Source organism: Bacillus litorisediminis (assembly GCF_022808645.1).
GTDB classification, from domain to species: Bacteria; Bacillota; Bacilli; order Bacillales; family JC228; genus Bacillus_BF; species Bacillus_BF litorisediminis.
This window is the reverse complement of sequence record NZ_JAKZKT010000011.1, coordinates 57,672-115,342: the sequence shown is the minus strand read 5'-3', so window position 1 is coordinate 115,342 and position 57,671 is coordinate 57,672. Positions and strand designations below refer to the sequence as shown.

General features: G+C 40.0%; 44 protein-coding genes, 2 pseudogenes and 1 riboswitch (2 of these 47 cut by a window edge). Of the genes and pseudogenes, 9 read left to right on the top strand and 37 right to left on the bottom strand.

The genetic code is table 11. From position 1 onward, the window contains the following. Both MLE14_RS08095 and MLE14_RS08090 read right to left on the bottom strand, forming a co-directional pair. Nucleotides 1-412: the 5' portion of a M20 family metallopeptidase gene (locus tag MLE14_RS08095; protein WP_243297852.1), read on the bottom strand. Its footprint begins 791 nt before the window's first position; the window shows 412 of its 1,203 coding nt (coding positions 1-412); it begins with the start codon at nucleotides 410-412; the stop codon falls past the left edge of the window. Nucleotides 413-706: 294 nt separating this feature from the next. After that, nucleotides 707-1,996 (bottom strand): M48 family metallopeptidase, encoded by a 1,290-nt coding sequence (locus MLE14_RS08090; protein WP_243297851.1) that lies wholly within the window; start codon nucleotides 1,994-1,996, stop codon nucleotides 707-709. 171 nt (nucleotides 1,997-2,167) lie between these two features. Between MLE14_RS08090 and MLE14_RS08085 the strand changes: the two genes are divergently transcribed. After that, nucleotides 2,168-3,112, top strand: coding sequence for an acetamidase/formamidase family protein (locus tag MLE14_RS08085; protein WP_243297850.1), 945 nt, complete (start codon nucleotides 2,168-2,170; stop codon nucleotides 3,110-3,112). A gap of 51 nt (nucleotides 3,113-3,163) precedes the next feature. Here the strand turns inward: MLE14_RS08085 and MLE14_RS08080 are convergent, their stop codons facing one another. The 14 genes from MLE14_RS08080 to MLE14_RS08015 all read right to left on the bottom strand — a co-directional run bounded on the left by MLE14_RS08080 (nucleotide 3,164) and on the right by MLE14_RS08015 (nucleotide 20,882). After that, on the bottom strand, nucleotides 3,164-4,060 hold the full coding sequence (locus tag MLE14_RS08080) for a serine hydrolase (protein ID WP_243297849.1): 897 nt from the start codon (nucleotides 4,058-4,060) through the stop codon (nucleotides 3,164-3,166). 88 nt (nucleotides 4,061-4,148) lie between these two features. Next, nucleotides 4,149-5,573, bottom strand: a complete 1,425-nt coding sequence (locus MLE14_RS08075) for a beta-lactamase family protein (protein ID WP_243297848.1) — start codon at nucleotides 5,571-5,573, stop codon at nucleotides 4,149-4,151. Between the two features lie 44 nt (nucleotides 5,574-5,617). Then, on the bottom strand, nucleotides 5,618-6,469 hold the full coding sequence (locus tag MLE14_RS08070; RefSeq protein ID WP_243297847.1) for a MurR/RpiR family transcriptional regulator: 852 nt from the start codon (nucleotides 6,467-6,469) through the stop codon (nucleotides 5,618-5,620). Between the two features lie 24 nt (nucleotides 6,470-6,493). Next, nucleotides 6,494-7,483, bottom strand: coding sequence for an ABC transporter ATP-binding protein (locus tag MLE14_RS08065; RefSeq protein ID WP_243297846.1), 990 nt, complete (start codon nucleotides 7,481-7,483; stop codon nucleotides 6,494-6,496). Further along, complete coding sequence (locus tag MLE14_RS08060; RefSeq protein WP_243297857.1) at nucleotides 7,480-8,394, bottom strand: ABC transporter ATP-binding protein; 915 nt, start codon at nucleotides 8,392-8,394, stop codon at nucleotides 7,480-7,482. Before MLE14_RS08060 ends, MLE14_RS08065 begins: the two co-directional genes overlap by 4 nt. Nucleotides 8,395-8,538: 144 nt before the next feature. After that, entirely contained in the window at nucleotides 8,539-9,441 is a 903-nt protein-coding gene (locus MLE14_RS08055) for an ABC transporter permease (RefSeq protein WP_243297845.1), read from the bottom strand. 15 nt (nucleotides 9,442-9,456) lie between these two features. After that, on the bottom strand, nucleotides 9,457-10,377 hold the full coding sequence (locus MLE14_RS08050) for an ABC transporter permease (RefSeq protein WP_243297844.1): 921 nt from the start codon (nucleotides 10,375-10,377) through the stop codon (nucleotides 9,457-9,459). A 131-nt stretch (nucleotides 10,378-10,508) separates the two neighbouring features. Then, on the bottom strand, nucleotides 10,509-12,074 hold the full coding sequence (locus MLE14_RS08045) for an ABC transporter substrate-binding protein (RefSeq protein WP_243297843.1): 1,566 nt from the start codon (nucleotides 12,072-12,074) through the stop codon (nucleotides 10,509-10,511). A 46-nt stretch (nucleotides 12,075-12,120) separates the two neighbouring features. Beyond that, nucleotides 12,121-13,611, bottom strand: coding sequence for a M81 family metallopeptidase (locus MLE14_RS08040; RefSeq protein ID WP_243297842.1), 1,491 nt, complete (start codon nucleotides 13,609-13,611; stop codon nucleotides 12,121-12,123). A 5-nt stretch (nucleotides 13,612-13,616) separates the two neighbouring features. After that, complete coding sequence (locus tag MLE14_RS08035; protein WP_243297841.1) at nucleotides 13,617-15,932, bottom strand: alpha/beta fold hydrolase; 2,316 nt, start codon at nucleotides 15,930-15,932, stop codon at nucleotides 13,617-13,619. A gap of 491 nt (nucleotides 15,933-16,423) precedes the next feature. Then, nucleotides 16,424-17,200, bottom strand: a complete 777-nt coding sequence (locus tag MLE14_RS08030) for a GntR family transcriptional regulator (RefSeq protein WP_243297840.1) — start codon at nucleotides 17,198-17,200, stop codon at nucleotides 16,424-16,426. 164 nt (nucleotides 17,201-17,364) lie between these two features. After that, entirely contained in the window at nucleotides 17,365-18,501 is a 1,137-nt protein-coding gene (locus tag MLE14_RS08025) for a mandelate racemase/muconate lactonizing enzyme family protein (RefSeq protein WP_243297839.1), read from the bottom strand. Nucleotides 18,502-18,523: 22 nt separating this feature from the next. Beyond that, complete coding sequence (locus MLE14_RS08020; protein ID WP_243297838.1) at nucleotides 18,524-19,381, bottom strand: NAD(P)-dependent oxidoreductase; 858 nt, start codon at nucleotides 19,379-19,381, stop codon at nucleotides 18,524-18,526. A 79-nt stretch (nucleotides 19,382-19,460) separates the two neighbouring features. Next, nucleotides 19,461-20,882, bottom strand: a complete 1,422-nt coding sequence (locus MLE14_RS08015; RefSeq protein ID WP_243297837.1) for an MFS transporter — start codon at nucleotides 20,880-20,882, stop codon at nucleotides 19,461-19,463. 348 nt (nucleotides 20,883-21,230) lie between these two features. On the opposite strand from MLE14_RS08015, the gene MLE14_RS08010 reads away from it, so the two are divergent. The 3 genes from MLE14_RS08010 to MLE14_RS08000 all read left to right on the top strand — a co-directional run bounded on the left by MLE14_RS08010 (nucleotide 21,231) and on the right by MLE14_RS08000 (nucleotide 24,345). Next, entirely contained in the window at nucleotides 21,231-22,670 is a 1,440-nt protein-coding gene (locus MLE14_RS08010; protein WP_279326793.1) for an NAD-dependent succinate-semialdehyde dehydrogenase, read from the top strand. A 319-nt stretch (nucleotides 22,671-22,989) separates the two neighbouring features. Next, complete coding sequence (locus tag MLE14_RS08005) at nucleotides 22,990-23,910, top strand: hypothetical protein (protein WP_243297836.1); 921 nt, start codon at nucleotides 22,990-22,992, stop codon at nucleotides 23,908-23,910. Nucleotides 23,911-23,922: 12 nt separating this feature from the next. Continuing rightward, nucleotides 23,923-24,345: a hypothetical protein gene (locus tag MLE14_RS08000; protein ID WP_243297835.1), complete on the top strand. Its 423-nt coding sequence runs from the start codon at nucleotides 23,923-23,925 to the stop codon at nucleotides 24,343-24,345. A 271-nt stretch (nucleotides 24,346-24,616) separates the two neighbouring features. On the opposite strand, the pseudogene MLE14_RS07995 reads toward MLE14_RS08000, so the two are convergent. The 9 genes and pseudogenes from MLE14_RS07995 to MLE14_RS07955 form a co-directional block, all read right to left on the bottom strand. Then, nucleotides 24,617-25,477: pseudogene (locus tag MLE14_RS07995) on the bottom strand (aldose epimerase family protein). 203 nt (nucleotides 25,478-25,680) lie between these two features. After that, nucleotides 25,681-26,586, bottom strand: coding sequence for a methylisocitrate lyase (gene prpB / locus MLE14_RS07990; protein ID WP_243297834.1), 906 nt, complete (start codon nucleotides 26,584-26,586; stop codon nucleotides 25,681-25,683). 21 nt (nucleotides 26,587-26,607) lie between these two features. Beyond that, nucleotides 26,608-28,050 carry a bifunctional 2-methylcitrate dehydratase/aconitate hydratase gene (locus tag MLE14_RS07985; RefSeq protein ID WP_243297833.1) on the bottom strand — a complete coding sequence of 481 codons (1,443 nt, stop codon included), beginning with the start codon at nucleotides 28,048-28,050 and terminating at the stop codon, nucleotides 26,608-26,610. 25 nt (nucleotides 28,051-28,075) lie between these two features. Then, nucleotides 28,076-29,584 (bottom strand): tripartite tricarboxylate transporter permease, encoded by a 1,509-nt coding sequence (locus MLE14_RS07980; RefSeq protein WP_243297832.1) that lies wholly within the window; start codon nucleotides 29,582-29,584, stop codon nucleotides 28,076-28,078. Nucleotides 29,585-29,599: 15 nt separating this feature from the next. Further along, nucleotides 29,600-30,046, bottom strand: coding sequence for a tripartite tricarboxylate transporter TctB family protein (locus MLE14_RS07975; RefSeq protein WP_243297831.1), 447 nt, complete (start codon nucleotides 30,044-30,046; stop codon nucleotides 29,600-29,602). 59 nt (nucleotides 30,047-30,105) lie between these two features. Continuing rightward, the gene (locus tag MLE14_RS07970; protein ID WP_243297830.1) at nucleotides 30,106-31,107 is read right to left on the bottom strand and encodes a tripartite tricarboxylate transporter substrate binding protein; all 1,002 of its coding nucleotides are present in this window, start codon (nucleotides 31,105-31,107) and stop codon (nucleotides 30,106-30,108) included. Between the two features lie 165 nt (nucleotides 31,108-31,272). Continuing rightward, entirely contained in the window at nucleotides 31,273-31,956 is a 684-nt protein-coding gene (locus MLE14_RS07965) for a response regulator (RefSeq protein WP_243297829.1), read from the bottom strand. A gap of 13 nt (nucleotides 31,957-31,969) precedes the next feature. Beyond that, entirely contained in the window at nucleotides 31,970-33,544 is a 1,575-nt protein-coding gene (locus tag MLE14_RS07960; protein ID WP_243297828.1) for an ATP-binding protein, read from the bottom strand. A 176-nt stretch (nucleotides 33,545-33,720) separates the two neighbouring features. Next, on the bottom strand, nucleotides 33,721-34,584 hold the full coding sequence (locus MLE14_RS07955; protein ID WP_243297827.1) for a LysR family transcriptional regulator: 864 nt from the start codon (nucleotides 34,582-34,584) through the stop codon (nucleotides 33,721-33,723). Between the two features lie 158 nt (nucleotides 34,585-34,742). On the opposite strand from MLE14_RS07955, the gene MLE14_RS07950 reads away from it, so the two are divergent. After that, nucleotides 34,743-35,918, top strand: coding sequence for an MFS transporter (locus MLE14_RS07950; protein WP_243297826.1), 1,176 nt, complete (start codon nucleotides 34,743-34,745; stop codon nucleotides 35,916-35,918). A 156-nt stretch (nucleotides 35,919-36,074) separates the two neighbouring features. Here the strand turns inward: MLE14_RS07950 and tnpA are convergent. From tnpA to MLE14_RS07905, 9 genes and pseudogenes are all read right to left on the bottom strand, one after another. After that, nucleotides 36,075-36,548: pseudogene (gene tnpA / locus MLE14_RS07945) on the bottom strand (IS200/IS605 family transposase); the annotation flags it as partial. A 209-nt stretch (nucleotides 36,549-36,757) separates the two neighbouring features. Beyond that, nucleotides 36,758-37,510, bottom strand: a complete 753-nt coding sequence (locus tag MLE14_RS07940) for an alpha/beta hydrolase (RefSeq protein WP_243297825.1) — start codon at nucleotides 37,508-37,510, stop codon at nucleotides 36,758-36,760. A 221-nt stretch (nucleotides 37,511-37,731) separates the two neighbouring features. Further along, complete coding sequence (locus MLE14_RS07935) at nucleotides 37,732-38,790, bottom strand: ABC transporter permease (RefSeq protein WP_243297824.1); 1,059 nt, start codon at nucleotides 38,788-38,790, stop codon at nucleotides 37,732-37,734. A gap of 21 nt (nucleotides 38,791-38,811) precedes the next feature. Continuing rightward, on the bottom strand, nucleotides 38,812-40,299 hold the full coding sequence (locus MLE14_RS07930) for a sugar ABC transporter ATP-binding protein (protein ID WP_243297823.1): 1,488 nt from the start codon (nucleotides 40,297-40,299) through the stop codon (nucleotides 38,812-38,814). A 258-nt stretch (nucleotides 40,300-40,557) separates the two neighbouring features. After that, a complete protein-coding gene (locus tag MLE14_RS07925) occupies nucleotides 40,558-41,538 on the bottom strand; it encodes an ABC transporter substrate-binding protein (protein WP_243297822.1) in 981 nt (326 codons plus the stop codon). A 140-nt stretch (nucleotides 41,539-41,678) separates the two neighbouring features. Continuing rightward, nucleotides 41,679-42,680: a Gfo/Idh/MocA family protein gene (locus MLE14_RS07920; RefSeq protein ID WP_243297821.1), complete on the bottom strand. Its 1,002-nt coding sequence runs from the start codon at nucleotides 42,678-42,680 to the stop codon at nucleotides 41,679-41,681. A gap of 25 nt (nucleotides 42,681-42,705) precedes the next feature. Next, the gene (locus tag MLE14_RS07915; protein ID WP_243297820.1) at nucleotides 42,706-43,512 is read right to left on the bottom strand and encodes a sugar phosphate isomerase/epimerase family protein; all 807 of its coding nucleotides are present in this window, start codon (nucleotides 43,510-43,512) and stop codon (nucleotides 42,706-42,708) included. 293 nt (nucleotides 43,513-43,805) lie between these two features. Continuing rightward, nucleotides 43,806-44,819, bottom strand: a complete 1,014-nt coding sequence (locus MLE14_RS07910) for a Gfo/Idh/MocA family protein (RefSeq protein WP_243297819.1) — start codon at nucleotides 44,817-44,819, stop codon at nucleotides 43,806-43,808. A 149-nt stretch (nucleotides 44,820-44,968) separates the two neighbouring features. Next, nucleotides 44,969-45,958, bottom strand: a complete 990-nt coding sequence (locus MLE14_RS07905) for a LacI family DNA-binding transcriptional regulator (protein ID WP_243297818.1) — start codon at nucleotides 45,956-45,958, stop codon at nucleotides 44,969-44,971. Nucleotides 45,959-46,148: 190 nt separating this feature from the next. Between MLE14_RS07905 and MLE14_RS07900 the strand changes: the two genes are divergently transcribed. Then, the gene (locus tag MLE14_RS07900) at nucleotides 46,149-47,117 is read left to right on the top strand and encodes a sugar phosphate isomerase/epimerase family protein (RefSeq protein ID WP_243297817.1); all 969 of its coding nucleotides are present in this window, start codon (nucleotides 46,149-46,151) and stop codon (nucleotides 47,115-47,117) included. A 162-nt stretch (nucleotides 47,118-47,279) separates the two neighbouring features. Here MLE14_RS07900 and metH read toward each other — a convergent pair whose 3' ends face one another. From metH to MLE14_RS07885, 3 genes are all read right to left on the bottom strand, one after another. After that, on the bottom strand, nucleotides 47,280-50,738 hold the full coding sequence (gene metH / locus MLE14_RS07895; RefSeq protein ID WP_243297816.1) for a methionine synthase: 3,459 nt from the start codon (nucleotides 50,736-50,738) through the stop codon (nucleotides 47,280-47,282). Further along, nucleotides 50,731-52,584, bottom strand: coding sequence for a bifunctional homocysteine S-methyltransferase/methylenetetrahydrofolate reductase (locus MLE14_RS07890; protein WP_243297815.1), 1,854 nt, complete (start codon nucleotides 52,582-52,584; stop codon nucleotides 50,731-50,733). The genes metH and MLE14_RS07890 overlap by 8 nt, the downstream gene beginning before the upstream one ends. 201 nt (nucleotides 52,585-52,785) lie before the next feature. Continuing rightward, nucleotides 52,786-52,894: riboswitch (SAM riboswitch) on the bottom strand. A gap of 208 nt (nucleotides 52,895-53,102) precedes the next feature. Further along, nucleotides 53,103-54,143, bottom strand: a complete 1,041-nt coding sequence (locus MLE14_RS07885; protein WP_243297814.1) for a lactonase family protein — start codon at nucleotides 54,141-54,143, stop codon at nucleotides 53,103-53,105. Nucleotides 54,144-54,541: 398 nt separating this feature from the next. Between MLE14_RS07885 and ascB the strand changes: the two genes are divergently transcribed. From ascB to MLE14_RS07870, 3 genes are all read left to right on the top strand, one after another. After that, a complete protein-coding gene (ascB, locus tag MLE14_RS07880) occupies nucleotides 54,542-55,978 on the top strand; it encodes a 6-phospho-beta-glucosidase (protein WP_243297813.1) in 1,437 nt (478 codons plus the stop codon). A 291-nt stretch (nucleotides 55,979-56,269) separates the two neighbouring features. After that, the gene (gene licT, locus MLE14_RS07875) at nucleotides 56,270-57,103 is read left to right on the top strand and encodes a BglG family transcription antiterminator LicT (RefSeq protein ID WP_243297812.1); all 834 of its coding nucleotides are present in this window, start codon (nucleotides 56,270-56,272) and stop codon (nucleotides 57,101-57,103) included. 214 nt (nucleotides 57,104-57,317) lie between these two features. Further along, a protein-coding gene (locus MLE14_RS07870) for a PTS beta-glucoside transporter subunit IIBCA (protein WP_243297811.1) crosses the window boundary here: on the top strand, nucleotides 57,318-57,671 show its start. It continues 1,530 nt past the right edge of the window; the window shows 354 of its 1,884 coding nt (coding positions 1-354); the start codon lies at nucleotides 57,318-57,320; the stop codon falls past the right edge of the window.

Here is a 57,671-nt window from a genome sequence, read left to right as displayed (position 1 = left end):
CCTCCGCATGCTGATGAATAAAAACAACCGTCCCCTCTATCTCAGACTTCATACTATTTAAAACTTTTGCCAATCCAAGCAGTGAAGCCGTATGACCGTCGTGACCACATGCATGCATGACACCATCATTTACCGACTTAAATGGAACATCCGTCTGCTCTTGAATGGGAAGAGCATCAAAATCCGCGCGAAGCGCTACAGTTGGACCAGGCTTGTCCCCTTTTAAATAAGCTACAACACCATTGCCTCCGACACCTGTCCGTACCTCATGCCCCAGCTTTTCATGATAAGCCGCAATATAATTAGCTGTGTTGGTTTCTTGAAAAGAAAGCTCTGGATATTGATGAAGATGCCGCCGAATCTGAACAATCTCATCGTACACTTCATCTAATTTAGTAAACACTTTCTCCATCCTCTAACGCCTCCTACTAGTTAATAAAATATCCCAATCCCTCATGCAGAATATTTCCAGAATTAAAATTCTTGAAATCAAACATCTAGAAATATATTTAAGTCTCATCCTACCACCATTAATATTTCAAATCAATATAATATTTTGAATAATTGGAATAGAAAATATAAACAAAAATGGAGTCGATTTAATAATTCAATTGGTGTCTGTCCCTTGCCAAATTAAAGCATTGATGCACTGATATCGATATACATATAAAAAGCCCTCTATTTTAAATAGAAGGCAGTTAATCTCTTACCATTGGTAGAGATTATATTTGATTTCGTCAATTATTTTTCCTTGAACCGGTTCTTCTAATTTCTCGAGTTCTTTTTGTAAGGCACTCGCCTCTAAGCTTGTTAGTTTAATTTTCGGATGCATCATTTTAGCTTTTAAAAGATTCATTCGCAAATGAGTTGCCGGATGGGTCGTATCAATTCTCGTCTTTTCCAGTTCTGTTTTCCGCTTTAGTCTTTTTCTTTCTCTTTCCGGGAGATTTGCAACTCTGCTTTTAAGTTCTGTAAACAGATTTAATTTTTCGTTATTTAACGCTACTTTTCTACTAATGTGGGCAAATAAATCCCCATAATGCAGTTTTTCTAATACTTGTATAGCTGTATGTGTCCCAGTTACTTCCGCTTCAAACAAATCTGCCTTAAATTCTGCAACTTGCTTATTCCGATAAAGTAAGAAGGTCAGCAGATAGATTAAACTGTAAGGGATGAAAGAGATAGCTTTCATAAAATAATAGGCTGGAACTTCAAGCAGAGACATCCCATCTTCTCTCTCACCATTGGTAGCTTTATCAGGATACAAGAGATCAAACCAAGTATAAATGGTGGAAATGGCTGTTCCTAAATAAAAGCTTTTCGAGAGGTCTTTATTTTCTTTATGCCCAATCTCATGAGCAAGGACAGATAACCGTTCATCTGCATTTAAAATGGAAAAGAGAGGCAGACCGACGGTAACAATCACTTTTCTGCGGAAACCAACTTCCGTGATAGAAGCATTAAACCCATGATCAATAATAATGCCATCTACCTTTTTTGTATTCATTTCTTCGCTTATTTTTTCACAGATACCATAAAGGGTTGGAAATTCATCCCTCGGAAGAATGAACTGGTCTTTTTCTAACCGATCAATCCTCGGACGCAATACCCACGATAAACCGAAAAGCAGAACAATTGCTATATAGATGTAGATATTTTTGTCTGCAAAGAATAAGCAGTACAGTCCGCCTAACAATAATCCAAGGCTTACCATATGAACTATTGTAGCAATAAAGAAAGCCGCGATAGTCGGAATCCATGCAGTCGGTGTCACGCCTTCTTTAATGTTCTCCACCAAACTTTCTCCTAATCGTTCACCCAGCCTTTCGTATAGCCGTGTAATCGGTGTACTCTCTTCGGGTATCGTCGGATTTACATTGTAATCACAATACTCACACCAGGTTATGTACTCTGATGCTGCCGGCATCTGCTTCTGACATTGCGGGCAGGTCTTGGTTTCACTGCTATGCGGGGCCAATTCACTGATTTGGTGCATGGGTATCTTCCCTTCTGATTGTGTCTTTTTACCTATTATAAAGCGAAGGAAGTTTACTGAAAATATGGGAAATATATGTAATTACAAGATTGGCCTTCACCAAATGAATACATCTAGGACTCGCGGCAGTTTATGATAAAATAAATTATCAACCATACAGGAGTGAGATCCTTGATTCATCAATTACTTTCATTACATAATGATAACCTGCACGGCAGCTTTAACAGAGAATATCAGCCGATATTAACTGTGGATTCGGGAGATTCAATTCAATTAAAAACACCAGATATCCAATGGGGCTATTCTAGTGCGAAAACAGAAGAAAGAGTGTTTTATAGTTCGAGAGAAAAAGAGGATCGGCCAGGTCATCCTCTCATCGGACCCATTTTTGTTCGAGATGCAAAACCAGGAACGGTTCTTGAGGTTAAAATAAATGATCTTGTTCCAGGCTGGTATGGGCAAAACTGGGCGGGCGGAGTCAATAGCTGGCAAAACGAAGTACTCGGAATAATCGACCAAAAACGAGTACAGCTAGACTGGGAACTAGATTCCGTAAAGATGACAGGCAGCTGCAAAATTGGAGATCGAACATTTACGGTAGCTCTATCCCCGTTTATGGGTGTAATGGGCGTTGCACCAAAAGAAGCCGGTGTCCATTCAACTGCACCGCCCCGATACTGCGGCGGGAATATCGACTGTAAAGAATTAGTAAAAGGAAGCAGCCTATTCTTGCCAGTTTCAGTTGAAGGAGCTCTCTTCTCTATTGGCGACGGTCATGCCCTGCAGGGTGATGGAGAAGTATCCGGAACTGCAATCGAATGCCCCATGGATTTCGTTGACATTTCCTTAGTTGTCCATGAAGACATACAGCTAACGATGCCAAGAGCCAAGACTCCTTCGGGCTGGATTACGTTTGGATTCAGTGAAGATCTTAATGAAGCAACGGCGGTTGCATTAGATGAAATGGTTCGGCTTATGCAAGGCTTTTACAGAATAGAAAAAACAGAAGCCACTGCATTAGCCAGTGTCGCAGTCGACTTAAGAATCTCACAGGTAGTAAATGGTGTTAAGGGAGTTCACGCTGTATTGCCACATGGGGCGATTCGCATGATTTGAAACATGGGGACGGTTCTTTTGTTTCAGTGAAACAAAAGAACCGTCCCTCTGTTATCTTTTTAGAAAGTAGTCATAAGCAGCTTTGGCAATGCGGCCGATGGTACGTTCCCCTTCTTCCATGGTAACATTCTCTTTAGATAAAACGGCAATCGAAAAGGCACCCTTACCTTTAGGTAAATAAACAATGCCTACATCGTTGATCACGTTGCCGATTGTTCCAGTTTTATGAGCCACTTTTGTTTTGCTAGGCAACAAATAAGGGAGACGGCTGTTAAATTGCTGTTTTAGCAAAATATCTAACATAGCCTCACACGATTTCTCGGAAATAATTTCTTTTCTGGCGATTTTCTCTACAAGTATAGCCATCTCAATCGGCGTTGACACGTTATTGTGAGAATCACCTTGAAAGATAAGGCTGTTATAATCAAAATCCCACTTTACAGAACGTACCTCCTCTGCACTCAAGAAGGAATTTAAATCGAGTCCGATGCTTAGATTCAGTAACTGCCGGCAACTGAAATGAATAAAGGTATTGGATAAACCAAGCTCTTTCATATAAGATGTTACGTTCTCTGTACCGACAAGCTTTAATATCAGATCGGTAGCCAAGTTATCGCTGACAATAATCATCAGTGTGGCTAAATCCTTAATCGTGAACTGCACTCCAGGATGCAAATGTTGAATCACACCGGAACCTATCACGAAATCTTCTTCTTGTACGGTAACGAGATCTTCCAATTTCAGTTTATTGGAATTCACATCGCGAAAGAGTGTTACTAATATCGGAATCTTGAACGTACTGGCCAATTGGAAACGTTCATGTTGATTAACTCCAGCAAACTCCCCCGTGTCCAAATGCTTCACCGCCACACCATAGGTCCCAGAACTGTGTTGCACAATCTCGTCCACCATTTGCTGTAAACCCATATTCGTCTCTTGTATACTCATCTGGCCACACTCCATCAATGAAAAATTTTTTCTTCGCTTTTCTTGTCAAAAATCAACATATGCATGCAGAAGACTGGCCCCAGTTCTTTTACTCCACTTTTGAAACTTGCCTCAAATGATAGGCTGCACGTATAACTTTTCCTTGATCATTTCTTATAAAGCGGATTACTTCGGTCTGGTCCCTCACAATCGCCACGAACTTATCTGAACCAATACTTTTAATTGGATAGGATGTACCTTGAGCGGATACTTCCAGGCTGCCGTTATTCGCAGTAAATTTTAATTCCATTCCTTCCATTGACTGATAAATTCCTTCATAATCTTTTAATAACTCTGCAGGCACCTCTACTTCCTCAAACGTAAACGATGAAGCCGTAATTGAACGTCCTTCAAGGTCATTTAAAGCAGCATTCATAATAGTTGGAGCTGGAACACCCGCAAGGTTTGTTAAAATCATTCCGGTTATTCCTTTCTCAGGGATAATGCAAACTTGCGAAGCAACACCTTTTAAATTTCCCCCGTGCTCTACAAGAGTAACTCCATGAAAATCTGGGGTTATCATGAACCCATATCCATAATACTTTCCTTGTGTAAGTTGTATCCGTGGTTTCACCATCTCTTCTACACTCTCGGGTGTAAGAATTTGATAATTTCCTACTTTGCCTTTATTCCGAAAAATTTCAGCATATTTTAGCATATCATGAACGGTTGACTTTAAAGCTCCTGCACCCCTCATTGCTGGTGACTCCCACCAAATCGGTGCTTCATATACGAAGGTTTCACCATTTTCCTGTTTTTTGGTTGCATAGAGAGAAGTAATATTTTCGTAGTCTTTGATCTCCTCAATTTCAAAATACGTGTTTTTCATACCAGATGGTTCCAGAATATATTGCTTCACGTAGCTTTCATAAGAGATTCCGCTAACACGTTCGACAATGGCTCCTAACAACCCGTATGCATCATTGGAATAACTAAATTCGGTTCCTGGTTCTCCGAGAAGCTCAAAATCTAATTTTCCGATATACTCCATTAATTGCTCATAGGTATCAATAGGCTCCTGACTATCATCTTCCTTTATATGTAACCCAGGGTAATCCTTTACAGATGGATCAGCATCAAGACTTCTTTTTTTGGCGTAGATTAATGAAGGAAGTGGCGGCAGTCCTGCCGTATGAGTCATAAAATGTTCAATCGTCATTTTATTCGTACAGTCTGATCCAGCATAGAATTCCGGCAAATACTTAACAACAGGGTCATGAACATTCAGCTGCCCTTGTTCCTGAAGCTGCATAATGGCTACACATGTAAATGATTTAGTAACTGAAGCTATTCCAAAAACAGTATCCATCGTAACAGGAAGCTTTTTCTCAATATTTCTAAAACCGAACCCTTTTTCATAGACAGGAACCCCATTATGGGCTAATCCTATTGCTACTCCGGGAATCTGATACTTACTAATTAATGCTTCAGCATATGTTTCAAAATCTTTTAAACTTTTAATTTGACCGTTCATACTAATTCCTCCCATTTCCATTCTATTAATCATTCCAAAAACCTTTAATCCAAACGATGAAATGTATAATAATGCTCACTCGTCTGATTATATTTATCCACGCGATCCACTACATTTTTCTTATCTATTACCATCACCCCGGAAACAAGAGCGTTTAGTACGGAAGTAATTACGGGCATACCTTTTAACCCAGTGGGATTTTGGGTCATTACTTTGAGAGTGATATCAGATAAAACCCCTACCGGCGAAAGCTCATGATCTGTAATGGATAGAATTTTAGCCCCTTTTTCCTTTGATGCTTTGACGAAAGAGATCGTCTGTTCCACATATCTTGGAAACGAAAGCGCGATAATTAACCATTCTTCAGTCATCTCAGTTAATAAATAGTTGGCATCATCTATATCGCCTTTGTATAAAATCGTATTACCTCTCACAATGTTTAAACTATAAGCAAGCCAATTAGCCGCACCATAAGAACCTTTTAGTCCGACGATTACAATTTTTTTGGCAGAAATCATACTTTTGACAGCTTCTAGAAACAGACGTTCATCTATTTCTTCAAAGGTTTTTTTTATAAATTTAATGTCCTGCTCTACAACATGACTTATAACATTTTCCTGTATTTCTATTCCTTTTTTGAGTGCTTGAAATGGTTCTTCAACTGGCAAAAGGAGTGTTTTTCGAATCTCCTCTTGTAATGAAGAATAACCGGAATACCCTAGTGCATAGCACAATCGTATGACCGTTGTTTCACTTGTTTCTGATAGTCTTCCAATTTCTTTAGCTGGGTACAATGCTACTAATTTTGGATTATCCAGTATAAAGTTTGCTGCAATTTTAAGACTTTGTGTTAAATCATTGTATTGTTCTTTAATTTGCTGTCTAATTTTATTCATTCATTTCTCCTTTATCATACATTTCTAATTTGTCAGCATATTTCGATCAAACAAATGACAGGAAACCATATGTCCGGGGCTGATTTCGATAGGTTTTGGAGTTATTTCTTTACAAACCTTCATACATGCTTGACATCTTGGGTGAAAAGTACAGCCAGTTGGCGGATTCGATGGATTTGGAACATCCCCGTTTAAAATAATCCTCTCTTTTTTAATGGTTGGGTTTGGAATAGGTACTGCTGACATCAAAGCTTGTGTATAGGGGTGCGATGGGTTTGAAAACAGCTGTTCTTTCGAAGCAAACTCTACCATTTTGCCTAAATACATCACCCCAATTTTATTGCTAATATGTTTAACTACGCTTAAGTCATGGGCAATAAAGATATAGGTTAAACCCATTTGTTCCTGTAAATCCTGAAATAAATTTAGAATCTGTGCCTGGATCGATACATCCAGTGCTGAAACTGGTTCATCTGCCACAATTAATGAAGGATTCACCGCAATTGCACGTGCAATTCCAATACGCTGTCTTTGTCCGCCGCTAAATTCATGAGGGTAACGGTCCACAGCACTCTTATTAAGACCCACCTTTTGAAGAAGGTCGATAACAATAGATTTCCTTTCTTTTGCGTTCTGACCAATTTTGTGCGTAGAAAGAGCCTCTTCTAAAATGGCACCAATTTGTATTCTTGGATTTAAGGAGGCGTAAGGGTCCTGAAATACGATTTGCATATTCTTTCGAATTTTTCTTAATTCATTTTTAGACATCGATGTAACTTCTTCACCTTTGTACGTAACAGATCCGCTAGAGGGTTCAATTAACCGAAGAATACTGCGCCCGGTAGTTGATTTCCCGCAGCCGCTTTCTCCAACCAAGCCAAGTGTATCCCCTTCTTCTAAAGTAAATGAAACTCCATCTACTGCCTTCACAAAACTTTTACTTCTTTTAAATAATCCATTATTAATCGGAAAATATTTTTTTATATCTTTCACTTCAAGTAAGCTCGTACTCATTTCCCTTCCTCCCCATATAGCCAGCATCTGACGGTTTGATTTCCAAACGAATAAAGAGGCGGATTCTCCTCAGAGCATTTATCAAATGCGTGTTTACAGCGGTTTTTGAAAGGACAGCCTTTTGTAATTTCTCCGATATTAGGTACATTTCCTTCTATCGGGTCAAGCCTCTTTCTTTTTTCGTCTAAACTAGGGATTGAATTTAACAGACCCTGAGTATAGGGATGTTTTGGTGCAGCAAATAATGTATAAACATCTGCTTCCTCTACAATTTGTCCATAATACATAACCATGACCCTGTCAGCCATTTCTGCCACTACACCAAGATCATGAGTAATCAATAAAATAGTAGTATTAAATTGTCTTTTTAGCCCATTCATTAAATCCAATATTTGAGCTTGAATTGTTACATCCAGTGCTGTAGTTGGTTCATCGGCAATTAATAATTTAGGATTACATGCCATAGCCATAGCAATCATAATTCTCTGTCTCATCCCGCCTGATAATTGGTGCGGATATTCCTTTATGATTTTTTCTGGACGGGGAATTCCCACTTTTTTTAACATCTCCATGGTTCTTTTCCGGGTCTCAGATTTGGTAACATTCTCGTGTAATTGCATCACTTCACCAATTTGGTCACCAATTTTATGTACAGGGTTAAGAGAGGTCATCGGCTCTTGAAATATCATAGAGATATCCCTGCCGCGAATCTCTCTAATTTCCTTGGGTCTCAACCCATTTAGCTCTTTCCCATTTAATTTAATACTCCCCTGAACAATTCCAGCATGCTTAGGAATCAGCCCCATGATCGAAAGGGATGTTACACTTTTTCCGCAGCCAGACTCACCTACAAGCGCCACTGTTTCTCCTTTATAAAGACTGAAGCTTATTTGACTTACCGTTGTAACCATTTTTTTATCTTCAGTATTAAATTTTATGGTTAGATCTTCTACATCCAAAAGATTACTAGAAGTATCCGATTTAATTTTATCGGCATTTATGAATGTTAGAGTTTCTGATGTCATCCTGTTACCTCCCCACAATCTTTATGAAAATTACTTTATTCTCGGATCAAGTGCATCTCTAAGTCCGTCACCTAATAAGTTAAACCCAAGTACTACTAACATAATGGCAAGTCCTGGAAATAGCGACATCCACCAGGCACTTAGCAAAAATGATTTCCCTACGTAGGCCATGGCACCCCATTCGGGTGTCGGAGGCTGTGCACCTAAACCGAGGAAGCTGAGTGAAGCGGCTGCAAGAATACTTGTACCGAATTGTAAAGTTGATAAGACAATAACTGGTGACATAACATTTGGCAGAATATGTTTACATATAATTTTAAAATCACTGATACCTAATGCACGAACAGCTTCAATATATTCTTTTTCTCGAATAGACAAGACTGCACCCCGAACTACTCTTACATAAGAAGGGATGACAGAAATGGCGACTGCGATCATTGCATTTGTTAGTCCTACACCGAGCACAGCTATAATGGCTATTGCCAATAAAAGAGAAGGAAAAGCTAGTAAGATATCCATAACTTGCATGATGTAAATATCAAGTTTACGATAGTACCCTGAAACAACACCTAAAATGACACCAATAATTCCTGCAATGGATACCGCAACAAGCCCCATCATTAGTGAAACACGGCCACCGTGCATAATTCTGGATAAAATATCTCTTCCAAATTCATCGGTTCCTAGCCAATGCTCACTGGATGGGGGTAAAAAGCGATTTTCCATTATCATTTCCTCTATCGGATATGGTGCTAGGATAGGAGCTAATAAGGATATGAGGATAAAAAATAGTAAAATACCCGCACCTAATAAAGCCCCTTTGTTTGCCCTCAATCTTTTCCAAACCAATCCCCAATATGCCTTCCGGTTAACAACTTCTTCAGCTCCCATTACCGACTCTTTTGAATTCGTATCTGTTGCAAGTTGACTCATTAGCTGTCCCCCTTTCTACTCGTACTTGATTCTTGGATCGATAAAACTATAGATGATGTCCACTAATAGATTTACAAGGATAAACATAAATGCCATGAACAATACAAGCCCTTGAATAGTTGGCATATCTCTCGTAGCAATAGCGTCAACAGCAAGACTGCCAATACCCGGTAAGGCAAAAACAGTTTCAGTCACAACTGCACCTGCCAGGAGACTGCCAAATTGTAATCCAATTACAGTAATGACTGGGATAAAAGCATTTTGCAGACCGTGTCCGAATATGATCCGGACACCACTTGCCCCCTTAGCTTCTGCAGTACGCATATAATCCTGTTTAATAACTTCAAGTAAGCTTGAACGTGTCATTCTGGCAATATTTCCAGCAGCTCCGAGTCCTAATGTAATCGATGGCAGGATTAAAGAATACACCCCTTCATACCCTGATATTGGAAATAACCCTAATTGATAGGAAAAGATATAGATTAAAAATAATGCAATCCAAAATCCCGGTGCTGAAATTCCAATTAATGAAATGACCATAGCTAATCGATCAAATATGGTGTTTTGTTTAACAGCTGCTACTGTTCCCATAACGATTCCTACTAGGGATCCAACCACTAAACTGTATACGGATAATTGAAGGGTAATAGGGAAACGATTTACAATTTCATTTAATACCGGGATTCCAGTAAGATAAGAGGTTCCTAAATCACCTTGAACGGCACTAAAGATAAAGTTGAAATATTGTATATAAAGTGGCTGATCGAGTCCTAACGAGCTTTCTAAATTTCGAATAGCCTCTTCTGTCGCAAATTCTCCTAATATAGTAAGGACCGGATCACCGGGTATAAAATGAACCATCAAAAACACTAGAATGGAAACGCCAAATAAGGTGAGAAGCATTGTAAATAGACGCTTAAGTAAATACTTATACATGGTATATCCCCCCTATATAACTTCAGATGATGGACATATGACGAGTATTTTTCTTACATTCTAAAACTTTTAAACATAGAAGATTGGAAAGGCTTCATTACCTTTCCATCCCCTTATTTTTTATAGACATCCTATTTTAATTTGACATCTGACCAGATAATTTGTCCTGTTATCGGATGAAGCTTGAATCCTTCTAAATCGCGATACGCAACAACATTTTCCCGAACAAATAACGGTACCCATGGAGATTCTTCCACAAGAATCATTTGTGCTTCTTTATAAAGGTCCATTCTTTGTTTAGGATCCATTGTCACACGTGCCTCTTCTAATATCGAAATTAACTCATCGTTTTGATAATGAACTCGTGTGGAGAGATCTCTGCCAAACATGGAGTGAAGAATGTCAGCATCATACCAGCCATATGTCCATAAAAGCATTTCGTGAACCCCTTCAGGTGACTGTGCACGAATTGTCGCATCTTCCTGTACAGAGATGTTCATCTGAACACCAATTTCTTTTAGCTGATTCTGAATAATTTGAGCAATACGCTGCATAACAGGCTCTTGTGTTACCCATAGATCTACTTGTAACGGATTGGACTCATCATACCCTGCTTCGGCAAGCAAACTTTTAGCTTGTTCTATATCCTGTGCATACATCTCAGCGGCATAATCCTCCACCTCTTGGTTATATCCGGGAATAGTTGGAGGTAATGGCCCAAAGATTGGCTGTGCTGCACCTTCTAAAGCAAAATCTACAATCGGTGTACGATCAATCGCTAATGCAATAGCTTTTCTTACTCTTATGTCTTGGAATTTTTCTTTTTTATTATTAAAACCAAGATACACATGGCCATTGGCTAAAGATCTGACTAATTCTGTATTTGGATCACTTTCCAATTCCGCTATATAGTTTGGAGGGACTGAAAGCATGACTTGTGTATTTCCACTTTTGAACTCTAGTAATCTTGTATCATCATCTGGAATAAATCGGAAAACCACTTTATCAAAATTCGCGGCCCCTTTATTTTGAGCATACTCTGGACCTAAATTAAAGCCGTCAAACGTTTCGTATGTGATAGAGGAGCCTCTGCTAATTTCAGATAGTTTTAAAATGCCTGTACTGCTGGCATGCATTCCAAAATCTTCTCCGTATTGGTCAATAACAGCAGAATCTAACGGTGCTAAATAAGCAACAGTTGCATTGCTAAGGAACGGAGCAAACGGCTCGCTAAATTTAAATGTAACAGTCCGGTCATCTTCAGCTACTATCTCTTCAACTGGACCAAGCATATAGCTCGTAGGAGCTGTTTCGAGAAATCGTTCAAACGATTTCTTAACCGCTTCAGCTGTAACAGGTTCACCAGTATGGTAAGTAGCTCCTTCTTTTAAAGTAAAGGATATAACTTTTCCATCCTCAGACACTAGATAATCCTCGGCTAATGCCGGGACAATTTTTCCTTCAAAATCAAACCGAACGAGAGGTTCATACAGATGAGCATTTGCATCATCGACCCAAGTTGTCCTTTGAACATCAATCGTATCTGGTTCCCGGACTGATGTAACAACAATCGTACCGCCATCTGATTGTTCTCCTGAGCCCCCATCTGTCGGCTGTGCATTTCCTGATTGCTTACACCCAGTGAAGATGAAGACAGCCAATAATAAAAACAGTGCATGTACATAATATTTCTTCATTTTAATCCTTCTCCTATTCTCCAAATTGTTTTGTACTTATGGCTGCTTAACCTGTAATCACACTGATAGATTCTTGTGATACTTCCGTTAAAGGATAAATATTTGTTCTGAGATTGGTATATTGGAAGGCAGTAAAATCTAAAGTAGTTAATCCTGGAGAGTCAACCGTAATAATCGTTGAACTAATCGGTTCAATACCGGCTCTAAAGTGCTGACTGGACTTTAAGGCAACAATTTTATACTGGGCTACATCTATTCCATGAAGCAAAAAGATTTGTTCATCAAGTGTTTGAGATCTTACAGAACAGACGATGATGTCAATACCGCCACATTGAAGACGTACAGATCGGCCAAGATTAACTTGTCCGCCTTTGCCCATCGGGGATGATTGAATAAACGTTCCGTCAGTTAAACATTTCACGTACGCTATTAGCGGAATCGGCTCTCCATGCAGATCATCCGTTTTTCCCCCAAGCATCACCTCGATGTTCGTACCAACTCCGGCGCGAAAAGCGATGTCTACTACTTCTGGGTCATAAATAAAGCCAAAGCATGCTTTTTCAACTTTTTCCTCTAAGAGGGCTCGTAAAAGATAAGTACCATCACCAGGTGTTCCTCCCCCAGGGTTATCAGAGGTTTCATTCAGCACAACCGGATATCCGTTATGCTGCAAAGCTTTAGCAATTCCTTCTTTTGGCGAAGGTTGCTTTATGAAAAAATCCTCCTTGTGCTCCCAGATATAAGAGGCTACATCTTGAGCTGCTTCTCTAGCGATCTCCGGGTCATTATGAGATGTAGCTAACACAGTGACACCAAAATCGGAAATATTGGTATATGGGAACCCATGGTAGAAGGTACAATCTATCATTCTGCTGTTTTTTTCCCATTCAAAACAACGATCATTGACATCCTTTGCTGGTGATAGATTAGTAGTCGATGTCGGAATTGCTAATGGCAGCTTGATTAAATGCATGGTAGGTTTAAGTCCCTTTTCAACTATATTTTGCGCTAAACTAACTGCCTCTTTCCCAATTTCATAAGAATCAGTATGAGGATACAGATGATTTCCGAGAATGGCATCTGCCTCTCTGACCATAGATTCTGTGACATTGGCATGAAGATCAAGTGTCACCACAACTGGGATTTCATAGCCTACTATTTTACGGACTTCTTTCAGAAGATCACCCTCTAAATCTTCAGCTGTTTCCGTAACGCCTGCACCGTGCAAGGCAAGACATATGGCATCGTAATGTTTAGCATTTCGTATGCCATTTAACAGTTCTAGCTTTAGTGCTTCGTAAGCTTCCTTTGTTATGACTCCTGAGGGAGTAGCTGTTGCTGCAAAAGTGGGGATAACCTCGATTCCCAATTCTTCCGCCCGATCAATCATTCCCCCCATATAGTTCCGCACACGACGATGTTTAGTAATGATAGTCTCTCCTACATCCCAGCCCCATAATGAAAAAGCCTTCTTATCTGTTTTAACATTGGAAAAAGTATTCGTTTCATGCGCAATTTGCCCAATTACAATTCTCATACCATTCACCCCTGAATTTCCTTTGTTAATTGTTTACTGTTTACCTTTGGGAATTTTCGATAATGACAAGTAATACTTACTGCATTGCCATTTTCATCTCTGTGAATCTGCAATAGTTCACATAAATCATTAACTTGGGCCAAAAAGAGATTCTCACCGACAGGTTTGATCGGGTATACACTTCCCCGGTAGGTAAAAGTCAGTTTTTCATTTTCGATTCCGATTAATACCTTTGTGCCCTCATTTGACACATAATCTCCTACATATTTCTCTATGATTTCTAACGGTAAATCGACCTCTTCTAAGTCCATATGAGATGCGTTTGGATCTCTACCTTGAATATCATTTAGAGCTAACTCCATAATCCTTGATGCCGGAACGCCAGCTAGGTTTGTAAGGGTGACTCCTGTAATTCCCTCCTCTGGCAAAATACTCATTTGTGCCGCAATAGCCTTTAAATTCCCGCCATGCTCAACTAATTTTGTTCCAAAATAATCTTCTGTAATCATTAATCCATACCCATAAAATTTACCTGGCTGAATCTCAATTTGATGCTTCATCATTTCATTAACGCTAGATTCATTTAAAATCCTTTTGTCATTCACTACGCCGCCATTCCGAAAGATTTCTGCATATTTCAGCATATCTTTCGCAGTCGATTTTAAAAATCCGGCAGCCCTCATAGCAGGTGCGTCCCACCAAATAGGGGCCTCATACACCCGCTCTCTGTCATCAACTAATTCAATCGCATAACTCATTGACACATTGTCATCTGCTCCATACTCATCTATGGTGAAGAAACTCCGATTCATTCCGCATGGCTTTAAAATATGATCATATACATATTGTTCATACGATTTTCCGCTGACTCGTTCAATGATGCAGCCTAATAAGGCATAACTATCATTTGAATAGCTAAAATGTTTTCCCGGGTTCCCAAGCAGCTCTACATCCTCACTTGCAATAAAATCCATTAATTGCTCGTACGTATCGATATAATCTGCTTCCTTCTCATCCACTAATAAGCTTTTGTAGTCTTTGACTGAGGGATCAATTTCCATGGTTCTTTTCATAGCGTAATACAAGGTACTCAATGGAGGGATTCCAGCAGAATGTGTCATGAAATGATGGATGGTCATTTCTTTTACAGTACTAGAATCCTTAAGCCTAAATTCAGGCAAATATTGAATAACAGCATCATGAACATGTAACTTGCCTTGCTCTTGCAGCTGCATGATTGCTACACAGGTGAAGGATTTTGTAATGGATCCAATTCCAAAAACGGTATCTTCATTGATCGGATAACCATTCTCTACATTTCGAAATCCAAATGATTTCTGATAAAGAACTTCTCCATCTTTTGCGAGTGCTACTGATGTGCCTGGAATATGATACTCTTCTACAAGCTTTTGGGCTGTCTCTTCGAAACCTTGCAATGAATCTACCTTATTCATTTTTTTACCTCCTGTATAATTTATAAAAGTTAAAACCGTTTCAAAAAATTTTTCCGTTTCATCCACGTGAACATTATGGCTGCTATTTTCAAACACAATGAGTCTGCTGTTTGGAATAAGGGAAGCAATTTGTTCAGATTCTTCAACTGGGGTGATCCAATCATATCGGCCTGCCATAACCAAGGTTGGAACAAGAATAGTTTCTAATTCATCTCTAATATCAAAAGCACGCAGGAAATTTCCAAATCCTTCATTTAAAGCCTGATATGACCGATGTCCTAAAGCAGCAGCTTGAGGTTGAGTATCATTTGACTGTTTTCTAGAATAAAGAGGACCCATTACCTGATAATATTTCGCTACGTGATCCAAGGATTGAAACGCTCCATCCCATAGAACATTTGCTATTTCTTTTTGCTCCTCAGTACCATTCATTTCAACAAAATCCTTTGCTTTTTCTATAAAACTAGAGCTCGGTGATGTAGTCAGAAGAAGCAGACCATTCAGATTGTTCTGATATTTTATGGCATAGCTCATGGCTACCATCCCTCCATAAGAGTGCCCCAGTAAATAGATCTTTTTTAAACCTAAGTATTTTCTCAGTGCTTCGATGTCGTCTACATTATTTTCTATTGTGTAAGATTTTTGAGGACCACGATCAGAAAAGCCACTACCCCGGTTATCTATATAAACCAGCTGAATCGTTTCATTTAATTGGCTGAAATGGGGACGAAAACCTAGATGTGTACCACCAGGGCCACCATGCAAGACAAAACAAACGGGTTTGTCGACTAGTTTATCTCCTTCTTTTTTCCAACCTGTTCCATCAATATCAAAGAAAATTCTAGTTCCGTTAACATCTGCATACATAAAAATTCAACCTCACTTTTAAGAATTTTATAGGGTAAATCTTTATTTCGAGAATTTCTGAATTCGAATCATCAAATAAAACATATGCCTATTTATAAAATAGATGAATATTTTCATTCATTACTGACGTAAATCATTACGATGTGTGGTTGAAAATGGATGGTAAATTAGACTTCTTAGTGTATATTCTTGGGGCTAACTGCGAGTTTGTAAAAACTGAGAGGTTAGAAGTTAAAACTTCTTTTTTTAGAAGATAGGGAGCAAAAACTTTATTGTTAAATATATTAGCACATTTGATAATTATTGCAATAATTTTTTTAATCTTTCGACTATTTTCTTTCATCCTGGTCGCATATTTAAAAGGGGTAACAAAGCGTTACCCCTTTACTTTTTAGCCAACATACTCATGCTCGTCACCAAACGATTTAGTGTGTTTTCAATGCCTGCCCCACTCTACTTTATCCATGTGGAGTGGGGCAAAACCTGCTCATTTACCTTCTTCTCTTCAGGTTTACTACGTATTGGAAGTAGTCTGGACGATATACAGATTGCAAATATTCAACAGGTTCACCAATAGTTGATAGGGATAGTCGTTCCGTATAAAGAAGTGCGTCACCAATTGGGATGTTTAGAGTTCTTGCTTCATCACGGCTAGCATTTACGGCACTTACAATTTGCTTGGCTTCGTGCAATTGGATGTTTAGCTCTTGCTCAATGAATCGATAAGTTAAAATTTGATTGAGATCTTTTTGTTTACTAATCTCGATTCCAATTTCGATTGGAAAATAGGAATGTTCGATGGCAATAGGTTCACCATCGGCAAATCGAAGACGCCTAAGTTCCCAAACTTCACCTGTTCTTAACTGTTCTTTTATTTTATCTTCAGGATGATTATTGCGTCCTTTATACAGTACTTTTGCCCCATGTTGAACACCAGCAGCTTCGAATGATTCAGAGAAACCCATTAGTTCCCCAACCCAGTTTTCCGAGTTATTGCTTTTGAGAAAGGTCCCGCTTCCTCTTTTCCGATCTAAAAGGCCTTCATTAAGTAATGTTGTAAGAGCCGATCTAACAGTTACACGGCTTACTTGAAAGGTTTCAGCTAATTCATTTTCAGTTGGTAATTTTCCGTTTTCATCTACAATGGTTCCATTAAATAATTCTTTGCGGATATATTCCGTGAGCTGATAGTGCAAGGGAATAGGACTATTGTGATCTAAAATATTTTTTCCATCCCCTAAGCTGTGCTTATTATTAATAAGTATCACTCCAATCCTTCACTTCCAATAAAAGTTATAATGTTATGTCTTTTTATTTTCAAATTATACCATAGTAACAAAATTTAGTTATAGGCATCCAAATAAGAAAAAGAGGCTTCCTCCTAAACACAGCTGAATGTGTTTTCTTTACTCGGAGTCACGCCCCTGTTCATTTATATAAACTGCAAGTTGTTTATATCTTTTTTATAAAAATTTAAAAAATCATAGTCTATCTCCAAGCCAAGCCCTGGTCCATCTGGCACCTTTACCTTCCCATTCTTAACTGCAAACGGTTCTACAAATAACTTTTCGCGAAATGGATTCGGGTTAGCATCCATCTCAAGGATTACACCGCCAGGAATACTAGCTATAAAATGAAGGCTTGCGGTAAAGCAAATAGCTCCTCCAAGAAAATGAGGCGCATACGGAATATCCCAGCTGCTTGCCATTTCGACCATAACCTTACATTCCGATATCCCGCCATTTTTACTCAGGTCAGGCTGAATCAAATCGATAGCACCCATTTCTAACGCCTTTCGAACCTGCTCTCTTCCGTATATATTTTCTCCCGCGACAACGGACATGTCCGTTTTTTCTCTAATAAGTCTCAAACCTTCATAATCATCGCATTGGATCGGCTCTTCAACCCACATTAATTGAAAATCCTTGTATTGTCTTATGTTTTCCAAAGCTTCATTCCGGCTCCAGGCCTGGTTTGCATCTATCATGATATGCTGATTTTGATTCAGCATCTCTCCTAGTCTTTTTATATTTTGTAAATCAACCCTGCTGTTCTTCCCTACTTTTAATTTGTAATAGCGAATCCCCATCTCTTGATGTTTGGTTACCAATTCATCTAACAGAACCGGACCCAGACCACTTGCATAGACTTCAACTTCATCAGAAAGTTTGCCCCATAGCAGCTGATGAATAGGCAGCCCGTAATGTTTCCCAACTAAATCCCATAGAGCAATGTCCACTCCGCTTATCGCATGATACATCGGTCCAAGGGCTCCCCACTGCCTGCAAAGTACTGTTAGTTTACTATACAATTTTTGGTTTATTTTGCCGATATCTCTTGGATCTTCCCCCACTAACAAAGGGGCAATCCCATATTTTAATGTAGTAACTTTTTCAAAGACTCCCCAGGAAGGGAAGTTATTCCAAATCTCCCCCATCCCATATTCTCTCGTGTCTGTTTCAATTCGTACAAGTACATTAGTCCTTCTGTCCATTTCGCCAAAGGAGGTTTGCACTTTTCGTTCAAGTGGCATATCTATCACGATTGGTTCAACTTTCGCGATTTGCATATTAATCACACACCCCTAATAATTAGGCAAAAATTTTATAGACTGCTGCGCAATCCTCTTCACCATATCCTGCTTCACTTGCCTTCTTATAGTATTCAGAAGCAAGCGCGCTAAATGGAGCAATTTGCTTAAAGGCTTCTGCCATTCCAACTCCTAAACGAATATCTTTTAAAGCCAAGTTAATAGAAAACTTAGCATTAAAATCATTTTGAAGTATCATCGGTCCTCTTAACGTTAATTGATAAGAATCAGCTCCTGTATCAGCCAATAATTCTTGCAGCTGAGCAGGGTCCAGGCCGGCTTTTTCACCAAGACGCAATCCTTCAGCCAAAATAAGCATATTAGTCATACCTACTAAATTACTAATTAATTTAAATGCCGCAGATTGCTCTACATCCCCTAAATAGATAGCCTGGGAGCTAATTTTATTTAAAACATGTTTTGCCTGATCAAAAACTTCCTTTTTTCCGCCGACAAAAATAGGTTGAATGCCCTGCTCAGCTTGTGCTGGGCCTTTACCTAGCGGACACGCAAGAAAATGGACTCCATTTTCTTCAGCATGGTCACTAAGCAATCTAGCCGTTTTAGGATCGATGGTACTGACATCAGCTAGGATCGCTCCTTGTTTCATCTTGGTTAAAAGTGCATCCTTATCAATGAATAAATCTGTCAAATGGACTGGCAATGGCAGGCTTGTAAATAATAAATCAACACGGGAAGCCAAGTCGGCAGGATTATCAGCTGGAGAACCACCCACTTCTAAAACTTTATCCATTGCATTTGGATTGATATCGTACACATGAGTATCAAATCCTGCCCGAATCAAATTACGGGCCAATCCTCCACCCATTTTTCCTAAACCGATGAATCCGATTTTCATTGCAAATACCCCCTAATATGTTATAGACTCTTAGAATTTGCGTTGCCTAATCAAACCCTAAGAGTCTCATTAAAAAATCCTAAACTTCTGTTATTCTGGCTGAATTTGGCACATCATATTTAGCAGACTCACTTTCATGTTCAATATCAATACCATTTGGTTCCCACTTGATGATGAGCGTGCAAATTAAACCAAAGATAGGAACGATGGAGAAAAATAGGAATGTTTTGGCTAGCCCAAAAGCCGCAAGCGAAACTGGGAATAGGAAAAATCCAAGCATACTGCCGATTCGGCTTGCTCCTTCTGCAAAACCAGTTCCTAATCCTCGAAGTTCAGTTGGATAGGAAATAGTCGCCATTGTTTTACCTTGTGCACCTGGACCAAACGAGTGACCAAAAATAAATAGAGCAAGTGGGACAGAAGACCAAATGAAAGAGCTCTCATCATTTGCAATTCCAATAATTAAAAGGCTTGCAGCCACTAACATATAGCCCCATATGGCCACTTTTCTTAAGCCAAACTTTACTGAGGCATATGCTCCTGCAAAGCCCCCGAGTATCCCAAAAATATTGAATAAGATGGTTCCTGTTATGCTATTAATCATCCCTTCGCCTAATAAATATAGGGAAATGGTAGGTATATAGAATCCAACTGCAAAATACTGCATCGATTGTGTACCGGAAATGATCCCCGCTAAAATTGTCCGCATTTTATATCTGCCTTTAAAAATAACCGAGTATGGAATTTTGTGATTCAACTTTTGCTTTTTAGCTTCATTTGGATCTTTTTCAATGACTACCGAAATTTTGTAGGTTTTCTCTAAAACCTTTGCAGCTTCTTCTAGCGGCAAATTCTTCGCAGCCCACAACGGACTTTCACTCATTAGAATAAAGCGTAGGATAAGAACTATAAGGGCAAATAATGCTCCAAGGCCGACTGCCCATCTCCAAAGGTTTTCCTCCACACCCAACAAGAAAATAGGTAATACAACTAATCCCGTTCCGACTGTAGCAACATACCACATAGGCTGCCACATGTTGACATTCCGTCCTTTTTTCTTGGTGTTACTGTACTCGGCTATAAAGCTGAGTGCTACCGGTATGTCTAATCCAATCCCAATCCCCATTAGGAACCGAAAGATAACTAACCAAAAATAGTTAGGAGCTAATGCCGCACCAAGAGCTGCAAAGATAAGAAGCACTAAATCTAGCGTAAACATCTTCTTACGGCCAAAACGGTCGGTAAAATACCCCCCAATGATACCTCCTAGAAAAGCACCGACTGCCAATATTGAAGTAAGGAACCCTAATTCACTCGGACTTAAATCGAACTCTTCTTTTAATTGCCCCGTTCCTATTCCTAAACTGACCATATCGTAAGCATCAACAAAGATACCTCCAAGCGCAACGAGTATGACCAATAATCCGCCTTTTTTGACAGGATTATTATTTACATAATTAATAACATCTTCTGTAGAGCGAATTACTAATTTCTCCCTCATCTCATTCACACCCTTACATAATTTAAAAGCTCCCCTTTGATTACCTTGATCACCCAACAAGATGTAAGCGCTTCCTTAAAAATTTTCAAATCTCCCTCCTTTTCAGTTTTTTGGAATGCGTGAGTTTTGCTTGATATAAAGTTATAATGTTAGAACAAATAATACAATTGACAAAATTTTTTGTCAATGCGAAAAATGATTTTATAATTCTACTCATGACTATTGTACTATTCAATATACTTATAGAACTTTAAAATAGAAAAGTCATCATTGACACAATAATCGAATAACTTTACCATATATTTTAAGGAATTTGTTATAACAATATTACAAATATGGGGTGAAATTATGGAGAAGAAGATGTATATCGGAGGTCAATGGGTTCATTCTGTTACTGAAAAGACAAGTAATGTCACAAACCCTGCTACTGAAGAAGTAATTGGAGTGGTCCCTTCCGCCAGTAGAGAGGATGCCGCCATTGCCATAGATGCGGCAAATGAGGTTTTTGAAAGCTGGTCGAAAACAACTGCTTCAGAACGTTGTAACTATTTATTTAAAACCTCAGAGTTGCTGATTGAACGTGCAGATGAAATAGCTGAAATTCTTACTTTAGAACAAGGAAAACCCTTTGCCGAGGCAAAGGGAGAAGTACTTTTCGCTGCTGAATATTTTCGTTTATACAGTGAGGAAGCAAAAAGAATTTATGGTGAAACAATTCCTGCCCCAACTCCTAATAAACGTTTACTGGTAATCCGTCAGCCAATTGGAGTGGTAGCTGCCATAACTCCTTGGAATTTCCCAGCTTTAATGATTGCTAGAAAAATAGGACCCGCTTTAGCCGCCGGGTGTCCTGTTGTAGTAAAACCAGCTGAACAAACACCGCTAACGGCCATTGCCATTTTCGAAACGTTTGAAAAAGCCGGTTTCCCTGCTGGTGTAGTAAATTTAGTTACTGGAAAAGGCTCAAGACTCGGACCCGAGTTTTTAGAAAATCAAAAAGTGAAGAAAATTACGTTTACAGGCTCAACTGAGGTAGGCAAATATCTGGCTAAGGGTTCGGCAGATCAGATGAAAAGAATCTCTTTAGAGCTTGGAGGTCATGCCCCATTCATTGTGTTTGAGGATGCCGATTTAGATAAAGCAGTCGAAGCTTGTATTATCAGCAAGTTCCGTAATGCCGGGCAAACATGTATTTGTTCCAACCGAATTTATGTTCAAGACTCTATTATGAAAGCGTTCTCAGACAAATTAGCAGAGCGTGTTCAGTCACTTAAGTTAGGAAATGGATTTGAAAAAGGCGTGGATATCGGTCCGTTAATTGATAGAAATGCTCTAGAAAAAGTTCAGGAGCATGTGGAGGATGCCTTAAACAAAGGGGCAAAATTAGTAACAGGCGGTTCCGTTTGGAACAGGGACGGCCTGGCAGGGTCATTCTTCGCACCTACCATCCTGACAAATGTAGATGATTCTATGCTCATATGCCATGAGGAAACATTTGGTCCCGTAGCTCCGCTTTTATCATTTTCAACGGAAGAAGAGGTTATTAAAAAAGCCAACAACTCCAGCTATGGGCTTGCTTCTTATGTCTTTACGAGAGATTTAGGAAAAGCATTTAGAGTTTCTGAAAATCTTGAGTATGGAATGGTAGGTGTGAATGATCCACTTCCAACCGTTGCTCAATCCCTATTTATTGGCTGGAAGGAAAGTGGATTAGGATACGAAGGCGGTAAGTACGGTATGGATCAATATTTAGAAATGAAATACATTTCAATGGTTTTAAATGATTAAACCCCTGAGTTGCGCTAATTGAAGAGGAACGGAAACGTATGCTTGATGTACAATAGCCTTCCTTTTTCTTTTTGTCGGCTTACTTTCCGGAACAATTGACTATGATTATTGGAGAGGAGGAGGATTTATCTTTGTCCCCGCTCTTCTGATGATATTAAAATTATTAGGACGCGTTCTCCTTTTTTTAGGTGGGCGTGTCTCTTTTTATGCCTATTCCGATTTGGAAATAAATTTTCCAATAGTACCAATATTAACCACATTCTATTATAATAGGGATAAAATACCTAATAATTGATAGATTTCACCTAAGGAGACCAAAATGAGTTTAATAAAAAATATCATTACTTTCGGAGCATCCGGGAGAATTGAAAGGAAAATCGAAGAGTTTGAAGACTTACAATACGAGTATCAATCACTCTATCAAGAAATGGAAAGTAAAAGGGGTACGGTCAATCAAACCTTAGAAAAGGTAATCGAAATAAAAATACAATCCGTGAAATCCCTTAAAAAAATCAGTAAGATTTCCAATAATTTAAAAGGAAAAGACAGAGAATTTTCTTTTAAAGGTCTAGGCAATGAAATAGAATCTGTTAGTTTTGATCAAATAAATTCTACTATTTCGGCTGGGGAAATGGCGATGAATGCTACAAAGGGAATCTCTTCTGGAGTAGGAACGGCAGCTGGCGCATGGGCTCTTGTTTCCACATTCGGAACTGCTTCAACCGGGACTGCTATTGCAGGGTTGTCAGGTGCAGCAGCTACGAATGCAACCTTGGCATGGTTTGGAGGAGGAGCAACTGCCGTTGGAGGTGGTGGCATGGCAGCAGGATCTGCTGTAATCGGCGGATTAGTTGTTATCCCCGCTCTTGCTTTGACTGGTATTTTTTCGCATGTACAAGCCAATAAAAAAATAAATGAGATTGAAAAGGATATGGTTAAATTTGTTAAGGTGTTGGATCAAATTCGAGAAAATCTACTAAAATTAGATTTGATAGAAAAACGATCCAAAGAATTAATAATCTCATTGGAAAAATCAACTCGGGTTTTCGACCAAGAGTTTCAAAAAGTATATAAAGAAATTTATAAAGTACCTGTCCTATCAAGATTTATTAAATGGGTTAGAAAAAATGTTTTTAGAGGAAATTACTTTTCGAAAAAAGACTACCAACAGATTGCATACATTGGCGGGGTTGCTAGTGATTTTGCCATTTTAATTGACACAAAAGTCTTCGAAGAATAGGAGCTGCTACTCATGCTTGATAAATTATTTTCAAAGAAAGATTCTGGTAAAGTTTTAGAAAAATTAAATGAGGTCTCGGAAATTCTGCCAGCAGCGGATGTATTAGATTTTTTTGAAAAGCTGACAGATGCTTACAAAGAATCAAAAATGAACGAACGCGAATTAGCGAAAATCGAAGCACAAAAATCCATACTTTTAACAGAAATTGAGAAGAAATACGAGCTCTATCACAAAGTATTTGATCGAATTTTTGATGAAAGAAGTTCAGCCATTAATAAGTCATTTGAGATTATTGATAAGGGAATAAAAGATGGAGATAAGAATTTAATCAGTATGGGAATGCAAGGATTAAGCAAAATTGTTTCTTCCAGCCCTTTTGCTAACATCCAGCAGTTAACCGACTTAATTGAGGGTAATAAAACGATTGAAATTTAATACGGGGAGAAGTGAATAAGAAGGTGTGCTCACCTAATACGAGAGTTTGTGCCATGTACTTGAATATGAACCCGAAGAAAACAAATCTGCTGCAAGTACCGTTTTGAGAAAAAGGCTTGGAATTCATGTAGCCAGTTGCAGAAAAATTATTAATGAAAACAAAAAGTAATTTAGGATCCACCCGAGACAAATCGTCTCGGGCTTTTATATCGGAAAAATTCCGGCCGTTCCAATACCTGTAAGGTATAACAAATACTCCCCATCCGTGTCCCTAGTCAGCCGATATACTCACTACAGTAACCAACGACTCCCCCGGCTCGACCACCGGAATATCGTCTATATGATTAAAATCACCCATCTTCCCCATCCACGGCTCCACGCAAAGAAAGTCCTTCCCAATCTCAGACCACAAAACAATATGCTTGAACTCCTCCCCGTACTTCAACGTTACTTTCTTTTCAATTTCTGCCAACGGAAAGGACACCACATTTCCTTTTGGATCTAAAATTAAAAAGGCTTCTTTTTTAGTGCTTAGATCCAGTTCAGGCTGATAGGGCTTTACCTGGCCATCGTTGTAATCCAGATATTGCGTCGCTTCGAGATTATACATGATTGATTTCCGGCTAGTTTTAAAATAAGGATGAAACCCCGCATACATCGGCATCGGTTCATCCGAACGGTTTACGTATTCTTGCAGGATAGTTAATTGCTTTCCTTTTAGTTGATATGTGTAAAGGATGTCAAAATCAAAAGGATATACCTATCTCGTTTCCTCATTGCTTGATAGTTTGAGGGTGATGGATGCCCTCCCCTCAGTTTGCTGTCCAACAACTTCCCAAGCCATGTTTCTAGCGAATCCGTGATTCTTCATTTGATAAGTTTTACCTTTACAAGTGTATTCTCCATTTTCCAATGCTCCGCAGATCGGGAAAAGAATAGGAATCCCGCCTCTAACATTGGCTTCTGGATTTAATAAAGTTTCTTCATTTAAATAAAGAATTTCTTCACCATCAACTTGAAAGCCAATAATAATGCCCCCGCGTTCAGGGACGACCTTCAGTGATGAAACCTCATCATCATTTAATTGATAAACCGTATAATCCCCTAATTGCGATTGAGTAATCTTATACAAATTTATAACCTCCAGAATTTTTACTATAAGTATAAGTTTTTCCACTCGGATTTTAAACAAACGTTTGTTTAATGAAACAAAGGGACGGTTCTCTTGTGTTCCAAAAATAATATAAAGAGTGCCGTTGGGTTTAGACCACATCCACTCATTGAGGTTTTTATAAAAAAGGGCCCCTTATTCCCCCGGGACCCCTCCTTCTCCTTTTATTTTTCACTCAAAACTGTTTTGGCAATACTAGCATCCAATTCCTCAAAATCATAATAACGAATAGTCTCGTATAATTCTTTACGAGTTTGCATTTTATTAAGGAAGTCCCTTTGCGTTCCTTTGTCATAAATTTCTCTATACACATTTTCTATGGCCTTAGCAGCCACGCGTAGAGATGTCACTGGATAGATGACCATACTATATCCGAATTGTTCAAATTCATCCGCACTATAATACGGGGTCTTACCGAATTCAGTCATATTCGCGAGCAGCGGAGCGTTTACCATGCTTTTCATCGTTAAAAATTCTTCCTCTGTCGTTAATGCTTCGGGAAAAATGGCATCAGCTCCGGCTTCAATATACAGATTGGCCCTCTCCAATGCTTGGTCAATCCCTTCAACTCCAGCTGCATCAGTCCTCGCAACCACTATTAGTGACGGGGCTACCTCTTTGATCACTTTTATTTTTTGCATCATTTCTTCTGGCGCCACCAGCTTCTTCCCATTCAGATGCCCACATTTCTTTGGCAGTTCCTGGTCTTCTATCTGAACCGCCGCTACTCTAGCCTCAACCATTTCCCTTGCAGTCCGGGCAGTATTCAAAATACCGCCAAAACCGGTATCGATATCAACAAGCACCGGCAAATCAGTTGCCCGGATCAGATCCTTGGCCCGAACTGTCAGCTCTTCAGATGTCACCATCCCTAAATCAGGGAGCCCTCGGCTTGCCGTATAGGCAGCGCCAGACAGATACAAGGCCTCAAACCCAGCTTTTTTCGCAAGCAGGGCACTCATCCCATCATGTGCACCCGGCAGCCTAAAAATTGATGACCCTAACATTTTTTCACGAAAAACCGAAGCCAGTTCTGCTTGACTTCGTTCCTTATCTACCATCCACGGCATCCTATCACCTCATCAAGTCATCTATATCACTAGCATTGACATAAAATCATGTACTTTTGTTTGCAATAATTCATCCGAATCTGAGCATAAATCATAAATTTCTTTTACCCGCTTTTGCGGAAAACGGGTTTCTAAATTACTGATAAACTTTCTTTTCAATAGCGGGATTCCTTCATCTCTTCTAAAACGATGTCCAAGCGGAAATTCTCTTACCACGTTTTCAGTTGAGGTTCCATCCTTAAAAAAGACCTGTACGGCATTCGCAATGGAGCGTTTATTCGGATCTAAGTAATCCTCACTGTACTGTTTATCTTCAACAACCTCCATTTTTTCACGCAAAGCATCGATCCTTGGATCCCTGGCTGTTTCATCCTCATAATGATCGACTGTTATGTTTCCGAACAATAGACCAATGGCTGTTATATATTGGATGCAATGATCCCGGTCAGCTGGGTTTTGCAGCGGTCCCTTTTTGTCAATGATACGGATTGCTGATTCATGGGATGTAATGACTATTTTATAAATCTCATCTAGGCGACCGGCGACCGGCGGGTGAAGCTCAACCGCACACTCTGCTGCTGTTTGGCCATGGAACTCAGCAGGGTATGAAATTTTAAATAAAATATTTTCAATGACATACGATTGCAATGGTCTGCTTAAAGTGATTTCTTTTCCTCCGAATAAAACATCTTGGAAGCCCCAGTTTGGTGCGGATAATGCGGTCTTATAACCCATTTCCCCATTGACGGCCATCATGGCAAGCCTCACACCACGGCTTGTTGCGTCCCCTGCTGCCCATGACTTGCGTGAGCCTGTATTTGGAAAATGACGATAGGTCCTCAAGCTGGAATTATCGACCCACGCATTCGAAACGGCATTCATAATCTCTTCTTTTGTTCCATCAAACATCGCCGCCACGACAGCGGTTGTTGCAATTTTTACAAACAGAACGTGATCGAGACCTCTTCGATTCAAACTATTGGTTAAAGCTAAAATACCTTGAATCTCATGGGCTTTCACGATCGCTTCCAGTACCGTATCCATCGTAAGCGGTTCTTTTCCTTCCGCTATCCGTTTACGGCTCAAATAATCGGCCGCCGCTAAGATACCGCCCAAGTTATCAGACGGATGTCCCCACTCAGCCGCTAACCATGTATCGTTATAGTCAAGCCAGCGGATGGCACAGCCAATATTAAAAGCAGCATGTACTGGATCTAATTCAAATTGAGTTCCAGGCACTCTGCTGCCATTAGGAACGATCGTACCTGGTACAATTGGACCTAAATGCTTCGTACATTCGGGGTACCTTAATGCCAGGAAACCGCAGCCAAGCGTATCCATCAAAACATATCTGGCTGTGTCTAACGCCAGTTCACTATCAACACGGTAATTTAGTACATAATCAGCAATCGTTTCGATTACCTCATCCGTTTTTTGTTCTGTATCTGATTTTATATGTTGCATGATTAAATCCTTCCTTTCTATCAGCTTATAAATTCTGATTGAGTGGTACTTCGATTTCTTTTTTTCTTCTATTTTTTATGATTGGGACAATGAACGAAAGAAACGCGACGACTAGCAGTGTCAAGGCAATAGGTTTTTGAACAAAGATCAGCAAACTGCCATTTGATATCGTTAATGCCTGCCGCAGCGATTGTTCCATCATGCCTCCAAGAATAAAGGCTAAAAGCATAGGCGCTGCCGGAAACTTAAAATACGCCATAAAATAGCCCAAAATCCCAAATAACACGAGTAAATATAAATCAAAGGTCCGGAAGCTAATGCCATATACCCCGATTAAACAAAAAACAATGACGAGTGAAATCAGCATCGGACGCGGTATTTTTAAAATCCTGGAGATATAAGGAATCAACGGGAGATTCAAAATCAATAGAATGATATTCCCAATATACATACTGGCAATGACTCCCCAAAATACATCCGGGTGGTCATTCATAAGTAAAGGACCCGGCTGTACTCCTAGAACAATTAAGGCACCAAGCATTACGGCGGTTGTCCCTGAACCCGGAATCCCTAAACTTAGCAATGGTACAAACGCACCGCTTGAAGCACCATTATTGGCCGCTTCAGGAGCAGCTAAGCCCGCTACAGAGCCTTTTCCAAATTCCTCAGGCTTCTTTGAAAGCTTTTTTTCGGATATATAGCCTAAAAAGGAGGCAATCGTTCCGCCAGCACCTGGGAGCACGCCTATTAAAAATCCAAGAACAGACTGTCTCCCCATTGGACCAGCCATTTCTTTATAATCCTGTTTCGATAAACGAAGACTCCCCAGTTTATTGGAAAAGCTTCCTTTTTCTTTTCGTTCAAAAATGAGAGTACTTACCTCAGCCAAGGCGAATAAGCCTAGGGCGATAACTAGAAAATCTATACCTTCTAGCAAGTTTATATTTCCGAAAGTAAATCGGGTCGTTCCCGTTTGAGCATCTATTCCAATTGTTGCAATCATAAACCCGACTGTTGCTGATATTAATGCTTTTACGGTAGAACCTTCTGAAAAACTGGAAACGGTCATTAATCCCATAAGCATTAAGGCAAAATATTCTGCAGGCCCAAAGGATATCGCCAAATTGGCAAGGGCCGGTGCAAAGAAAGTCAGAAGGATGACACTTACGGTTCCTCCAACAAAGGAGGCAATGGCAGCAATCGCCAATGCTTTTCCTGCTTTCCCCTGCTTGGCCATTGGGTATCCGTCAAAGGTCGTTGGAACGGACATAGATTCACCAGGTGCATTCAAAAGAATGGAAGAGGCTGCTCCTCCATAAGCCGCGCCGTAGTATACCCCAGCCATTAAAAGAAGAGCCATGGCAGGATCCATCCCATAGGTGATGGGAATCATGACAGCAATTGCCGTAATGGGTCCTAATCCCGGTATCATTCCAATCAGTGTTCCGACAATTGCACCAAGAAAAACAAATAATAAACCTTGCAGACTAAAAGCAACCTGAAAACCGGTTAGTATTCCATTAAAAATATCCATTTCGCCTCCCCCTTTCTAGAATGGCAGGATTCCTTTTGGTAGCTGAATTTGTAAAAACGCATTAAACAATAGATAGATAAATAGAGGGACAGAAAGGGACACGATTACATTACTTAGCCATTTCTTGTATCCTAGGTACCAGGAATTTATAAATATAAACAGGGCAGTTGTAAGGAAAAAGCCCAACATTTCAAGCAGAATAATATATACTAAAACAAACCCCATAACTGTCAGAATAACTTTCACTTCACCATTTGGAAGTTTGGTATCCCTTTTGTGATTATCTTTTTGAAAAAATAACACGAATGACAGAAATAACAGGATTAAGCTAAGCGTTATCGGTACCACATCTGAATCCACCGGAACATATGGGTATGCAGGCAAACGGAAGCTTAACACTAAATAGCCGATTGCGATGATCCCTAAAATGAGAGAGATTGTTCTATTCGCTGAATTTAACATATAAATCACCACCTTAGATAAAGGAGCCAATGGTAACTTCATTGGCTCCCTTGTAATTGCTATTTTCCTAGCCCCAGCTCGTCTAAAAGCGCCTTCATAGCATCGCTTTCTTCTGCCAGGAATTTCACATACTCCTCATGATTCATATACATCTCAGACCATCCGTATTGTTTGCGGATTTCAGCCCAAGCTTCAGAATCATTTAGTTCTTTAAATTTCTCTTCATAGTAAGCCAATGCCGCCTCATCCATATCTGGCGGTCCAAAGAAGCCCCTCCAGTTAATAAATGTTGCATCAATTCCTTGTTCCTTAACAGTAGGAAAGTCTTCTAGAACTTCACCCTGTAATCGTTCTTCAGATGTAACCCCGAGAACTTTAATTTTTCCAGCTTTCACTTGTTCAACTGTTTCAGCCACTCCAGTCGAATACACTTGAACATTGCCATTAAGCAGCTGTGTCAGGGCACCTCCGTCTTGGTCGGACACATACTTAATCTTTGTGATATCGACACCGGCTGCCTTCGCAACTTTTACAAATTGGATATGGTCCATACTTCCTGGAGCTGAAGCACCAACTACAGAAATACTAGACGGATCCTTTTTCATATCTTCAAGTAATTCATTTAAATTATTCCATTTAGCATCTGCACGAACTGCGATTGCGGCATAATCGGCAATCAAATTGGCAATCGGTGTAAAATCCTTAAAGTCAAACTCGGACTGTCCATTGAGCGGTACTAAAAGCATCGGTGGTGAAGTGACAAACAAATTATAAGGACTGTCTTTTAAGGAGTGAATATAGGCCCAAGCTACCGCACCACCACCGCCTGGTTTATTCACGACTCCAATTCCCTGATCAATGATTCCCTCTTCTTCAAACACTTTAGCAGCCATCCGTGCAGTAGTATCCCATCCTCCCCCAGCTCCTGCTGGTGCTACGAGTTCAATTGGCTTTTCAGGTTCCCAGCTGCCGCCTGACCCATTGCCGCTAGTCGTGTCACTTGAACAAGCAGTAATGAATAACAACATAAAAACAGAAAAAACGGTTACTATTTTTTTCATAAAGTCCCTCCCCTTTTAAATAAATAGTTAAAAGGAAATAGATTCCTTGTGAAGAAATCATACAAACTTTACGCAGAAATGTAACCGTTTTCAAAATAAGGCAAATAAAGTCCTTTTTGCGCATTTTGTTCATTTTGTTCACAGCTTCATAGAAGTGCAGTGTGTTTATACTGGTTGCACGATCCGATATTTTCTCTCCGGTCTTCCTACAATTCCATATTCCAGCTCAGCTGTTCCTTCTCCTGTAGAAATTAAATACTCCAAATACCTCCTAGCCGTTGTTCGGGAAGCTCCCAGCTTTTCACCCATTTCTTCTGCTGATATTCCATTATCAACAGTTTTCATAATGTCGATTACCTTTTGCAAGGTTAACGGATCAATCCCCTTTGGCACTTCATCATTTGGCTTGACCGACGTTCTCGAATATCCCACAAGCATATCAATGACTTTTTGATCCATTTCAGTGCAGTTGTTTAATAACTTTCTTCTTTTTTTGTAGTTTTCAATCGTTACAGTAAACCTTTCTAATGAGACAGGTTTAATAATATAGTCAATCACGCCATTTCTTAAAGATGTTTCGACGAGTTCTTTTTCTGTTGCAGCTGTAATCATAATGACATCGATTTGGGGAAAATCCCTTCTAATGATATGCAACAAATCAGTGCCTAGCTTGTCCTGCATATAAATGTCAAGGAGCAGTAATTCTACTTCTTTTTCTTTTAGAAGTTTAAGTGTTTCTTCTCCTGTTAATGTTTTTCCAACCACTTGTACCCCATCGGTTTTCAAAAGAAACCGTTCATGAATGGATGCTACTCTAAAATCATCTTCTGCAATCGCAACTTTTATCAAACCTCTTTCACCCCTAACTAACATGCTTGACTTGTTTTGGTATAAATACAGAAAAAACAGCTCCGCCTTCTGGCTGGTTGTGCAGTTCGATGGTTCCATTCAATTCAGCTACAACCTGTTTCACAATCGCCAACCCAAATCCTCTGTCTTTTCCTTTTTTCTTTGAAACCCCTTTTTCAAAAATATCAGGCTGGTTCTCAAAATCTATGCCTTTACCTGTATCGGCTATTTCAAACACAATATCATGACCGATATCTGTGGCAAAAAAGGTCACTTCTTTCTTTGGACTTTTCATGACCTCCTCAAATGCATTATCAATCAGATTACCTAAAATCGTAATCAATTTAGAAATATCAATATGCTTTGGCAGCGGTTTCAAAAAACTGTTAGGGTCAATGATAAAAGTGATTTTATGTTCGGACGCCTTCCCTAATTTTCCTAGTAAAATAGCCTGTACCTTATGATCCTGTATCTGCTCTGATAAAATACGGTTCTGAATTTGGTTAAAGCTTGATTCTGCTTGAATAAATTCAATTGCCTCTTCATATTCACCTAATTGGAGCAGCCCGGATATCGCATATAATTTATTCGTGTATTCATGGGTCTGGGCTCTTAAGTCCTCCGAATACTTTCTTACCTCAGACAATGTATTAATCATTTCCGTAACTTCTGTTTTATCTCTAAAACTAGCAACCACTCCAACTACCTTATCTTTTTCAAGAATCGGTGTGCGATTGACAATGACGACCCGATCCCTTAGGATCATTTCCTGATCACTTTCATAGATTCCTGACTCTAATACTCTATACATTTCTGTATTTGGAATTACTTTTTCTATTGGCTGATTGATTGGATTGTCCGATATGCCTAACATATTTCTGGCAGTATGATTCATCATCGTGATTATACCCTTGTCATCAACCGCTATAATTCCTTCTTTAATAGAATGTAAGATGGCATTCCGTTCTCTATACAGAGAAGCAATCTGGCGGGGCTCTAATCCAAGAGTATCTTTTCGGATATTTCTTGCAAGCAAGATACCGCCTCCAATTCCTAGTACTAACACTAAGAGAGCGATCAGGCTAAAGTTAATAAGTTTATTAAAAATGACGGCCTGAATGTCCTCAAGCATAAAACCAACAGATACAATTCCAATGATGTTGCCTTCCTGATCAAAAATTGGCGCTTTTCCGCGAAGGGCAGGTCCTAAAGAACCAACCGCCTTTGAAATATAAGATTCACCGTGAATTAAGGCGGAATCATTGTCTCCCCCCACCATTTTTTTACCGATTTTCCATGGCTGGGGGTGCGAATAGCGAATACTATCCTTATTTCCGACGACAATATATTCAGCACCAACCTCTTTCCGGATTTTCTCTGCAATAGGCTGAATGACATCTGCAGGATTATCTAATTCAAAAGCCTCTTTTATACCCGGCATTAAAGAAACAGTAGTGGCAACCTGTAAAGCTAGCTGTCCCATATGCTGTTCTGTCTGCTTTGTCTCAAAATACGAATAAATTCCCGTCAACAAGATAATGACAAATAATAATAAAGAAATAATAAGCACAAGAAGTTTAGTTTGCAATGAGACTCTAATCGCTTCACAGCCCCTTTCCGCTAACCCAAATTAGTAGTTTATTATGTATATTTTATGCAGAATAGTCTGAATTATCAAGGAAGGGAAACAATGGCGCGAAACAACGAAACAAGGGGACGGTTCTTCTGTTTCATGGAGTGAAACAGAAGAACCGTCCCCTTGTTTTATTGTATATCCAGCGTTTCCACAAAAGAGACGAACGCTTTTACGATGTTTAAGTCTAATGACTCGTCATGATAAAACATCCACGTTTTTCGTACGATGGGTTCGCCGTTTTTATCACATAATTTAATTTTGTAAATCTCATCCATCCCATTTAAGGTCATACTCGGCACGATTGCATACCCAAGACCATTGGCTACCATCTCTTTACAAGTATCAATCTGATCGACCTCCATTGTTACCATCGGAGGTTTTGAGAAATTTTCTGACCACCAGTTATCAACTAATGCCTTTAGCAAGTGATCAGTTTTATAATTAATCCTTGGGAGATAAGGAAGCTCTTCAACCTTGATTTCTTTTATTGAAGCGATACACAGATGTTCCTCAAATAAAAATTGCTGAGGTCCCTGCCAATGATAATCACCGCGAACAAACGCAATATGCACATCCTTTTTATAAAGTGCATTCAACATATCTCTGCTCCACCCAGTCATTACCTGAAATTCAACATTTGGGTACTGATTTTTAAAAAGACGCAAAATCCTGGGCAGTTTATACTTAGTAAAAAAACTAGAAACCCCCAGCTTTAAGGTCCCGACTACATCGTTGTCCATATTGGCTAATTTTTCCTTTATCTCTTGAAGTTTTTTTAGAACCTCGTCTGCGCATTTAGCTAAATATTCGCCTTGAGGGGTAAAATGAACTCCCCTTCTGCCTCTGTTTACCATTTGAATGCCAAACTCTTTTTCAATTTGTTTGATGCGATTGGTTAGAGCAGGCTGTGATATATACAAGCTTTGCGCTGTCTTTGTAATATTTTTATGCTTAAATAAAAGCTTTACAATCTCCCAATCCTGGCTTCTCATGACCGACTCCTTATTTTAGATATTCATTTTATTTATGGCTGATTATCGATTTAGAGTATTTTACTTATAGTTGTATGTATATTACTGTTTACATAGACAGTTGGCAATAAGCATTTCGGATGAACAGGTTTAAAGTGCTTCTAAGTGAGGGGTCAGACATGTTATTGTGGAAAGTCATCATCATCACAGCTGGATTCCAAACGATCATGAATCTTACGAGGCCGATTATTACTTTATATGCGTTAGATATGGGCGCATCGACATTAGATATTGGATTTTTAACAGCGGCATATGCATTTTTTCCATTACTATTTGCGATCCATGCAGGCAGAGTTGCGGATCATGCAGGAGACCGGCTCCCGACCTTTTTAGGGCTGATTGGAATTTCAATCGGAATGGCAATCCCTTATCTTTTTCCGACCATTGCTGCACTTTACGCATCTCAATTTATTGTAGGGATCGCCAATGTTTTTATAACCGTTTCTCTCCAAAATATTTTAGGTAACTCAGCATCGGACCAAAATCGTGATTATTACTTTAGTATGTATGCATTGGCCGTTGCGATTGGAGCTTTAATCGGACCCGTGATCGGCGGATATCTTGCAGAGTATATATCCTATTCTTCTGCTTTTTTCGTTTCTATCATTATTAATTTCTTACCAATCGTTTTGTCGCTTTTTATCCCGGTGATTAAGAAACAAAAGGATATTGGTAGAGTCAAAATATCTTCTTCGCTCAGCTTATTAAAAATGCCAATTCTGCGAAAAGCATTACTCACAAGTGCGCTTGTTTTATATTCAAAGGACATATTTGTGGCCTACTTCCCGCTTTTCGCTAAACATAATGATATTTCCGAATCTGCGATCGGCTGGATTATTGCTACTCAAGGGTTAGCTACAATTGCCATTCGTTTATTCCTAACAAAACTTATTTATACGTTTGGAAGAGACATTGTCCTGCTGGCATCTGTATGTATTGCAGGTATCGCTTTTCTATTAGTCCCATTAACGAGCAATGTTCTTCTGTATTTTATATTAAGTGGCCTGATGGGACTGGGATTAGGCTGTGGCCAGCCGCTATCAATGGCAACGACCTATAACGCCTCCCCCATATCGCGCACAGGTGAAGTACTTGGACTGCGTCTAGCAGGCAATCGCTTATCCCAATTGATCGCACCGGTATTTTTCGGATTGGTCGGTACCTGGGCAGGCGTCATTTCAGTATTTTACATCAGCGGCACCCTCCTCCTTGGCGGCATATTTGTGATTAGACCAAGGAAACAGGGGGACGGTTCTTCCGTTTCAAAAGTAGAGAACGAGAAGACTGAAATTTAACGAGGATTTTTAAAATAGAAACATTGGTCATAACCACCCGTGAAACGGGTGGTTTGTTCTGCGGCTAAAAGCCTTCGTTACTGGCCAGGCCCTGCAAGGGGCTCTGAATAGTTCGCCAACCGCACTACTTTTCCGGCTAACCCTAAAAGGGGTTCTCCTATCTCTTTTTGTTTCTTCTCCTGTAAACGGATCTATAAATTCTTCCATACTTAATTGGTCTGCGACTATATCATCTTGTATTTGATTTCGAATGTACTCTTCAATTACTTTCTTATTTCTCCCTACTGTATCTACATAGAAACCTCTACACCAAAATTTTCTGTTGCCATACGGATATTTTAAATGTGCATGTCTATCAAATATCATTAAGCTATTTTTACCTTTTAAATACCCCACGAATAATAAAACACTTATTTTTGGCGGGATACACACCAGCATATGGATATGATCTTTACATGCTGCTGCTTCAATAATTTTTACACCTTTTCTTTCACATAACTGTCTTAGAATCGTTCCAATATCTTGTTTTATCTTTCCGTATTTGATTTGTCTTCTATATTTTGGTGCAAAGACTATGTGATACTTACAATTCCATTTAGTATGTGCTAAACTGTTTATGTCAGATGACATAAGGGCCCCTCCTTGTTACATAAATTTGGTTGGCGAACCAAAATTTATTGTAACACCAGGAGTGGGCTTTTTTTAATACATCGCTATAAGCTATCCGGAACCATGCGCCTAGCGTATGGTTTTCATTTATACAAAAAGATCAGGTGCTGCCTGCACCTGACCTTCTATTAAACATCGTGAAACAGGAGAACCGTCCCCTCGTTTCATTTTTAAATATGTGCTTTTATAAATTTAATACACTCTTCCGCAATCAGCTCTTTGTCATTGTCTAAGGTTGCAACATGGTAACTGTTTTTCAGCTGAACGATTGCTTTATCTGGCGAGGAAATAGTTTCATAGACTTCCTTCGAATTTTCAGGTGGCACGACATGATCAATATCCGATACAAATATGAGTGTTGGGACTGTAACCTTTCTTAAATCTCTTCGTACAAGTTCCATCAATGAAAGCAAATCTCCCATTGATTTGATTGGTGTTAGAGGGTATGCCAGCTCTTTCACGCCCTCTTTTTTGATATCTGAACCAATCCCTTCTAGAAAACGTTTATCCGTATTACGGAAGCTTTCATAGTTTTGTTTTAATTCAGGCATGTCAATAGCTGCATTTATCGGCATAATGCCTGCGAGTTCCGGGTGATTTTCCCCCAGATATAAAGTTAAGGTGCCACCCATTGATAATCCTGCAACGAAAATAGTTTGACAGGTTTCTTTTAATTTTTCCAGTCCCGCTTCTACATCAGCTATCCAGTTTTGAAAGCTAGATTGTTCCATATCTTCTGGATCGGTTCCATGTCCTGTTAATCTAGGTCCGTATACGGTATATCCCTGCTCGGCAATCCGCTGGCCCAAATAACGCATACTTTGGGTAGAACCAGTGAATCCATGACTAATTAAAACACCAATTTCGTTTCCGGGATAAAAAAACTCCTCTGCTTCTGGTAAAACAGCATAATTTTCCGTCATATCAACACTACCTTTCTAAGTATTCTGACAATATTATATTACATTTTGATTGTCTCTATTAAACAATAATAAAGATCTAACAAAGCACCCTTTTTTGGCGGATATAAAAAAGACCAGATGCTGTACACACCTGATCTTTATAAGATACACCTGAAACGAGAGAATCGAAAAACTCTTTAATGCATTAGCATTTTAGCCGAGAAGGCGGTCTGCATACCCTATTATGCTGTCTTCTCCTTCCTCTGCAGGAGCACTGCACCTATAACAATGACACCCTTAAATGCTTCTCTTAAGAACGGTGGGACTCCAAACAAATTCAGTAAATTATTCATAACAGCTATGATGAGCATACCGTAGACGGTTCCGAGGATGAATCCTCTTCCTCCGGCCATGCTGGTTCCGCCGACGACTGCCGCGGCAATGGCGTCCATTTCCATTCCCCGACCGGCGTTTGAATAGTCCATTGAACCGATACGGGAAACCTGAATGATAGCGGCAATTGAAACGAGAAGACCCATCAAAGCATAGACACGAAGCTTTACTTTTTCCACATTAACACCGGAAAGCTTCGCAGCTCTTTCATTCGATCCGACCGCAATAATCTGTCTTCCAAAAGTGGTTCTCTTGGACACATAGTAAAGGATATAGGCAATAACCGCCCAATAGATGATCGGCATGATCATATAATTGCCAATTTTAAAACTAGAAATCTGCAAAAACTCCATTGGCAATGTTGTATTGTATCCTTGTGTGAAATGCTGGGTCACACTTCGGAAAATCATCATCGCTCCTAATGTCGCAATGAACGGTGGGACTTTTCCTTTAGTGATCGATAAACCGATTAGCGAGCCTAACAGATAACCGAGTATGAGAACCAAAATAACCGTCAGAACGATGGCTGGAACTCCAGTCATTCCCATTGCACCCAAGATACCTTGAGTGCCCGTATCAAGCAAGTACATCGCAAAAGCACCTGTAATAACCAATGTGGAACCGACCGCTAAGTCAATTCCGCCGGTCATAATAACAAAAGTCATACCTAGTGCAACAATCCCGACGCCTGCATTATTTCTAAGAATGTTTATCCAGTTGTTCGTCCAGGATTGAAACCATTCCCCCAATGAATCATAATCAAATCCCAAGACCAACGTCTGCAAAATAACCATAATAATCAGTGCAATGAAGATACTAAATAGCGGTTCATTTGACCATTTATATTTGAACCATTGGAAAAAGCTTCTATTACTTTTTACATTCGTATTACCTAAATTCGGCTTCATAACTGGCTCCCTCTCCCCTACTTATGTCAGCTGCCCGCCTGTAGCAAGACTCATGATCGTATGCTCATTCATTGCCTCACCAGCAACTTCTCCTTGAATAACTCCGTGATACATGACAAGCGCACGGTCACACACCCGGATGATTTCTTGTGCTTCACTTGAAAGCACGACGACCGCAATGTTTTCCTCTGCAAGCTTCAAAATAATGTTATAGATATCCTCTTTGGCTCCTACATCCACACCTTGGGTCGGGTTATCTAGAATAAGCAGTTTAGGGCCCGCTGCCAACCATTTGGCGAGGACCACCTTTTGCTGGTTTCCGCCGGAAAGACTTGTAATGCTGTCAGTGAGGTCTCCCATTTTTAACCGCAATGCTCCGCGCTGCTCTTCAAAAATCTCCAGATGCTTCCCCGTGTTAATGATCCCTCGTCTTGAAAATTTCGGCCAAGTTGCGATTGATGCATTTTCGATAATATTCATATCCTTGATAATCGCATTTTCTTTTCGATTACGTGGCAGGTACGCAATTCCTTCCTTGATTGCCTGAGTGGTGCTATTGATTTTTACTTCCTTACCGTTTAAAAATATTTTCCCGGCTGAAACGGGTTCCGCTCCAAAGATTGATAGAAAGAGTTCACTGCGCCCATCTCCAAGCAGTCCCGTAACTCCAACAATCTCACCGGCTTTGATAGAAAAACTAATGTCTCTGAAAACGTGATTGTAAGTAAGTCCTTCTACACGTAAAACTTCGTCTCCTAGTCTCTTCTCTCTTAGCAACGGTTCTGTTCTCACATCATGGCCAACCATAAAACGTGCCAGATCATTCGTCGTTACGTCGCTAACATTTCCTTCTGCCACAAGGTTTCCATCTCGCAGTACAACGTAGCGGTTACAAATTTGCATAACCTCATTTAACTTATGAGAGATAAAAATGATACCGACATCATGGTCACTCAACGTTCTCATCATGGCAAATACACGTTCAATTTCCTGATCCGTTAAGGAGGTGGTAGGTTCATCCATGATGATGATCGACGCATTTGTCATCATCGCACGGCATATTTCAACGATCTGTTTATAAGAAGCATCAAGGTCACGAACCATCGTACCCGGATCCAAATTCACATTCATCCGTTTGAACATGTCTTCGGTGGCCTTGTACATTTTTTCGAGGTCCAAGCTTCCCCGTTTGGTTTTAAGCTCTCTGCCTAAAAACATATTTTCATAAATCGGCAAATCGTTGATTAAATTCAGTTCCTGATGGATGAAAGCAATTCCCGCTTCCAATGATTCAGCCGGACTGGTAAAATGGACTGGCTTTCCATCGACAATGATCGAGCCGGAGTCCATTGGGAGAACTCCACCCAAAATGTTCATAAGGGTTGATTTCCCTGCTCCATTTTCACCAAGCAGCGCACAGATTTCGCCGCCTTTTAACGTAAACGAAACATCCTTCAGCACATCATTGCTTCCAAAAGACTTTCTAATATTTCTCATCTCAATAATCATGCAATCACCTCCATGAAACAGCGGGACGGTTCTCTTGTTTCAATTTGTGAAACGCAAGAACCGTCCCCTTGTTTCACCCTCGTTTCACTCGCTTGCCTTTTGATTAAAAGAAGAGGCTATAGCTGTGCCATAACCCCTCTTTTATTTTTTTCTATGGAATGAAGACCTTTGCTTCCCTTTCTTGCTGAAGCGTCCAAAGAAGCGGTTGCGGATAGCGGACGCTTAATGAAACACAAGAACCGTCCCTATGTTTCTTGATTAATATGGTGAGCCTTCGTCAAGGAATTCTTGATAGTTCTCTCTGTCTACGATGGTTGTTGGAATAATCGTTTCCTTTTCAACTTCTTCACCTTTTAGGACTTTTAGGGCTACATCGACAGCATCTTTAACCATTGCTGGGCTGTATAGAGCGGATTGAATCCAGATATCTTCGTTTTCTGGCATCATGTTGAAGTACTCTTGCATACCGCCGCCGCCAGTTACGACTTTAATATCGGTTCTGCCTGCTTCTCTGATTGCCTGAAGGACACCAATAGATGTCTCATCATCCATTGAGTATACGGCATCTATCTTGTCGTTACTTGTTAAAATATCAGCAAAATCTTTCAATCCATCTTCACGCGTAAACTGTGTAGCATAGGTTTGAAGATTCATATCAGGTGCAATTTCTTCAATTGTTTCAACAAAACCTTGCTTTCTTAACTCAGAAACAGAACCGGCAGATGGCACTTCAAGGATGACCACATTTCCTTCTGTCCCAATTTTATCAACGATATAATTAGCTCCTTGAACACCCATGTCATAGTTATCGCCCGCAACGCGGTAAACACCATCTACATCAATGACAATGTCAAAGTTTACAACCTCGATTCCTTCATCAAGTGCTCTTTGAATTGGAACCTCCATTCCTTCCCATTGCGGAAACGCAACAATCGCATCTGCTCCCCATGTCATTAAATCATCTAATTGAGCTGTCATTTCTTGTGCATTACTGCTTGTTTGGATTTGATAGTCAATTTCATCAGACAATTCTTTAGCACGAGCTTCTGCGTGATAAGCTACCGCTGCTACCCAGCCATGTGTAACTGCTGGTGCAAGAATTCCAATCTTATACTTGTCTCCTGAATTATCTCCAGAATCGCCACCGGTATCGCTGCCTGTCTGATCTGATCCACAAGCACTAAGAATTGGTATCATGGCCAAAACGAGCAACACAAATAGTTTTAATGCTTTTTTCATGAACATAACCCCCTTAGTTTTAAAAACTACAAATTTATTAAAAAATAAAATGGAACCCTAACGTAAAAAATCATTGATATAAGCGCTTTCATTTGACGCCTAAAAAATGATGCATATTCTTGGGGCATCCCGCTGTGCCATTACCAAATTTGCACTTTTCTTCCCGTTTCCAGCGATTCTTCGATTGCCTTTAACAGCTTCAGCGTATAAAGTACATCGTCTAATGGAACCACATGGTTTTCCTTGTTATTTTCTATGCAATTCACAAAATATGAAAGTTCATTTTGGAAGGCATCGCTTTTTTTAAAATCGACAGAAGACTTCTTCCCATCTCTGTAGTACATAAACTGATGCTGGCTGTTATCGATATTCTCAATATTTTCACCAGCCACAATCTTTAACTCCAATGCACTCTGGACTTCCTGCGCCCGGAAGACAAAAGTAAATGGATATCCGGTGGGCATCGCCTGAGATGCTTCCACAAACGCTTTGCTTTTATTTTTAAAAGAAAGCGTTGTCACTACATGGTCCCATGCACCATATTTATTCTGGTGCCCGACTGCATAGACTGATTCAACCTCACCCAGCAAATAATGCACGAAATCAATATCGTGGATATGAAGATCGAATAGGGCACCGCCGCTTTTTTCAGGGTGCTGAAACCAATCAGTCCATTTAGGAACCTGCCCCAGCCGCTTGGCATGAACGAAATCAATCTCTTTTAGTTTGCCAGTTTCAGAGTATGACTTTATAACCTGATATTCAGGCCAAAAACGCAGCACATGCCCGACAAATAACTGTACGCCATTTTGAGCAACTTCCTCTATTATTCGTTTGGCGGACTCTAGTGTTAACGTTAACGGTTTTTCGCAAATGATATGCTTTCCCGCTCTCGCCGCCTTCATGATATATTTTTCATGCAAAAAGGTAGGCAGGCAAATATCAATGATGTCTATGTCCGGATTATGTAACAACTCGTCGTAGTCGGTAACAAAGGAGCCTTTGAAATCTCTCGTAATTTCTTCGTCATTTCCTGCACTTCTGGTACAGATAGCTGTTACCTCAGTATTTTTTATATGACGATACGCTTCAAAGTGAGTCTTCCCGATAAATCCTAGCCCAACAATGCCGATTTTCTTCATGATGTCCTGTCCTCCTTCCAACCTCTTACTCTAGGATGCTAGTAAGATAGTTGAATGACCTTTGAACAGCCTGATTCACTTCATCAAGATTGGCAGGACCTGCAGGAGTAAATTCGATTTCGACGCTAATTGGACCCTTATAATCTGCTTTTTGAAGAATTTTAAATATCTTATTGAAATCTAAATTTCCATCTCCAATAGCCGGGAAATTCCATTCATCATAAGCCCCTAGTTTATCCTTCAAGTGAATGAATTCTACATAATCGACGGAGGCTTCTAAGTCATCATAGGGTAGCATGTTGCCGTAAAAAATGACATTGGCTGTATCATAATTGATTTTGACCCGGTTATTGAGTGAGCGGGCAAGCATTTGTAAAGAAAGACCTGATGCAAAATTATTTCCGTGTGTTTCAAGGACTAGCATCTTATTTAATTTTTCGCACTTCACAAGTACAGGTTCTAAATTCCTGGCTAATACTTCAACGTCTTCAATGACATCTGAATCATGATGCGCATCTCCTGTTGCGGTAATGATGTATGGACAATCAAATTCTACCGCCAAGTCGACGCTTTTTATTAAATTAGCTATTCCTTCTTCCCTCATGACATTGCTGTGCGCACCAATTCCAACACATTTCAGCCCATAGGCTTTAAGCAGCGCCTTAATTTCGTTACGTTCGCCTGATGACATTTCAGGTAAAACATGAGCCGTGTGATCCTTCACTGCAGCTAATTCAATTTGTGTGAACCCAGCTTCGCTTGCCCCTTTTACAGCATCCTCTAACGAAAAGCCGTGATAGGTATTAGAATTAATCGCAAGCTGCTTAATCATGCCACCCCTCCTGCCATATATGTAATTGATTACACACATGAAAGTGTTTACAAAAACAAACACTGCAACAACAATCGGATTTATACCCCATATATGAATGTAATCCGTTACAAATATCTTAAAAGAAAAAGATTCCATCGTCAAACAATTTCGAAATTTTTTTATTACCTTTTGCCTATATGAGTTTGAGCGGTGAGTTTTGGCTGCTGACCTTTATTTGGCTGTGGACACTTTTGCCATTATTATTTTAGGAAAAATGCCTTGTAACAGATTCTATGTCTGCTGACCCAAAACTATTTTACTGTCCCCAAAATTTTTTCAACTACCCTAAGAGATGCAAGAGCTTCCCGGCCAGTGACAGGAGGTTCAATATCGTTGATAATGGAATCAATAAAGGCATCTATGACACCGGTTTTGGTTTGATTATCATTGGTCTGAATTGGCTCTAGCTCATACTTGATTACAGCTCCATCCTTCGTTTCCACAATCAGCTGAGCATTCGGATCATGATAAATTTTCATAATCCCTTTTTGACAATAGATCGTCGTGGAATTATCTTCTGAACCGTAATAAGTCCAAGAAAATGCCGCTGTTCCCAATCGGCCCTTCTTTGTCCTTAAGGCACATACCACATTGTCACAAACCTCAATCGGATTTCCATTTTCGTCAACTTTATCAAGTGCTCCATGGAAGGCGTGCACATCTTCGATCTCATCATCCAGCAGATAATGGATTAAATCGATTTTATGAATGCCTAAGTCGCCTGCTACTCCAGAGTGAGAGCGTTCTTTTTTGAAAAACCAAGTAGAATTCGATTTGTTTACGCCCCAGCTCTCAGGACCTTCGTGACCAAAAGTCGTTTTAAAGGTTAGAACCTCTCCTAATTCCTTTTTTTCAATCAGTTCCTTTGCCTTTTGGTGAGCTTTTGTAAAACGCTGGTTGTGATCAACCATTAGCTTCTTGCCTGATTTGCTCTGAGCTTCTAAAATTTCCTCGGCATGCTTCACACTAATAGCCAGGGGCTTTTCACATAACACATGCTTGCCGCTTAACAGTGCATTGGACGTATTAATATGATGGGCTTCATTGGAAGAGCAATCGCTAATCGCTACAATAGCCGGGTCATTTAATAACTCCTCTATCGTTTCTGCCACACGTCCGCCAAATGCCTCGGCCAAGCTTTTCGCCCGTTCCAGGTTGCGGTCGTAGAAAACGATTTCATCAACATGCGGATTTGCCTTATACTCCGGTGCATGCCGGAACTTCGTAATCGAACCGCACCCGATAATCCCCACTTTAATTCCCATAAGGCATAACCTCCCTCTTATTTTTGAAACAGGGGTGAAACGGGGGGACGGTTCTTCTGTTTCATTTTTGCCCTGCATTTGATGGAACGCGAGAACCGTCCCTCTGTTTCATTCTGCGCATTTTGAAACGCGAGAACCGTCCCTCTGTTTCAGCCCATTGATGATTCGCGAATGATCAATTCATGATCCAAAATAATGTTTTCTACTTTATCTCCTTTTATGCTGCTGATTAGCATGTTTGCTGCAATAACGCCCATTCTGTACATTGGCTGTGAAATGGTCGTAAGTGTCGGGTTTGTCATGTTGGAAAAGCTAATATTGTCAAAGCCGACAATCGCAATATCATTTGGAACATGTAAGCCATTCATGTTTACTTCCTTTAATGCTCCAATCGCTAATGTATCGGAGACAGCAAAAACGGCGGATGGCTTCTCATCTAATTGAAGCAGCATTCTCATCGCCTGCACACCATTTTGAAAATCCAAATCCTTTGTATGGTAAATCCATTCGTTCCGGATAGGAAGGTTAAACTCTTTTAGTGCTCTTTCATATCCATTCCGACGTTGTCTCGCATATAAGAACTTTTCGTCCGAATTAATAAGTGCAATTTTTTCGTTGCCCAGTTTAATTAAATGTTTGACAGCCTGGTAGGCAGCCAGTTCGTTATCAATGGTCACGTATGGAAGACATCCGCCTTCCTCGTATTCACTACAGAGGATAACGGGATGATTCTCCGCTAATTCGTTTAACTTTTGCATATTGACTGTCGGATCCATTGAAATGACCCCATCAGCCAACTTATTTTTTACCATATTGAAGTAAATGTTTTCGCGTTGCGGGTTGGAATCTGTCTCGCAAAGAAGAATGTTGTAGCTGTTGGCAATCGCCGTGTTTTGGATTCCATTGATAATTTCTGTGTAAAACGGATTTGAAATACTTGGCAGCAACACTAGTAAAAGTCGACTTTCAGAGTTTCGCAGATTTCGCCCTAACATGCTAGGTTCATAGTTTAGGTCCCTAATAGCATTTTCAACTTTTAGTCTAGTTTTGGGGCTTACAGACGGAGCGTTATTCAACACCCTTGAAACCGTTGCAACGGATACACCTGCTTTTTGCGCTACCTGTTGAATATTTGCCATGTTGGTACCCACTTTCAATGATATGATACAAAATTGTAATCGATTACAGTTACGATTGTAAATTTTATTGAATTGTTTGTCAATATTTCACTGTCCACGAATAAATTAGGTTTTAAAGATATTAATTTTAATTGTTTTTATGTATAATAGGATGTAACGGATTACAAAATTACCTAAAGGAGGAATTTTCATGAAGTTAGGGGTTTTTGCGGTATTATATTCGGATAAAAATCTGGAAGAAATGCTGGATCATGTGGCAGCAAAAGGGATTGAAGCGGTAGAATTAGGGACCGGCGGTTATCCCGGAGATGCCCATTGCAAAGTGGATGAGCTGTTAGCGGATGAACAAAAACAGAAGGAATTTATGGAGAAGATTACTAGCAGGGGCTTAATTGTAAGCGCTTTAAGCTGTCATGGAAACCCGCTCCATCCGCAAAAGCATATCGCAGAAGAAGCGGATGCCGTGTTTACCAAAACTGTTCAACTCGCCAGTAAACTGGGGATTCCAGTCGTCAACACATTTTCAGGCTGCCCGGGAGACCATGAAAATGCGAAATACCCAAACTGGCCAGTATCGCCATGGCCGAACGAATACCAAGAAATCTTGAAATGGCAGTGGGAGGAAAAAATCATTCCGTATTGGAAGGAAAAAGCAGCCTTTGCGGAACAGCATAATGTCAAGATCGGACTTGAATTGCACGGCGGGTTTTCTGTACATACCCCTGCCACCCTGCTGCGCTTAAGGGAAGCATGCGGAACAGCCATCGGTGCCAACCTGGATCCAAGCCACATGTGGTGGCAAGGTATTGATCCGGTCGAATCTATTAAAATATTAGGTCGGGAAAATGCGATTCACCATTTCCATGCAAAGGATACCATCATAGATCAGGCCAATACAAATCGAAATGGACTGACCGATATGACACCATACGCTGACATGCAAAACCGCTCCTGGTATTTCCGTACCGTCGGATTCGGCCATGATATAAAAGTTTGGGCTGATATCATTAGCACTCTGCGACTTTACGGCTATGATTATGTAGTCAGCATCGAACACGAAGACGGACTCATGTCCATCGATGAAGGATTTACCAAAGCCATTCAAACCCTAAAACCCGTGATGGTAAAAGAATCTGTCGGAGACATGTGGTGGACTTAAAGTGAAACATGGGGACGGTTCTTGCGTTTCAAAAAAGTAGTGACTGAAACAACAGAACCGTCCCTTTGTTGCGTTTCAAAAGAAGTAGTAACTGAAACAGCAGAACCGTCCCTCTGTTTCCCCTGAAACAAGAGAACCGTCCCTCTGTTTCACACCTTTGTTTCAATGAACACTAAAATATCGGGCGTGTGGATGGGAGAAGACGATGGCGGTGACGGATGCTTCTGGTTGCATCATGAAGCCGTCGGTTAGCTCGATTCCAATCTCTTCTGGTCTTAGGAGATTAAATAATTTGGCTTGGTCTTCGAGATCTGGACAGGCTGGGTAGCCGAAGGAGAATCGCTGCCCTTGGTATTTGGCTGCAAATAGATCCGGTATGGTAAAGTCGATTGGATCTGAAATCCCCCATTGATCTCTCATTAACTGATGGATGCGTTCAGCAAAGCCTTCCGCCAGTTCTAAGGCCAATGCCTGGATGGCGTGGCTTTCCAGAAACTTCCCTTGTTCCTTCAGCAAATTTCCATGCTCTCGCACTCTTTTTCCTGCCGTGACAGCAAACAAACCAATATAATCCATTTCGCCACTATCCACTGATTTCAGATAATCCGATAAACATAGTTGTTGCCCCTTTGTTTGTCGCGGGAATGTAAAGCGTTCAATTACACTGCTCTGATTATTCGGATCATACACCAAAACCATATCCCCCTCCGACTGGGCAGGGAAAAATTGATAGACTCCCATTGGTTTAAAGATTTGATCTTGCTGACCTTCTAAAAGCAGCCGGTCTATTAATTCTTTTAACTCAACCGCTTTTTGATCCCTTTCCTTCAATAAATCATGAACCTTCCCCTTAAGACCCAAGTGATGTCCCAACAGCATTTGCAAATTCACATAAGGCGCCAAATGAGAAACGGTATAGTCCTTCAATATATGCCGATGTAGATCTTTTGGCAAAAAGACTGGATGATCCCTAGTTACAGCAGGCTTTTCAATCACAGCCGCCGATGTTCTTGGAATATCTAATGTTGCTGCAGCAAGCTGTTGTGCCTTCTCCTGTTTCTCTTTCAAATCCGCAAGCAGGACATCTCTTTTATTCGTATCCATCAGCTGGTTGACCAGTTCCAGACCATTCATTGCATCTTTTGCATAGAGCACTGGTCCGTTATATTCAGGTGCAATTTTATTGGCAGTAAAACGGCGTGATAAGGCGGCACCGCCAACAAGAATAGGAATATCAACACCCGCTTGTTTTAAATCTTGGGCAGTCAATACCATTTGTTGCGCCGATTTGACTAGCAGCCCTGATAAACCAATGATATCTGGTTTTTCCTTCCTAACCGCTTGCAGCAATTCATTCGGGGCTACCTTAATTCCAAGGTCCACTACCTGATAGCCGTTATTACTTAAAATAATATCGACTAAATTTTTACCGATATCATGAACATCTCCCTTAACCGTAGCCAGAAGAATTTTTCCTTTACTGGCACCGCTATATTCGGACTCCATATATTTTTCTAAAAAGGCCACGGCTGCTTTCATGACTTCAGCACTTTGCAGTACCTCTGCAACTATCAATTGATTATCATTAAAGAGTCGTCCAACCTCAGCCATTCCATCCATCAACGGACCATTAATAATGGCTAGCGGGGATTCGTATTCATGCAAGGCTAATTCTAAATCCGGTATCAAGCCCTCTTTCGTACCTTCCAAAATATAAAAAGCTAACCGTTCAGCTAGTGGCAAATCTAATTTTTTATCAGCAGTATCTTCTTTCTTTTTACCGCGATAAAAATCCGTGAAGGCCGCCAATGACTGGTCCGTTGTACGGAAAAGGAGTTCCTCCGCCAGCCTCACTTCTTCCGTAGAAATCGATGAAAAACGTTCAAGCTTTTCCGTATTAACAATGGCATAGTCAAGGCCTGCCTGGGTGCAATAATATAAAAATGCAGAGTTTAAAACCTCTCGCCCAACGGGAGGCAGCCCAAAGGAAACATTACTGATACCTAAAATTGTTAAGCATTCAGGAAGGTGCTCTTTAATTAACCGGATCCCGTCAATTGTTGCCTTAGCAGAGCCGATGTATTGCTGGTCTCCCGTGCCAATCGGAAATACAAGAGGATCAAAAATGATATCGCTCGGCTTTAGTCCATATTTTTTGGTTAAAAGCTGAAAAGACCTTTTAGCGATTTCCAATTTTCTTTCTGCTGTAACAGCCATTCCTGCTTCATCAATCGTTCCCACTACAACACTAGCTCCGTACTTTTTCACAAGAGGGAGAACCTTAGCAAAGCGTTCTTCGCCATCCTCTAAGTTAATTGAGTTGATGATGGCCTTCCCTTGAATATACGAAAAAGCAAGTTCAATGACTTCTTCATCGGTTGAATCAATCATAATAGGTACTTTGACTTTATTGACTACTTGCTTTAAAAATTGCTCCATATCCTCTTTTTCGTCACGATCAGGGTCAGCGAGACATATATCAATAACGTGTGCGCCATTTTTCACCTGTTGTCTGGCAATTTCTGCAGCTTCTTCATGTTTCCCTTCCGCTATCAGTCTCTTAAACTTTCTCGACCCAATGACATTGGTACGCTCACCGACAAGAAGAGGACGCATCGATTCATCATAGATTAAAGGTTCAATGCCCGACACTGCATGACCTTTACGTGCGGAAGGGGCTATTCTAGGTTTGATATCCTGAACAGCTTGGGCAATGGCGCGAATATGAGCTGGGGTGGTACCGCAACAGCCGCCTGCTATGTTAAGCCAGCCTTTTTCAGCAAAAGCAGCTATTTTTTTCGCGAGGCTTTCAGGTGTCTCATGATAATGTCCTTCCTCGTCAGGTAATCCTGCATTTGGATAACAGCTAACAGCGCTTGCTGAAAGTTCAGATAAAGAACGCAAATGGTCGCGCATAAATTCTGGTCCCGTTGCACAATTCAGTCCCACAGCGATTGGGTTCATATGTTCTAATGACAGATAGAAAGCCTCAATTGATTGACCGGCGAGCGTCGTGCCCATTGGCTCAATCGTACCTGAAATCATAAGAGGAAGAGTCTTACCTGTTTTTTCAAAAGCTTGTTGAATTCCCAAAAATCCCGCTTTTACATTTAACATATCCTGACTCGTTTCAAGTAATAATAAATCTGCTCCTCCATCAATCAATCCTAATGCTTGTATTTTGTAGTTTTCCACAAGCTCCTGAAAGGTAATCCCGCCCGTAACAGATAGAGTTTTGGTCGTAGGTCCCATAGAACCTGCTACAAAACGCGGCCAATCAGGTGTCGAAAACTGATTCGCTGCCTTTTTCGCAATTTTAGCCGATTCAAAATTAATCTTATAGGCTTGAGCCCCAAGACCATATTCGTCTAAAACAATAGGAGTCCCGCCAAAAGAATTCGTCTCAATAATGTCAGCGCCTGCTTCTAAGTAAGCTCGATGTATTTCGTACACAACTTGAGGGGCAGTAATATTGAGGTATTCGTTACAGCCTTCGTAATGGTCTCCCCCAAAATCCTCTGGCTTTAAGTTGAAGCTTTGAAGCATGGTACCCATTGCGCCATCTAGTACGAGTATTTTTTTCTTCAGTTGTTGCCCTATGGGTGAACTGTGATTAGCCATTAAATACCTTCCTCTCCTTACGCAGCGCCTCTTTTTCATGGATGTATTTTGTTAACTCAACAGTCAATTCATATCGTAAAAATGGGGTGATTAGGTAGATTCCATTAAAAAGATCGAATGCAGCATCAATCAAGTGTTTTGCAATGGCCATTCCTTCTTGAGTGGCTTTTAGTTTATCTGTACCGCATGCTGACATTCTAGTTAAAATTTGTTCAGAAAGTGTAATGCCTGGTACCTCATTATGAAGGAATTCTGCGTTTCTGGCACCTGTTAAAGGCATTACGCCAATGTAGATTGGTACATCTAATCCTTTAACAGATTCATAGATTTCTACCATTTTTTCCTCGCTGTATACGGGCTGGCTAATAAAGTAATCTGCACCAGCAGCCAGTTTTTTTTCAAGCCTTTGCACAGCACGATCCAAATTCCTTACATTCGGATTGAAGGCCCCGGCAACGGAAAAATCAGTCTTCCCTTTTAACTGCTTTCCAGAGGAGGATAATCCTTCATTAAACTGCTTGATCAACTTGATAAGATCAAAGGAATTTAAGTCATACACAGAGCTTGCCCCCGGAAAATCACCGATTTTTGCCGGATCCCCTGTAACGGCTAACAGGTCCGTAATTCCCAATGAGTGAAGTCCCATCAAATGAGATTCAATTCCAATTAAGTTTCGATCCCGGCAAGCAATGTGGACAAGCGGCGGGATGCCAATATCATTTTTTATTCGTGATGCTAATGCGATATTGCTGATTCGCGGTGTTGCCAGCGAATTATCAGCCATGGTCAATGCATCAATACCTGCCTCTTTTAACGCTTTGGCACCAGCAAAAAATACAGTAGTATCTAAGTGCCGAGGGGGATCTAACTCAACAATAATGGATCTTGTGGTTTTCGCTTTTTTATAAACGTGTTTCGCTGAAGACCCAGACGATTTTAATTGAACCTGCACCTTTCTTTCGGGAAGCACTTTTTCCACGACAGGTTCTTTATCTTTCACGGCTCGTGCAAAGGCTGCAATATGTCTTGGGGTCGTACCGCAGCAGCCTCCAATCAGCCGAACGCCTTCCTTATATAAGGCTAAAGCACTTTTTTCAAAATAATCATCATCGCCTCCGTACGTATACTCACCGTCTACATATTGCGGTAAACTTGCATTGGGATAGGCGGATAGAAAAGCTTTTTGGGGTAAAGGTACCGTTTCTAAAGATCGAATGGTATGATGGGGTCCTAATCGGCAATTCATTCCTACTACATCTGCGCCAAACTGTTCTAATTGGAATAAGGCATCCGATAATTCCATCCCATTCTGCAAATAACCCACTTCATGCAGGGATACCTGAGCAATAATGGGAATATTGGTCTCATGACGGGCAATTTGCAAAACCGTACAGATTTCCTCAAAGTCATAATACGTTTCTAATAAAATTCCGTCGACTTCGGATTGTAATAGCCAAAAAAGCTGCTCCCGGAAGCTTCGTTTAATTTCTCCTAAACTAGCTACACTTTTCTTGATTCCGCGAATTCCGCCTATTGTCCCAAGAACATACGCATTTGGATTTAGATTGGTAGCTTCATTGGCAATCCTGACAGCCGCTTGATTGATTTCTTTCACTTGGTCCTCTAGACCATATCGGGCAAGCTTTTGGTAATTGGCTCCATACGTATTGGTCTGAATCACTTGTGCTCCGGCTTTTAAATAAGCTTGATGTACCTTGAGGACTTCATCAGGCTTTGAAATATTCAACTCGTCAATGCAACGGTCAATGCCGTGAGAGTATAGAAGAGTTCCCATTGCACCATCCGCAATTAATACTTTTGATTTTAAATCCTCTAGCAAACTCAAGTAGGTTTCACCCCCAAATAAGTAAGATTTTAAAAATTCAGTCTCTTAAACGTTATATCGAACCCCTAATCCAGATACAGCTTCGCACTAAGGGACTGCTTTTTTCACTATAAGCATAGCTATTCTTATCTGAATAAACCCGTTACAGATTTACATGAAAATACAAAAAAAACCTATCTAAAAGATAGGTTGATTTACTATACCTTATCTTTCAGAATCCCTTTGTGATTCTGCTGGACTTAGCACCTTCATCATAAAGATGGGTTGCTGGGCTTCACAGGGCCATTCCCTCCACCACTCTTGATAAGTCAATATAAAGTTTATTTAATAGTAAATAAAAATCACATAACCGTCAATCGTTTATTTGAAACACGGGGACGGTTCTTGCGTTTCATTGGGGGTGAAACAGGGGGACGGTTCTTGCGTTTCAAAATGTTAGACTGAAACAGGAGAACCGTCCCTTTGTTTCATTCTATTTAGTGAAACAGGAGAACCGTCCCTCCGTTTCAACCTCCGTTTCACAAAAATTTGACACAAACGGGCTCTGGTACTTTGACTCCAGATTGGAGTAAAGCTAACTTGCCCGTGGATTTGTCTCTGCTAAATAAGGTCATGGAATTTGATTTTTGGTTGGTAGCAATGAGAAATTCTTCTGTAGGATCTAGAACGAAGTCCCGTGGCCAGTTCCCTTCTGTTGATGTCCATTCCACCAAGCCTAGTTCACCCGATTCCTGATTGACCTCAAATACGGCGATGGTATTATGTCCGCGATTTCCGGCATAAACAAATTTCCCGTCAGAGGAAATATGGATGGCACTGCCGTCATTTTCCCCTTCAAAGTCTTCTGGAATAGCGGAGATGTACTGCTGCGCTCTAAAGCTTCCATCTTCTTCGTTATAATGAAGCGCAATGACTTCTGAGCTTAGCTCCGTCATGACGTAAGCAAATTTTCCATTGGGATGAAACACAATATGTCTTGGCCCGCTTCCTGGCTTTGTTTCAAAAACTTTGGCTTCCTCTAATTTCCCTTTATCCGCAGAGTATGTATAAACACGATCACTTCCTAGGTCAACCGCAATTACATACCTTTCATCTGGAGTAAATCCAGCAAAATGCATATGTGGTTTTTCCTGTCTTTCATGCGGACCAGAGCCTTGATGCTCTAATACAGATGTCGCGGGATTGAGTGATCCATCTGGATTCGTCAAATAAGATTCAATTTTCGTTGTATGATAATTGGCGGTTACCACTTGGGTGCGGTTACGATTTACACTAACATGACACGGTGGAGCTCCTTCAGAGGCTTGGCTGTTTAATTTTGTCAGCTCACCGGATTCAGGACTTATTGTAAAAGCTGTAACTCCACCTTTCTCTCCCTCTTTGGATACGGCATACAGATTCTTTTTGTCATTACTCACCGTTAAATAGGTAGGGTTGTCTAACTTAGCAGCTAATTTTACACCGGTAATTTCATGTTTCTCTGTATCAAGCGTAAACTGATAGACTCCTTCACTTTCCTCTTTTGTATACGTTCCAACATATCCAAAAAATTTTGTCATGGTATCGCTCCTTATCGATTTTTTCTAGTTGATATCATACCATTTCGTCTATAAAAGAAACAAAAGAACTTTTCCCGCCATATCTCCCTGGTTTTTCTTTACCTTTTCTGCCCTGAAGTGAAACAGGAGAACCGTCCCCGTGTTTCATCCTAGAATGAAACAGAAGAACCGTCCCTCTGTTTCACGTTTGACAATGCGAATGAGTCTTGATAGATTAGTAGTGTATTTGAATATGGATAATTAGGGATGTTACCGTTTGGGCATAACCTGATTCAATTTGAGGGCACTATAGGTGTGTGTTCATATTGGATCAGGTTTTTTATTTGCAAAGAATAGTGTTGGTTACTAAGCACTATATTGGTATTGGTATTTTAGATAATGAAAAAGGAGTTTATGCTATGAAAAACTATTCATTTCCCGAGAATTTTCTATGGGGAGGCGCGATTGCTGCGAATCAGGCTGAGGGTGCTTATTTAGCAGACGGCAAAGGCTTATCCATCGTTGATTTATTGCCAACAGGTCCAAATCGAAGGGATATCATGAAAGGAAATGTCCCTTCTTTTCAACCGCTGGATGGTGAGTTTTATCCGTCTCATGAAGCGATTGATTTCTATCAACGATATAAAGAAGACATAGCATTATTTGCCGAAATGGGTTTTAAAGCCCTTCGTGTTTCGATTGCATGGGCACGGATTTTCCCTAATGGAGACGATGCCTCTCCGAACGAAGCTGGATTACAGTTTTACGACGATCTATTCGATGAATTACTCAAGCATAATATACAGCCAGTTGTGACACTTGCCCATTTCGATGTACCAGTAAACCTAATCGAGAAGTACGGAAGCTGGAGAAATAGAAAGCTTGTTGACTACTTTGAAACGTATGCACAAACTGTACTAACCCGTTATAAAGATAAAGTCAAATACTGGATGACCTTTAATGAAATTAATATGCTGCTCCACCTACCTTTTCTAGGTGCAGGTCTTGTTTTTGAAGAAGGAGCGAATCGAAAACAAATTCAGTATCAGGCGGCACATCATCAATTGGTTGCGAGTGCGTTAGCTGTAAAAGCCTGTCATGAAATCATTCCAGATGCCAAAATCGGCTGTATGCTTGCAGCAGGTATGTTCTATCCATATACATGTAATCCTGAAGATGTATTCCATGCGATGGAAAAAGACCGCGAGTCCTTCTTCTTTATTGATGTTCAATCTCGCGGAGAATACCCTGCCTATTCCAGACGCTTTTTTAAAGAGAACGATATAACCATAGAGATGGAGCCAGATGATGAAAAAATATTAAAAGATCATACCGTTGATTATATTGGGTTTAGCTACTATTCTAGCCGAACAACCAGCACCGATCCTGAAGTGATTAAAAATTCAACCAGCGGTAACGTATTTGGTTCTGTCTCGAACCCCTACCTTTCTAAATCAGAATGGGGCTGGACAATCGATCCAAAAGGGTTCCGGATTACGGCAAACCAATTATATGATCGTTATCAAAAACCGTTATTTGTAGTTGAAAACGGACTAGGAGCCGTTGATACCATATCACCAGATGGTGAGATTCATGACGATTATAGAATTGATTACTTAAGACAGCATATCGCTGAAATGGGCGAGGCGATCCAAGATGGGGTTGAGATTATTGGCTATACAAGCTGGGGCCCGATTGATATCGTCAGTGCCTCAACAGGCGAAATGAAAAAACGCTATGGCTATATCTATGTCGATCGAGACAATGAAGGAAAAGGTACACTAAAAAGAATTAAAAAGAAGAGCTTTTATTGGTATAAACAAGTCATAGAGTCAAACGGGAAAAACCTAGATTAAGAGGAAACACAGGGACGGTTCTCCTGTTTCAATGAAACAGGAAAACCGTCCCTCTATATCTTAATGAAACAGGAGAACCGTCCCCCTGTTTCAAGTTGTAAGCGTTGACAGATATAAGGAGTAAAGTTATACTATAGTAAAAATTTATAGTAAATAAGTAGGATTGTTACTGATTTTTCAGGCAAAACCTAAGTCGCTTATAATGGAGATCTTTTTGGATCTTTTTTTGACGTGGCTTAGGTTATTTATATTTTATAGGATGCAAGATGTTGAGGAAGGAGGGTCAATTTGATGAAAATAGATAAAGTCCTTAACAATAATGTGATTAGCGTCATCCAAGAGGATGGCCATGAGCTAGTTGTTATGGGAAGAGGAATAGCATTTCAAAAAAAGAAAGGTGAAGAAATAGAAAAAGAAAAAATTGAAAAAATCTTTGCCTTAAAGGATAAGCAGACCTCTGATAATTTTAAAATGCTGCTTAGGGAAGTCCCCATTGAATTAATGAGTGAAGTAGAAGCCATTATTGATGATGCAAAAACCAATTTAGGGAAAAAATTGAATGAAAATATATATGTTTCCCTCACCGACCATATTAATTTTGCTTTAGAAAGGCATCAAAAAGGGGCAGTAATAAAGAATGCATTGTTATGGGAGATTAAACAATTATACAAAGAAGAATTTACTATTGGGCTAAAAGCTATTGAGAGAATCAATCAGAAATTCAATGTATCTCTTCCAGAGGATGAAGCAGGCTTTATTGCTATTCATATCATTAATGCTGAAATGAATGAAGATGTAACAACTACGCTAAATATTACTAAATTCATTCAACAGATCATTAATATTGTTAAATATCACTTTAATGTAGAGTTTGATGAGGAATCTTTAAACTATTTTCGTTTTATTACCCATTTAAAATTTTTTGCTCAACGTGTGTTTAAAGGAACTCATTACGAGAACGACGATGACTATTTATATATCATGATCAAGCAAAAGCACAAAGAAGCGGCCCAATGTACAGAGAAGATTAAAAATTTTATTAAACATCAGTACAATCATGAATTAACGAATGAAGAAATGCTCTATTTAACGATTCATATTGAAAGGGTCGTCAATAGACAATAAATGAAAATTTATCTGAATTGAAAACGTTGACATTTATCGAAAAAAGTATATGATAGTGGTATAGAAAATAGAATAACGTTCAATCTTAGGATTGTTACTGGTTATGCAGGCAAAACCTAAGTCAAGAAAAGTAGCGGGAGATTTCCGTTCTGCTATTTTTCCTGGCTTAGGTTTTTTATTTGCCAAAAATATATAGAAACCTGGGGGTGTAGTCGTGAGCTACGAAAAATTAGCAAAAGAAATCATAGAACTAGTAGGCGGAGAGAAAAACGTCACATCATTAGTACACTGTGCCACACGACTTCGATTTGTTTTAAAAGATACGTCGAAGGCGAACAAAGGGAAATTAGAAAATACAGAAGGCGTTATCACGGTTAAAGAGAGTGGCGGGCAATTCCAAGTGGTTATTGGGAATACAGTTCCTGAAGTGTACAATGCCATTGGAAAAGTATCGAATATTTTGAGTGAAAATAAAGCTAAAGATACATCCAATCAAGGGAAAAAGGGAAATATCGTTGGGCGTACAATTGACGTCATCTCGAGTATTTTTGCTCCTTTACTAGGTGTA

Excerpts from the sequence above, each read along its gene's own strand:
- MLE14_RS08035 (WP_243297841.1), bottom strand. The coding sequence starts at position 15,932 with ATGTATGCAGATGTTAACGGAACTAGAATTTTCTTTGATATTGATGGA.
- MLE14_RS07955 (WP_243297827.1), bottom strand. The coding sequence starts at position 34,584 with ATGAGAAGCCAGGATTGGGAGATTGTAAAGCTTTTATTTAAGCATAAA.
- MLE14_RS07915 (WP_243297820.1), bottom strand. The coding sequence starts at position 43,512 with ATGATTAAGCAGCTTGCGATTAATTCTAATACCTATCACGGCTTTTCG.
- MLE14_RS08070 (WP_243297847.1), bottom strand. The coding sequence starts at position 6,469 with ATGAATAAAATTAGACAGCAAATTAAAGAACAATACAATGATTTAACA.
- MLE14_RS08090 (WP_243297851.1), bottom strand. The coding sequence starts at position 1,996 with ATGCACCAAATCAGTGAATTGGCCCCGCATAGCAGTGAAACCAAGACC.
- MLE14_RS08055 (WP_243297845.1), bottom strand. The coding sequence starts at position 9,441 with ATGAGTCAACTTGCAACAGATACGAATTCAAAAGAGTCGGTAATGGGA.
- ascB (WP_243297813.1), top strand. The coding sequence starts at position 54,542 with ATGAAAAACTATTCATTTCCCGAGAATTTTCTATGGGGAGGCGCGATT.
- MLE14_RS08015 (WP_243297837.1), bottom strand. The coding sequence starts at position 20,882 with ATGAGGGAGAAATTAGTAATTCGCTCTACAGAAGATGTTATTAATTAT.
- MLE14_RS07910 (WP_243297819.1), bottom strand. The coding sequence starts at position 44,819 with ATGGGAATTAAAGTGGGGATTATCGGGTGCGGTTCGATTACGAAGTTC.
- MLE14_RS07905 (WP_243297818.1), bottom strand. The coding sequence starts at position 45,958 with ATGGCAAATATTCAACAGGTAGCGCAAAAAGCAGGTGTATCCGTTGCA.
- licT (WP_243297812.1), top strand. The coding sequence starts at position 56,270 with ATGAAAATAGATAAAGTCCTTAACAATAATGTGATTAGCGTCATCCAA.
- MLE14_RS07925 (WP_243297822.1), bottom strand. The coding sequence starts at position 41,538 with ATGAAAAAAGCATTAAAACTATTTGTGTTGCTCGTTTTGGCCATGATA.
- MLE14_RS08005 (WP_243297836.1), top strand. The coding sequence starts at position 22,990 with ATGAGTTTAATAAAAAATATCATTACTTTCGGAGCATCCGGGAGAATT.
- MLE14_RS07940 (WP_243297825.1), bottom strand. The coding sequence starts at position 37,510 with ATGACGGAAAATTATGCTGTTTTACCAGAAGCAGAGGAGTTTTTTTAT.
- MLE14_RS08025 (WP_243297839.1), bottom strand. The coding sequence starts at position 18,501 with ATGCAAATCGCGAAAGTTGAACCAATCGTGATAGATATGCCACTTGAA.
- MLE14_RS07920 (WP_243297821.1), bottom strand. The coding sequence starts at position 42,680 with ATGAAGAAAATCGGCATTGTTGGGCTAGGATTTATCGGGAAGACTCAC.
- MLE14_RS08065 (WP_243297846.1), bottom strand. The coding sequence starts at position 7,483 with ATGAGTACGAGCTTACTTGAAGTGAAAGATATAAAAAAATATTTTCCG.
- MLE14_RS07980 (WP_243297832.1), bottom strand. The coding sequence starts at position 29,584 with ATGGATATTTTTAATGGAATACTAACCGGTTTTCAGGTTGCTTTTAGT.
- MLE14_RS07930 (WP_243297823.1), bottom strand. The coding sequence starts at position 40,299 with ATGATTATTGAGATGAGAAATATTAGAAAGTCTTTTGGAAGCAATGAT.
- MLE14_RS08075 (WP_243297848.1), bottom strand. The coding sequence starts at position 5,573 with ATGAACGGTCAAATTAAAAGTTTAAAAGATTTTGAAACATATGCTGAA.
- MLE14_RS08060 (WP_243297857.1), bottom strand. The coding sequence starts at position 8,394 with ATGGTTACAACGGTAAGTCAAATAAGCTTCAGTCTTTATAAAGGAGAA.
- MLE14_RS07985 (WP_243297833.1), bottom strand. The coding sequence starts at position 28,050 with ATGCAACATATAAAATCAGATACAGAACAAAAAACGGATGAGGTAATC.
- MLE14_RS07950 (WP_243297826.1), top strand. The coding sequence starts at position 34,743 with ATGTTATTGTGGAAAGTCATCATCATCACAGCTGGATTCCAAACGATC.
- metH (WP_243297816.1), bottom strand. The coding sequence starts at position 50,738 with ATGGCTAATCACAGTTCACCCATAGGGCAACAACTGAAGAAAAAAATA.
- MLE14_RS08000 (WP_243297835.1), top strand. The coding sequence starts at position 23,923 with ATGCTTGATAAATTATTTTCAAAGAAAGATTCTGGTAAAGTTTTAGAA.
- MLE14_RS07935 (WP_243297824.1), bottom strand. The coding sequence starts at position 38,790 with ATGAAGCCGAATTTAGGTAATACGAATGTAAAAAGTAATAGAAGCTTT.
- MLE14_RS08080 (WP_243297849.1), bottom strand. The coding sequence starts at position 4,060 with ATGAGTATACAAGAGACGAATATGGGTTTACAGCAAATGGTGGACGAG.
- MLE14_RS08050 (WP_243297844.1), bottom strand. The coding sequence starts at position 10,377 with ATGTATAAGTATTTACTTAAGCGTCTATTTACAATGCTTCTCACCTTA.
- MLE14_RS08045 (WP_243297843.1), bottom strand. The coding sequence starts at position 12,074 with ATGAAGAAATATTATGTACATGCACTGTTTTTATTATTGGCTGTCTTC.
- MLE14_RS08040 (WP_243297842.1), bottom strand. The coding sequence starts at position 13,611 with ATGAGAATTGTAATTGGGCAAATTGCGCATGAAACGAATACTTTTTCC.
- MLE14_RS07970 (WP_243297830.1), bottom strand. The coding sequence starts at position 31,107 with ATGAAAAAAATAGTAACCGTTTTTTCTGTTTTTATGTTGTTATTCATT.
- MLE14_RS07975 (WP_243297831.1), bottom strand. The coding sequence starts at position 30,046 with ATGTTAAATTCAGCGAATAGAACAATCTCTCTCATTTTAGGGATCATC.
- MLE14_RS08020 (WP_243297838.1), bottom strand. The coding sequence starts at position 19,381 with ATGAAAATCGGATTCATCGGTTTAGGAAAAATGGGTGGAGGATTGGCC.
- MLE14_RS07885 (WP_243297814.1), bottom strand. The coding sequence starts at position 54,143 with ATGACAAAATTTTTTGGATATGTTGGAACGTATACAAAAGAGGAAAGT.
- prpB (WP_243297834.1), bottom strand. The coding sequence starts at position 26,586 with ATGCCGTGGATGGTAGATAAGGAACGAAGTCAAGCAGAACTGGCTTCG.
- MLE14_RS08010 (WP_279326793.1), top strand. The coding sequence starts at position 21,231 with ATGGAGAAGAAGATGTATATCGGAGGTCAATGGGTTCATTCTGTTACT.
- MLE14_RS07900 (WP_243297817.1), top strand. The coding sequence starts at position 46,149 with ATGAAGTTAGGGGTTTTTGCGGTATTATATTCGGATAAAAATCTGGAA.